Origin of the sequence: Streptomyces sp. GMY02 (assembly GCF_019056675.1) — a bacterium.
GTDB lineage: Bacteria > Actinomycetota > Actinomycetes > Streptomycetales > Streptomycetaceae > Streptomyces > Streptomyces odonnellii.
Map to the genome: position 1 here is coordinate 4317708 of NZ_CP077658.1, position 55940 is coordinate 4373647.

Consider the following 55940-nt stretch of genomic DNA (forward strand, 5'->3'; position numbering starts at 1 on the left):
TCCGTACCTCCCGTGCCGGATGCCGCTCCCCGGGCCACGCCCGCGTCGGCGCATCCGGCACAGCCGGTGCATTCGGCACAGGGGGACGAGCAGTCGTACGGGGACGGGCAGCAGGCACAGGGGGACGGGCGGCAGGCACAGGGGAGCGGGCAGCAGGCTCACGGGAGTGGGCAGCCGGTTCTTGAGTCCGCTTCCGGTCCGACCTCCGAGCCCGGTTCCGGCTCCGGTGCTGCATCGGGGCCCGGGGCTGGGTCCGGTCCTGCCTCCGGGCACGCGGCGGCCGACGCCGGCTGGCCGCCTCCCCCGCCCGTACTCCCCTCGTACGGGAGCGGTGGCTCGTACGGCGGTGGCGGCTCGTACGGAGGCGGTGGCGACGGTCCGCAGTGGGGCGACCCGGTTCCCGGCGACGGGTCCAAGCCGCCGCGCAGGCGCCAGGGCGGACTGATCACCGCCGTGCTCGCGGCCGCGCTGGTCGCGGGCGGTATCGGCGGCGGCGTCGGCTACTGGGCGGCGGAGCGCAACGACAACGGTGGCAGCGGTTCGACGACGGTCGCCGCGGCGGACGCCCCGAAGGACATCAAGCGCGAGTCCGGCACGGTCGCGGCGGTGGCCGCGAAGTCGCTGCCCAGCGTGGTCACCATCGAGGCGCAGGGCGGGAACGGCGAGGGCGGTACGGGCACCGGCTTCGTCTACGACAAGGAAGGCCACATCCTCACCAACAACCATGTGGTGGCGTCCGCGGCCAACGGCGGTGACCTGACCGCGACGTTCTCGAACGGCGACAAGTACGACGCCGAGGTCGTGGGCCGGGCCCAGGGCTACGACGTGGCGGTGGTGAAGCTGAAGAAGGCCCCCGCCGGCCTGACGCCACTGCCGCTCGCCAACTCGGACCAGGTCGCTGTCGGCGACTCGACGATCGCGATCGGCGCGCCCTTCGGCCTCTCCAACACGGTGACGACGGGCATCATCAGCGCCAAGAACCGCCCGGTGGCCTCGGGTGACGGTTCCGGGGCGAGCAATTCGTACATGAGCGCTCTCCAGACCGACGCCTCCATCAACCCGGGCAACTCCGGCGGTCCGCTGTTGGACTCCCGTGGCGCGGTCATCGGCATCAACTCGGCCATCCAGTCGGCGGGCAGCGGCGGTCTGGGCCAGTCCCAGGCGGGCTCCATCGGCCTCGGCTTCGCCATCCCGATCAACCAGGCGAAGAACGTCGCCGAGCAGCTCATCGAGACGGGCCAGCCGGTCTACCCCCTGATCGGCGCCACGGTGACGATGGCCGAGGGCGGCGAAGGCGCCACCATCTCCCCCAGGGCGAGGGCGGCACCCCGGCGATCACCCCGAACGGCCCGGCCGCGAAGGCCGGCCTCAAGGCGGGCGACATCATCACCAAGTTCAACGACACCCCGATCGACAGCGGCCCCACCCTGATCGGCCAGATCTGGACCCACAAGCCGGGCGACAAGGTGACTCTCACCTACAAGCGCGACGGCAAGGAATCCACGGTCCAGGTAACCCTGGGCGAGCGCAAGGGCGAGAACTGACGGGCCGACCTGAGAACTGACGGGTGTACTTGCAGCAAGTCCTGCTTGTAGAAAGACCTGTTCGTAGCAAGTCCCGCTCATAGCAAGTCCCGCTCGTAGAAAGTCAGAAGGCGCGGCTCCGGATGGGAGCCGCGCCTTCAGCATTCCGCTATGTGGCCGGGCCGTTTGCGGTTGCTCAATGATGGCAGTTCGGCAGGTTGTCCAGATCGTTGGGGTCAATCCTCACGTACTGCGCGGTGAGATACCCCGTTTTATATCCCTGACCTGGGGCGATCTTGTACCAGAACTGGTTTCCGCCCGCGTAATTCGGGATCGTGAAGGTCGTGCCCGATTCCCAGCACGCCAGCCGGATGATTTTGTTGCGGGGAACCGAACCCAGGATGGGAGAGTTCTGGTCGGGCCTCTGCCGAATGTCGAGCGGGCTGCGGCTGGTCACCACCTTGCCGTACTGCGGTCCGACTGCCACAAACTCGTGCGAGTCCGCATCGTCGTTCGCCGCAGGGGTGGACGCGGTGGCCGTCGTGGCCGCCAGGACCCCGCACCCGGCGAGCGCGAGGGCAGCGAGCGCTGCGGCAGCTCGGTTCTTGACGGGCGGTCTGCTCATTTCGTCTCCTTCATTCGTGTCGACTCACTGGCCCCCTTTCCTTTTATGGCACATCCGAATTACCGGTCGCTAGGTGTAATGCGTAGACTCACTCCTACGGGGAGAGGAAACCTTCTGGCTCGTCTGCTAGTCGTCTAGTCCTCAGAATTCCATAAAGAAAAGCCTATGAGCTGCTGGTGTGCGGACTTTTTGATTGGCGAAAAGCAGAGAAAAGCGGAGTCCCGCTTACTTCGTCAGAAGTAAGCGGGACTCGGTCGCTCGGCTCTGATGTGGAGTTTCAGGGTTCGGCCGGGGCGGGCCGGAGCCCGGAGCGCGTCCCGGAGCGTGTCCGGGACTTCGTCGGTCAGAGGTCCCAGGACCTGGGACGTGTCAACGCCTCCCACTCCGGGCGGAGCAATGACAGGACCGCGAGGTCGTGGCGTCGTCCCCGGTGGAGACACGCGGAGCGCCGTACCCCTTCCTGGAGAAAACCTGACTTCGCCAAGGTGGCGAGCGCGGCTGTGTTGTCGGAGTGGGTGATCGCCTGCAAGCGGTGCATGGGCAGTTCACCAAAGGCCAGATCGACCAGAGCGTCGAGGGCGTCCGCGCCGTGTCCCTTCCCCCGGTACTCAGGGGCCAGCATCAGATGGATGTCCGCCGTACCGTCGACGATGTCCTGATCGGCGAGGGCGATGTGACCGACCGGAGTGCCGTCGGGGAGCAGAACGACGAAGTCGTCGCGGTCCTGGTTGTCGACATAGCGCGCAATGCGCTCGCGAAGCCCGGACAGGGGCCGGGGCCAGATACCGATCTCATGAGCGGCCACCGGGTCGGACCGCCACCGGTGCATCAACTCGGCGTCATCGACGTCAAGAGGAGCAAGCCGAACCCCCTCCCCCCGCCAACACGCCTCCCGCCCCGCTTCCGTCGCCACGTCTTCCCCGTCCACCGCATCCTCAGCCACGCGCCGGATGCTACGGGCCCGCAGAGCCCGTTACTACGCCATTTCGTCCACCGCACGGTCACGGCCGGGCAGCTCTCCGTCCGACAGCCATTGAAGCCGTCGCCACGCATGCCCGTGAGCAACTGGTCGACCCGCCGGCGCGAGTTCTCCCGCAGCCGGGGGATTCACAACCTCGCGGCGAGCACGCCTTTCCCAACGCCTCCAGGAGCATGCCGGACGTACCCCCTGCCGAGGCAGACGAGAGGCCCTGAAGCGCGGCCACGCATCCGAACACCTCGCCGCCGGGTCCGCCACGTACCGCAACGAACGCCAGAATCAAAGGACTTCAGCACCACAAGCCGACCGCCACCAGGCCCCGGCTGGGAGCACGCCTTGCGCAGGTCACGGTGCGTACGTTGTGTCGACACAGGCGACCGAGAGCGTGACCTCTTGTTGCCCCCGGCCCGTCGTGACAGCGAGACCGCCGTGTGAGACCGGCAGGCCGTGGCCGACCGGTAAGCTGTAGAGGCTCCGTCGCTGGTGGGCGGGGCACAGGTGGGTTGCCCGAGTGGCCTAAGGGAACGGTCTTGAAAACCGTCGTGGCAGTGATGTCACCGTGGGTTCAAATCCCACACCCACCGCCAGGTCAGAGAAGTGGCAGGTCAGAGGGCGCGGCTCCGGATGGGAGCCGCGCCCTCTGTGCTCACCTTGTCTCACCTTGGGCGCCCGAATCCCAGTGCTGACCAGTGCGTGTGGGCCATGTGCGGGCCAGGATCGGCCCTACTCCTCTGCCCGAAGCCCCTGCTCAACGAGGCGGTTGGCCGCTGCCGACCCACCCTTGAGGAGCTTGGCGTAGAACCGGTAGAGCACCGCGAGGCTGTGGCCGGCACGGTAGGCGGCCTCCACCGGATCCATGCCGGACTTGATCCACAGCGAGATGGCAGCGTGCCGCAGGGAGTACGGGACCTCTGCCAGCGCGGTCTGGATCTCCTGCTCGCTGAGTACGGCCTTCCGCGCCTCGCTCCAGACTTCGCAGTACTCCGTCGACGTGAGGCGCCCGCCGCGTGCCGCCCGGAACAACCGGCCGTCCGGCGCTACGCCGAAGCGCGCGATGTGGGCGCGGACCATGCGCACATACACCGGCGGGACCGGGACGGCTCGTACAGCCCCGCGCGCCCGATGCTTCAGGCCGCGTTCGTCGTGGGACTTCCCGCTGTCGGTCCAGCCGCTTCCCACTTCGGGATGACTCTCCGACACAAGCACCTCACCCCACGCCTCCGGCTCGCTCTCCGGCGGCAGGACGAAGTCCGACTCCCGCAGGGCCGCGGCCTCACCCGGACGCGTGGCGACGTAGTAAACGGCCCCGTAGAACGCCTCCAGATGCTCACCACGGGCCCCCTGCGTGGCCACGGCACCGAGCAGAGCGCGAGCGAGCTGAGGGCCGGGCACCCAACGAAAATCAACCTCGTCCGAGGTCTGCGGAGCCGCCCAGTCAACCGACAGGAACGGATGCCGGGTGAGGAGGGCCCGCTCCTCAACCGCGTAGCGGAAGGCATTGCTCAGCACCATGCGTTTCCGATTGGCGGTGTTCTCCGCCGCAGTCTTCCCGTTAAGGAGCTTGGAGAGGGCAGTGAGCGCCGCGCGTACGTGCTCCGGTTTCGCGGCTTCGTCCACTCTCATCGAGTGCTGAGCCATCCATTCCAGAGCTTTACGAACGTCATCGGGAGGCTCTTCTGCATCGGCTCGCGAGACGAGTTGATCCTTCGGTCCGTCAACTGCTCGGAACGCCCACTGATACAGGGCAGCCCGAAGCACACGGGCGTCAGGGCGGGTGCTGGTTTTCGTCACAAAGATGGGTGTCACGACTGCGAGAGATTCCGCGATGCTCGCCCGATGCTTTGCCGCCGCTCCGGGCCATTTCATCAGCGCGTATGCCTTGGCGTGCTCGTACCACGACGGCATCGCGAGGGCGGCAAGCTCCTTCTCTGGCAGGCCGATCTCCTCGTCGAACCGCTGCCCTTTCTGTAGGGCAGCCATGAGCTGAGAACGGCGGCCGTCTGCCTGCGGCTTGAGCATGTAACTCTTGGAATGCTCCTCGGCACCGACGCGCCAACGGAGTTCCCAGGGCTTCGGCCGGCCTTTCCGCTGCCGGATGGACCAGATCACAACGTCGAAGGTGAGCATGTCTCTCCATGACGAGAGGGCCCGCCGTGGCGGGCCCTCTCACAGATGGTTGGTGCGGACTCAGGGACTCACGCGGCTTCTTCGTAGCCAGCCAGCCATGCGTCGAGGTCAGCGCGACGGACGCGGAGTTGACCGTTCGGCAGCTTGTAGAGACGCGGCGCCTGACCTCGGGCGCGCAGGCGGTAAAAGGCGGCGCGACTCATGCCGAGTTCGGCAAGGACCTCGGGGAGCTTGAGCATCTGGGGGCGTGCCATAGCGGGATCTCCTTCCGGACTCTCAGCATTCGGGGTGGGTGAGGTGGCCGGCGGCGGTGAGTTCGGGGTCTACGGGGTCGCCGCAGATGGGGCAGCGGAGTCCCGGATTAGAAGTGCGGTGTATTGCAGCGTCCGCAGCGACCACAGCGTCCGGGGTCGTGTGGATGTGCAGGTCAGGGCGTGTATGGGTGGCGGACGCTGGTGTGGACGCTGTGGGGTTCGGAGCGTCCGCAGGCTCGGGGGTAGCGTCCGCATCCGTATCGTGCGGACGCTGTGCGGACGCTGCGAGCGGGGTGGTGCCCGCGTCAGTGACCGCAGGTTTGTGCTGGTCAGCGGGGGGTGCGGACGCTGTGGTCGCTGCGGACGCTGTATCGCACCGCATTTCTGATGGGGTGAGGGTGATGAGTCGTTGGCGGGCGCGGTCGGGGGTGCGTTGGGTGTCGTCGTAGGCGATGCCGATGGAGCGGAGCAGGGGTGCGATGCGCTTGAGCCGGCCGCTGGCGCGGGTGGCGTCCTTGGGCCACTGGGGGTGGTAGCCGTCCGGCGGCGGGATCACGTCCATGAGCTGGGATGCGGTGCCCTGGAAGGCGCCGTGGGTGTCCAGGAAGGCGACCAGGGCGGAGCCGAAGGGGTCGCCCTGCAAGGCGTCGGCGTTGACGCTTTCGCCGGATGCGCTGTAGTCGGCGAGCGTTGTCCAGCCGGTGACGTGGTCAACGGCGGCCAGGACCCGGGCGAAGTCCGCGAGGCGCGGCTTGCTGGCCAGGGTGATGGTCGGGAGTTCGCGCAGGACGTTCGCGAGGAGGTCCAGCAGGCTGCCGATCACCGCGGGTCGTGCGGTGGCGTATGCGGCGTCCATTTCCTCTTCGCCGCGGCGGGCGCTGGTGGTGATGGGCTGGAGGTCCAGCAGCATCATCCGTTCCGCGAGGTCTCCGGCCAGGGCGCCCGCGTCGATGGTGGTCATCGCGAGGACCCGGCGGAATGTCAGCACGACGACGTCGTCGTCGCTGTAGAGGGCGCGGTCCACGATCCCGTCCCCGGTGACGGCCCGGCACAGGGTGTCGGACAGCCACGGGGGGATGACGGAGACGTTGTCCAGGCACAGGGCCCAGGAGCTGAACGCCTGGACCGACCAGGTCTTGATGTCCCGCGGCTGGGAGCGTTTGGCAGCGGGTGAGGGGTCGACCAGGTTCACCATCATCTGCGCGGTGTAGGACTTCCCGGTGCCCTGCTCGCCCTTGAAGGTGAGGACGGGGTGGGGGATGTCCGGGATCCATGCGGCGATCAGCCACGCGATCAGCCGGTGGAAGGCGGAATCGTCCATGTTGATCAGGCCGCGCAGCATGGCGATCCCGTCCCCGCCCCGCTCGGGGGTGGGTAAAGGTGTCATGGCGCCGGAGCGGCGGAAGAGGACCGGGGAGCGGTCGACCACCTGCCAGCCGTCAGCGGTGACGATGACCGCCCTGCCATCGGCCGTGCCGAGGTCCAGCACGATCCGCTCTCCGTCCCGGGCCACCCGCAGGTGGACCCGTACCGGGTCGGTGGCGTCCGCGATGCCCTCCAGCACGGTCATCGCGTCCGCGAGGGCGGACGCGGAGGGGACCTGTCCGCCGTTGTCCTCGGTGAACTGCTTGGCCAGCGCTGCCCGTACGCCTCCGCGGCCTTTGAAGGGGCGTGCGATGTTGGGGCCGTTGCGACGGACGCCGTAGGGGCGGCCGTCTGTGGACATCACGAACCGGTATCCCGCTTTGGCCATGGCGACCAGTTGGGATGCCTGGCTGGGGCCCTTGTCGCTCATGAGAGGGTCTCCTGCCGGCTGCGGGCGGCACCCTTGGCCGCACTGGCGATCGTGCGCCGTGCGGGGGTCTCGGGGTGGCCGCGCTCCACCGCCGCGGCCAGCAGATGCGCCGTGGCGGTCTCGGGGTCGATGTCGTCTGCTTCGAACGCAGTCCGGGCGGCCCAATAGAGCCGGTTGTTGAGATCGTTAGGGCCGCAGTTGAGGACGACACGCACCAAACCGGCTAGACGGCTCTCAGGCCGCCCGGACCCCCCTCCCGGGGCAGTTGGTCCAGGACCCTCCTGAACGGCCGCCAGACGGCTGTTCAGGAGGGTCATGATCGCGGGGGGTGCGGGTGCGATGGGTGTGTGGCTGAAACTGGTTGTCAGTCGGTACCGGCCGCGGGGTCCGAGGCTTCCGGGGCCGACCAGGTAGCCGCCGGAGCCCCGGGTGTCGATCCCGGGCGCCAGCGCCCCGGCGGTGTTCGGCACGCGGGTACCGGCGGGTGCGGTGAGCCACAGGTGGAGGCCGCCAGACTGGGTGGCCACGGTCACGGTCTGGGGCACGGTGAATCCGTGTGTGCGGGCCAGGGCGTGCAGGGCGGCCACTCCGTCGGCACCGTTCTTGCGGTCCAGGTCCAGGCCGAAGAGGTGGTGCGGGGCGCGTCCGCAGGCGATGGCGTAGCCGGCGGCCCAGGATGCCGCGTCGAACAGGCGGCGGACCTGGACCGGTTCGCTGGAGGCGTCGTGGATGCCGTGGCCCAGGGCGCCGCACTGGCCGGTACAGGGGTTGCCGTCCGGGTGTGCGGCGGGAATGGCGGGGAGTTTCGCGCGGGTGAGGGGGATGACTGCCAGGCCGTACAGGGTGGCCATGGTCAGTGCCTGTGTCCGTGCCGGAGCCCAGTAGGGTCCGCGGCGGGGCTTGGTCGTGCGGTGTTGCGTCATGATGGAGACCTCCACAGGTCAGCAGTGGCCAGGGAGAACCGGGGCGCCCGTCCTGCTCGCCAAAGTCGTACGGGCGCCCCGGGCGGCCCTAGAAGGGCGGCTGGTCGCTGTACTTACCGGCAGGCGTCGCGGTGGCCCACGGGTCGTTCCCGGTGACGGGCTGCGTGGTGTTGGTGCGGCCGGTGCGGGTCACGGTGGCGGTGGCGTAGCGAAGGCTGACCGCGATGTCGTCCACGTCCAGGCCGAACCCGGTCCGTACGGTGCCGTCCGGGGCGGTGTAGTCGAACTGGCGCAGGGCTCCGGTGACGATGACGCGGGTGCCCTTGGTGAGGCTGGCTGCGGCGTTCTCCGCGATCCAGCGCCAGGCGGTGCAGCGCAGGAACAGGGTGCGGCCCTCGCCCCATTCGGCGCGGGTCTTGTCCCAGACGCGGGAGTTGGAGGCGACGTTGAACGTCAGCCGGGCGACTCCCTGGTCGGTGTGGGTGAGTTCGGGGTCGGCGGTGAGGTTGCCGACCAGCGTGATGACGGTCTCTCCGATGGGCATGTGCGAGCCCCTTTCAGGCTGCGGTCTGCTCGGATGAGGCGGGGGCGGGTGCCTGCTCGGGTTCGGGGAGGCGGCCCCAGTGGGTGCCGAGGATCTCCGCGTCTGCGGCGATCGGCACGCCGCGGAAGCTGGTGGTCATGGCCGCGGTGAGCTGGTCTCGGACCTGTTCGGCCTGCTGCTCGGGGACGTTGACGATCAGTTCGTCGTGGACGAACAGCCACAGCCGGTCATGGAGCCCCCCGGCGGTGGCGAGCTGGTAGACGGCCGCGACCAGTAGATCCCTCGCGGTGGACTGGATGGCGTAGTTGCTGTTCGCGTAGGGCCGGTCCGGGTCGGACGGGATCCGCCGGCCGGAGCCGGTGATCACGGTGGTGGCGTTGGCGATGTCCTTGCCGTACCGGATCACCTCCGGATACGTGCGCTGCCAGCGCTGGATCACCCCGCGCGCCACGTTGACCGGCACACCGGTCTGCGCGGCCAGAGCCTTCGCGCCGCCGCCGTAGATCGTGCCGAACGTCGCCCGCTTGCCGACCGTGCGCTGTTCCTTGGTGAACCCTGGCCCGTACATGAGCCGGGCGGTGGCGTCGTGGATGTCGACCCCGGAAGCGATGACGTCCATTAGCGTGCGGTCCCTGCTCAAGGCTGCTGCTACGCGGACTTCGACCTGGGAGAAGTCGCAGGCCACCAGCACGTTCCCGGGATCGGCGCGGAAGCAGTGCCGCAGCCTGGGGTCGTGCTTCTTGAGGGTCTGCAAGGCGGGCGCGGTGATGGACATGCGGCCCGTTTTGGCGCGCAGGGTGTTGATCTGCGGATGCACCCTGCCCTGCGCGTCCGCCGCGGTGAGGAATGATTTCAGGTTGCTGATCGTGTTCGACCGTGCGGCCATCGTCCGCCGCGCGGCCACCAGTGCTGTGCCCTGCTCCGACAGCCGCGCCGTGCCCGCCGCCACCTTCTCCGCGAGCTGGTTGAGGCTGTCGGAGGTGACAGACGGGCGGCCGGTGTCCGTACGCGGGAGCTCCGTGCCGCTGATCTGCTGCTCCAGCCACGCCCCGAACTTTGGGCTCGTGCCGGAGAACCCGAGTGCCATGTGGATTTCGTGCGCGGCCTGGTCGAACTCTCCCTGGACCTGGGCCAGGAGGTGTTCGGTGTAGGGGCGGTCCAGGAGGAGGCCGCGGATGGTGATGCCGGTGGACTGCGCGGCCAGCCAGTGTTCCATGCTCACCAGGTGGGAGAACGGCCCGCACCGGGTGAGCAGGAGCGGCAGGAGCCGCCGCACGTAGATCGCGTCCAGCCCTGCGTAGACGAGGTAGGCCTCATCGGTTGTGGGGATGTGGTTCCATCCCCACGTCAGCGGGTTGTTGCCGGCGCGGCGGCCGGTCGGTGCCAGGGCCCGCATCCGCGCGTACAGGGCCGTTTGGGCCTCTGTGAGCCCGGTGTCCAGATAGCGGGCGGTGAGGTCCTTGAGGCCATGGCCCGCGCGTTCGTCGGGCTCCACCAGCTTGCTCACCAGGTGCGTGTCCACGACCCGTTGCGCGAGCGGGATCCCGAACGCCGACCAGCAGGCCAGGACGTCGTAGTTCGTGTGCGTCACGAACCGCCGGTCGGGATCCGCCAGGACCGTTTCGATCGTCTGCCGCTGCTCGGGAATCAGCGGGTTGAGGACCCACGCGTCGGTGAGTCCGCCGAACTGGACGAGGCGGACTCCCGCGTCCGGGCCGAAGTGCCCGGGGCCTCCGTCCACGATCGCGCGGGTCTCCACGTCCAGCCCCAGCACCACATCCGAGCGTACGAACGCGGCGAACGCCTCTTGGTCGAAGTCGTCCGCGGCGTGCGGGGCGTGGATGGTCATGGTGTGACCTGTGTGGGTGCGGGTGTAGGTCACCACAGCGGTTCCTCGGTGACGTCCTTGCCGCAGTGCGGGCACACGTCCTCGGCGCCGGTGTGGTGCTTCGACCAGCAGCGCAGGCACACCCGAGCCGGGACCGGTTCGCCGAACTGCTCGATCCCGGGGTGGGTGTCCGGAGTGGTCTGGAACAGAGGGGTGCGCGGCTGGTAGCAGGTCTCGCACCGCGCGTGCCGGTCGCCCGGCGGGTAGTCGAAGCGTGTCCCGGACGGGTGCGGGACGGGTACGTTCTTCTTGCGGGTCATGTGCTGGTCGTCCCTTCATCGCGGGTGTCGCAGGGCGGGCACTCCCACAGCAGCGGCACGGTCCCGAGTTGTGTGGGGCGGCGGCAGCGCGGGCAGGACAGCGGAGCCGGCGGCGGCAGAATCCTGCTGAGCCAGCCGTAGCCGTCACCGGCCAACGCACGGGAGTAGAGCGACGTGTCCGCTCCCGTGTACGGCAGCACCCCGGACATCTGCTCCGGGGTGCGGGCCGCGTCGAACAGGGTCAGTTCGCCGGATGGGTCGTCCGGGCTGGATGGTTGCTCAGTTGCGGTGAAACAGCCGCAACCCCCGACGTCGTCAAGGTCTACAACCTTGGCCATGGCGGCTGTGATGGCCGGTGGGATGCGCGTGGTGACGGTTCCGGGCTCCAGTAGGCGCCGCAGCCCAGGCTGGGCTGCGAAAGCCGCTTCCAGGCGCTGGCGGAACTGTCGAAGCGTCAGAGGCTTGAGTTCCCCGCCACGGCGGTCACGAAGGATCGCCACATCCTTGCGGAGCCTTTGACGTAACCTCTCCTCGCGTTCTTCCGCGTAGGCGTAACGGTCGGGGAAGACCACGAGGAGACGCGCCCATTGACCCTGGCCGGCGCGCACACAGCCACCTCCGCAGTTCGCATGAGGAAAGCCGAGGTCGTACGTCTGGACCGGCTCAAGTCCGTCTCGCCTGGCCTCAGCGATCCAGTGGTCTTTGTCGTACAGCGGGGGTTCGGTCAGCGGGTATTCGACCCGCCAGGGGGCCCAACCAGTGCTGATGTCCTGGATGCGGTGGGTTTCGGTCCAGTCGATTCCGATGTGCAACGTTGTGTCGGCGGGGTTGGTGTGCTGGGCGACCCAACGCTTGGACGGGACCTGCTTGAGGTACTTTGAGCAGTTGGCCAGACGGGCGTTGCCAAGGAAGCGGTCATCTTCGAAGACATCCCAGATGTTGCGCTCTTTGGGGTCGGCCACGCGTACGATCTGGCCGCCCAGCTTGGCGACTGCCTCTTGGTTGAACCGGTGCAGGTCGGGGTCTTCGGAGTTGGTGTCGGCGAACAGCAGCGTCACGTTGTCCCTGCCGTACCGGCCAATGACCATGCGGGCGGTGGCCCATGAGGTAATGCCGCCCGACCACATGACCACGTGCCGGTTCAGGGCATGTTGGGACATGCTGGATACCTCCAGTCCTCTGTTGATTTGTGCTGGATGAGAGCGACCCCCGCCATGGCGAAATGGCCGGGGGTTGTCAGGGGTGGTGGCTAGGGTCGCGGTATGACGACGACCGTTGATCTTGTGCCGGGCATGGTGACGACTCGGGATGCCATCGCGGCGGCCTACGGCTGTGGGACGTTTCAGGGGATCGAGCCGGCCGATGATGCGGGCAAGGTGTTCGTGTACTCCGACCCGTTCGCGGGTGAGGAATACGGCTACACCTTCGATGGCCGCGCGGACGATGACGAGTTCGGGCCGCTGTACCTGTACACGGGCGCTGGGGCGAAGGGGGACCAGAAGCCGTCTGGCCGCAACGGGTCTCTGCTTACCCATGCGGAGAAGGGCCGTGAGGTGCATCTGTTCGTTGCGCACGGCAAGGTGCCCGGCGGTGGGGCGATGCGTCAGCGCTACATCGGAGAGATGGTGCTGGACCAGGTCAAGCCGTACGACGTTCGCCGCGGCCCTGGCCAGGATGGCGTCATGCGTAACGTGCTGGTCTTCCGCTTCCGGCCGGCGCCCGGGACGACGCCGGCGTGGACGGAAGCGGACCTCCAGATGGCTGCCGCGGCTTCAGACTGGGAGATCACCGAAACCGCGGTCGATGTGCCGGAGCCTGTCGTGCTGCCGGCGCAGAGTGGGGCGAAGGTCAAGAACACCGAACAGCACAACACCTCGGAGACCACCGCGGACATTCCCGCGACGCAGCGCAAGGTGCTACGCCGCGAAGGTGAACTCGTGAAGGCATTCGTGGCGCACCTGGCGGCGGCGGGGCATCACACGCACAGCTTCCAGATCGCCGTTAAGGGCGAGCCTGGCGCACTCACCCCCGACCTGTACGACGCGACCGACCACGTTCTGTACGAGGCGAAGGGGCTGACCACCCGCGCCAACGTACGCATGGCGATCGGTCAGTTGCTCGACTACCGGCGCCACCTTCCCGAGGCCCAGACGCTGCGGGTGGCAGTGTTGCTACCCACGGCCCCCACCCCGGACGTACAGGCACTCCTCGCAGGTCAGGGAATCGCGCTGGTCTACCAGGACCACGGCGGATTCGCCGGCTGGCCCCTGGTCTAGAAGCACGTACCCTACGGCGATGACGGTTACTGTGTGTGCAGGGAGGGAGGTGGAGGGAACCCGGGGAGGGCGTGTTTCCGGGGTTTTCCGAGGTGGGAGACGGGTGCCTCTCTGCCTCCCTAACCGTGGGTTACCGCAGATCAGTTCGGGGAGGCGGGCCCGGGGAGGCGCCTGGGGAGTTCTCCCTGCCTCCCCAGGCGCCTCCCTTCACCCTGCGTTACTTTCGGGGGTGTCGGTGTCGCGCTCTTCGAGGGCTTCTTCGAGGAGGGCACGGCTGACGTGCATGATCCCGCCGGTCTTGTACGGCGCCGCCCCGACCGCTTCCAGGGCCTGTGTCAGGTCGGAGGCGGTCCACTCGCGGTACTCGCCCGGGTTGAGTGAGGCGAGGCGGGCGCGGACTTCATCGGTGCGCATCCGCTTGGCGTCGCCCATCACCGTGGCGATGTCCGCCAGGTGATCCACCGGCTCATCGGCCGGCACGGAGGTGAGGGTGGTGATGCCGGAGCGCAGGGCTTTGGCGCGCTCCGCGATCTGTTCGGCTTCGTCGTCGTTGATGTAGTGGGTGCGGACGTTGACGGACACCTGGCCGGCGGCCATGTCCACGCCCGATCCGGCGACGACAAGCTGTCCCTTGTCGAGTCCCTGGCGGAGCTTGTGCGGGGCGGCCCCTGCGTCCACGGGTGCGTCGCCAAGGGCCATTTTGGCCTGCGACTCGGTGCCCAGGACGAGGGAGGCGCGGATGTGGTTGCCCTCGCGGGAGCGCTTGGGGAGGTTCTGGTCGGTGGGGTCCTGGGTGCCTTCCCAGATGGTGACGTTGACCGCGCGGCCCTGGTCGTGGATGCCCTTGGCTGCCTTGAAATAGCGGCTGGTGGCCCTGGCGCCGCCGTAGGGGCGCTTGTCCGGGCCGACCGCGCCGGAGCCGTAGGCGACCTGGGCTTCGTCGACGATCGCGACCAGTGGCGGGAACACGGTGCCTTTCGGGGCGAGGAGACGGCTCTGCATCTCCTCGAACACGTCCTCCACCATCTCCGTGACCTCCGCGACGTGGTCGTCGGTCGGGCCCTGGATGAGCACGGTGGCCACTCCGTCGAACATGTCCCAGTCCCCGACACCCTTGAGGTCCCCGATGCGGAACTCAACGGTCTTGTCCAGGGCCAGCCACAGGGCCAGCGCGCGCAGGGCCGCGGTCTTGCCCTGGTTCGAGAGGCCCGTGACGAGCAGCATCTTCTGGTAGAGGCTGACCAGGACGGCATCCCCGCGCAGGTCCTGGCCCCACGGTGCGCGGCCGTTCTTGTAATCGGCGGTCAGGGTCGGGTCGGTGACCAGGGGCGATGCGGGGACCGGCTCGTCCAGCGCGCCGGAGTCCGCGATCCACAGGCGCACCGTGCGCGCGGCCGGCGCCACGCTGATGTACACCTCGTGCTCGTGCCGGTTCAGGTTCTCCGCAAGCTTCCGGCGCCGCCCCATGATCTCTTCCGTCGACACTCCGGAGGGGAGCGTCACGTCGACTTCGACACCGCAGCCGGCCAGGGTGATCGGTCCGAGCATCGATCCGCCCGCGTCGCCCATGTCCTTGATGGCGTTGCGCAGGACAGCGACCCCCAGGTTCCGCAGGGCCAGCACCACCACGGACGGAGTGACCGGCGCCCCGGTGTTGTCACCGCGCTGGTGGGCGGGAAGGGCCCACTGTGGAGCGGTCTCCTGGCGTCGTCCGACTGCCCATAGGCCGCACAGGGCCAGCCAGGGGCCGACCGTGACCAGCGGCCCCCACACCACGGTGGCGATGATGACGGTCCAGTGGATCAGGTCGACCAGCGCCATGGCAGGGGATAGCACGTCGGCGGGGTCCTTGGTCGCGATGGCCAGGGCGATCCCGAGGAGCAGCAGACCGCCTGCGGTGCCGCCCGCGGCGTAGCCGGCGCCCTTGACCAGGCGCTCGGGGGAGGTGAGCAGGTCCATGCGCCGCTGGTGCCGCGCGGCACGGAAGGCCCGTCCGCGTTCCTCCCACTCCGCGGCGGCCTCCAGATTTCCGGCAGCCTCGGCAGCGCGGATCATGCGCTCGTAACGGGCGGCGGTCCGCCCGTCCCACGCACGCCGCGCCACAACCCGTGTGCCTCCCAGCACGTAGGAGCCGTGCCGCACGACCAGGCGGCCCGCGGTCACGGTCCGCTCCCGCGTGACCGTACGGCGCGCAGCGCGCTCGGAGCGCACCCACAACGGCACGGCGGGAGCAGCGGCGGGGCGCGGGTCGGCGGACGGATCGGGGGCAGTCTGCGGGGTTTTGAAGAGGGGGACAACATTTTCCGTCATGCTGAAGGTCTCCTGTCTCGCCCGATGGCGGGTAGGGCCCGGGGCGCCCGGTGTCTTGGCAGATGGGCGGGCGCCCCGGGGCGGAATCACAGGCCGATACGGCGCGCGGCCTGCTCGGTACGGCGCAGGGCGGACTCCGCGTCCCGCCGGGCCTTGCGGGCGGCGTCCTTTCCGCCCCGGGCGGCGGTACGTTCGGCGGTCCGCGCGGCAGCCACGCGGTTCTTGGCCTGGTCAAGCTGAGTGGCCATAGACTTTGTCTCGCGCCAGGCGCGGTCTTCGGCGCGGTCGTCGATCTCATCGATTTCCGCGGGGATCCGCGGGTCGATCGCATCGCTGCCGGCAACGGCCTGCTTGACGCCGCGGGCGACCAGCCACGCGCGGCGTCCGCGTTCGGCTCGGGTGTACGTACGCATCGGCAACTCCCGTGTTCTGGACCGGACTGTCCGGCTCCCCCTCACCGCCCGCACGTGTCGGGCGGATCAGGCAGCCGTCAGGCAGGTTGCAGTTGCTCGGGGCGGAAGTCGGGCCAGCCGCACAACGCGTCCAGGAAGCCGCTGCCCAGACCGTCCACCAGCAGGGATCCATCGGTCTGGACGTAGACGACCTTGCCCGTGCGGCCCTTGGCCCACCGGTACTTACCGGGATCCACGACCGTCACACGGTCGCCCACGGTGAAGCTCACGACCGCCCCCTGCGACCGCGGCGGGACTTCGGTGCGGCCTGCGCGGCAGCGTTCTTGCCGTCCGTGCCGCCGACCGACCGCACGACCGTCACCAGGCCGTACGTGATGGCGATCACGACCAGCGCGGCCACAGCCAGGCTGACCGCCATGGACGTGATCGCCGCGATCAGCATCGGGCCGAAGTAGACGCTGGCGCCGACCGCTCCGGCGCCGATCCCGGAGCCCAGCGCGACCCGCTGCACCGTCCGGTCCGGGGCAGCCTGGTGGATGTGGACGACCTGCGGGATACCTGCCTGCTGCTGCGGTACGGGCAAGGTGGCGGGATCGATGTAGGCGTGGGTGCCGTCCGGGAGCTGGACAACCGTACGCGGCGCGGGGAGGTGTTCCATCATCAGTTCTCCTCGGTCTTGCCACCGAGGACGACGTCACCGTGAACGGTGCCGCCGCTGTGGCCGATCTGGTCGCCCATGACGATGCCGCCGCCGAAGGTGACGCTCCCGCCGGTCACGGTGATGCCCGCCTGCGCGAGAGCCTGCTGAATCTGCTCCTGAGTCTGGTCGTTCGACACGTGTCCTCCGAAGTAGCCGGGTGGTGCGGGGCGCGCCCCGGGCCGGAGTCGATCCGGCGCCCTTCACGGCTGGTTGCCGGGGCTGGTGGAGCGGTGAGATCAGCCGGTGTAGCCGGCGGCGATCAGGGCGATCGCTTCTTTGCGGCGTGCGCTTGCGGTGGAGGGGGACACCTCTCCGAGCGCGTCCGTGATCTCTGCGAGAGGGACCGCGTCGGCGTCGTTCCGGCCGGTGGCGAGGATCATCCGAGCGACCTTGCGGGCGGCCCGTTCCGAGGGGGTGAGCTTGATCAGCGCCTCGGTTTCGAGAGCCGTGTTCTCCTCTGCAAGAGCACGCGCCCGCGCTACGGCGGCACGCGCGTCTGCTTCGGCGGCGGCTTCCCGGTCCTTCGCCGCACGCTTCTCCGTATCGGCCCGCCGTGCGTCGATTTCGGCAGCCTTGGCGCGTGCTTCGAGCGCCGTGTTCTCCGTTGCGAGAGCACGCGCCGCGGCTTCGGCGGCGGCTTCCCGGTCCTCGGCAGCCGTCCGTTCGGCAGTGGCCCTGCGCGCGTCTGCTTCGGCTGTGTCAGCGGCGTCCAGGGCAGCCGACTCCTGAAGTGCCGCCCGGGTCCGCGCGTCCGCTACAGCAGCCGCCATGCCTGCTTCGGCGTCCACCTCGTGCCGTGTGACCGCCACACGGCCCGCAGCGCGCAACCGGGCCTCTTCGGCGGCGGCCTTGCGCTGCTCCGCCCGCGTCTCCGCGTCCAGGGCAGCGGCCTCCGCGGCTTCCGCCCGGAGCCTGGCCTCTTCAGCGGCGGCCTGCGGGAGCGCGAGTGCCTGCGCCACGGTCAGCCCGTACTTGGCCATGGTCATGGGTAGACGGGCCTCTGTACTGGCCTTCTGCCACCCGCCCTGGGTGTCCCGGTCGAGCATTTCCCGGTAGACGAGGAGGTCCTTCTCCATCTGCACGGCGGTGCTGTAGGAGGTGATGCCCCGCAGCCGCATCTGCCGGTACATCGCGAACGCGCTGCGCGGTGCGAGGATCCACCGGCTCACCGGCACCCCCTCCGACTCACGCCCCGCGGCCAGATCGGCGGCCTTGATGATGAGCCGGCGGGCGCATTCGGCGGAGACGATGAACAGGACCGGCACGACCGCGTGCATCGCCGCACCGACCGGGTCCTGAGCCGGGGGAAGGTCGCCCGCGTTCGCGTTGAACACGATCGTCGCGCCCGTCAGCAGGTGCGCGACCAGCCGCGCCCCCGCCCACGGAGTGCCCCGCCGGATCATGATCAGGTCCAGGGCGAGCAGGACGAGGATCCCTGCGTCGACACCGATCGGGAACACGTAGGCGAAGGTTCCGAACCCGTGGTCGAAGCCCAGCTTCACCAGGGCGGTGTAAGAGCCGGTGAACCCGATGCCTGCCAGGACCGCACCGCCCACGGCGGCCAGTAGACCGAGCAGCCGTAGGGTGTCCGCCGACCGCTTACGGCCCGTACCTGCAACACGGGCCACCGGGCTCGCAACGCCCGGTCGCGCACTCGAAACGGTGCGCGGCACGGCCGGTTCGACCGCGGGCGGGGTGTAGGGAGTGTCCGCGAACGTCGTCACGACACACCCCGATTCCGGAAGCCGTGGAGCTTCCAGCCGACCGCCTGCATCGTGCATCCGAAGAGGACCACCCGCCGCCAGGCGGGGTTGCCCGTGACGGACGCACCGCCGATGCCGGCGAACGCGAGCAGCAGACCGAACAGGACCAGGACCAGAGCGAGACCGCCGGGGGAAGACTGCTCACTCACAGCGCACCCCCGACCGCGATCACAGCAGCCACGATCAGCAGCACGCCGGCCGCGCACGTCAGGTCGACCGCACGCCGCAGGTGGATGTACTTGACGACAGCGATCCGGGACAGCTCCGCGATGTGCTGCGCCCGCTTGTCCTCACCCAGCTCGGTGCGGATCTCGTCGGCCGTCAGACGGGCCCAGCGGGGGAAACCCACCGGCCGGTCACCGCCGAGGTTCGGGCGGACCGCCCGCAGCAGCACAGCAGCAGCCGCGACCAGCAACGCCACCCCCGTGCCGCCCACGACAAGCGAGGCGATGGGCGGGTGAGCGTCCTTGGCGACGGTCCAGACACCGGCCAGCACAGCACCGATGAACGCCAGCAGTAAGCCAGTCTTGGTGTCAGTCCGGGCGATCTCCGCCTTCACCTCCGCGTGCGCGGCCGTCAGGCTCGTGTCCAGGCTGGCGCTCACGCGGCACCCCCGGGCACGGTCACCGTGGCGGCCAGGTTCGAGAGCTCCCGGCGGGCGGCCAGCACCCGCCGCCGGGCCCTGCGCAGACGCCGCATGTCCAGCTCGGACGGCAGACGGTCCAGCGTCATGATCTGCGCGTCCAGCAGGTCAACTTCAGCCAGAATGAGCGGCATCTCCCGCTCGATCACGACAAGGTCAGCGTCCGACGGTCCGTCGGGCTGCGCCTCGGTAACAAGGGGCTGATCAGGAACGATGTACAGCATGGGTCGGATCTCCTTGGATACGTGACGGCCCGAACCAGCGCCCCCGGAGCGGCAACTCCGGGGGCGCACGGCCGATGAATGGAGCGCCCCGCCCGGGAGTCGAACCCGGGCTGCGACCATCGGGGCGATGCACGGACCTGAGCCGCGCCGGACACCTTTTGCGGGGAGGTGACGGCCCGTCGTACACGCTTCTGGATCTGCGCCTCGTCCCGCTCACCCGAGGAAGTGCAACCCGGTGTCATCGCGTGGCGTGTGTGCCCTTGGGGCAGATCCGTTCTTTTGAGTCGAGTCGCCCCTACGGGGCTTACCGACTGGTCTCCACTCGCCCCGGCTGGTGTGGTCACGGCCGTCGTACTGCGGTGGATCACGCTGTGGAGTTTTCGGCGTGACGGAATCGCCCCTCTCCAAAAGTTCCGGATCGGGCGATGGCCACAGCACGAGTGTGGACCGGTGGACCGGTCCGGTCAAGCACTGTTTCTTGTAATCCGATCTCTCGTCAAGGGGAAATGGCAGGTCGGGGCGGGTATGAAGTCATCAAAAAAGTCGGACCGGTGGACCGGTCCGACTTTTTTGGCTACCCCAGACGATGTGCCTACATCGCGTAGGTATCCACCTGCTCGAAGAACGAGGAGGGCGTGACCCCTTCCTCGCAGACCAACGGATGGCCCTGCTGGTCATGCGCCGTGTGCAGTAGCACAGCTACCGGTGTACCTGTCGGCACTCCCAGTCGATCCGCCTCCACGCCTGTAACAAGGCGCACGGTAGTGATGTCGACTCCCTCAACCGGGAACCGTCCGGTCTGCCGCCGGACGTAGCGTGTCGTGCCCTCAGCGATTGGGGCGGCGTCGGCAAGGCGGGGCGCCGCTTCGGCGATCTCGGGAGGGAACCACGCCTCCACGCAGCTGTGGGGCGATCCGTCCGGGAGCTGGTGTACGCGGATGCGTCGGAGTGCCAGCACTCCCGAGGAGATGCCAAGCGCTCCGGCGACGCGTACGGACGGTTCCGCCCAGTCGGGCTCTCCAATGCGCGCGAACGGCATTCCGCCCAGGATGCGCGCCGACCCCGCTCGGCGGGCGCCAGCGGGACGCGCCACGGGGGTTTCCGTGACGACGAAGCCGGTACCCTGCTTGGCCACGACCACGCCGTCGTGCCGCAGTACGTCCATGGCTTTGATTGCGGTGGCCCGGGACACGCCCCACTGCTCGGCCAGGTCGCGGCCAGACGGGATAGTGGCCCCGGGGGTAAACTCGCCAGCAGCGATGCGGGCGCGCAGGGACTCTGCGATCTCTTCGTACTTCAGAACTGCCATGGTTTCCCCTACTCCGCACGCTGGACTGGTCCACCGGTACACAGGATACTGCGACCATGTCGAATCTCGAATTGGCTCCCTCCGTGATGCGGTTCTATGGCGAGACGGTGAACGAGGGTGACCGCCTGCGCAGCTCAGCAGACGGACGTATGGAGCTGGCCAGGACTCAAGAACTCCTCCGCCGCTTCTTGCCCCCCGCGCCAGCGCGCGTGCTCGACGTGGGAGGGGGAACCGGGATTCACGCTGAATGGCTGGTAAAGGACGGCTACGAAGTCACGCTCGTGGACCCTGTGCCTCGCCATGTCGAGAGCGCCGCCGCTGTGTGCTCAGCGATGGTGGGGGACGCCCGCGAGCTGCCCCAACCGGACGACAGCTTCGACGTAGTGCAGTTGCTCGGGCCGCTCTACCACCTTCCTGACCTGGACGACCGGCGTAAGGCGCTGGCGGAAGCCCGCCGCGTAGTGAAGCCGGGCGGGCTGATCGCTGCCGCCGCGATCAACCGCTACGCGTCGCTCTTCGAGCACGTCACGTACGCGCACCTGCACACTGAGCGGATCCACGACTCCGTCTCCAAGATTCTTGAGACGGCCATCTATGACGGTGTACGAGGATTCACCTTGTCCTACTTCCACCGCGCGGAAGAGCTTGTGGCAGAGCTGGCTGCCTCCGGTCTGACGGACGTGCAGGTCTTCGGTATCGAGGGGCCCGCCTGGTCCCTGGTGAAGGCGGCCGAACAACAGCCGGGCGAGGGGCCCACTGGCGATCTGATCGCCTCGGCGATGGCGGCGGCACGGTTGGCGGAGCCTTACCCGGAGCTCCTTGCTGCCAGCTCGCATCTATTGGCGATTGGGAAAGCTCCTGCTGACATCCAAGGCTGAAATCGGCGGTAAGAAGCACACTGCCCGCCAAGGAGCCCGACGCTGACTGCGCCAGCATTCCGCATAATGCTGCACTGCGCAGCCTAATTAGGCAGCAGTTCCAAGGCTCCAATCCAAGCGGGCCTGAGCGTTTCGCAGCATACCGAAGGTGTTGGAATAAATGACCCCCAGCGCGTTGCATGCGTCTGGTATGAGTACCCGCTTCCGCGCGTCGGGGCGTGGCTGCTCCAGAGTCACGAGGGTATGACCATGCGCCCGGGCATAAGCCACCAGGAAGAAGTCGGCGGTGTTAGTAAGAAACTCTTGCACTGCGGCAGCCGTAAACGGCCTCGACTGAGTCCACACAGTCAAAGGGCCAAAATATTTCGTTGTGTCATCATCTATAGGGCGAAAGAAATCCGGATGCGCTTGAGCCCATGCGGCGAGCTCGTCAGCGCCCTGCATTAGCTCTTCCCGAACCGGTTCAATACTGCACACAATAGCGTTCTCGTGGGCATGATCGAGCCACGCCCAGAAACCAGGCGCGATATCGAACGCATAGTAGCGATTCTTTGCCTCGATCAGGACATTGGCGTCAACCAGATACATTAAGCGACTCCGATTTCCGCAGCCAGGTTCTGGAACGTCTGATGCTTCTTTGTGCCCAATAGTTGATAGGCATCCCTGTAGGGAGTCTTACCTTCGATCGTGTCAGCAATGACTGCTCGCGCAAATTGGCGGCTCAGGCGAAGGGGCTGCGTGTTGTAGTAATTTCCCCCTCCCCCTTCAGCCTTCTTCGCTGTCAAAATCGCCATAATCCTGGCCTGCTCTGCGGCGTAACGTTCCTGATATTCACCCCAGGACAGAAAGCCTGCATCGTGCAGGCGCTTCAAGACGACTAGGGTCGAGACCCGGTATAGGCGCGCGAGTCGGTCCAGTTCGGTCTGGTTCAGCACGCCGCGGTGGTCGGATCGAATCGCCGCTAGAGGTACAAGAACCTCAGCGGCCACTTGATTGCACCAGAGCTCTTCATCGTGATCGCTAGGCCGTGCCATTGCCGCATCGGAAAGGGCACTTTCACCAAGCCAGACATGAGCAAACTCATGGACCATGGTAAACAGTTGAGCCGCTTTAGTGTCCGCACCGTTAACGAAAATCAGGGGCGCCACAGGATCCACCAACGCAAACCCGCGGAATTCTTCCGCATTCAACTTCCGGTGCGTATCAGAACCTACGATACCGCTGACCATTACAAGAACCCCGGCGCCTTCGATTTTGTCGATCAGCTTTCGCTGGGCATCCTCGCCAGAGTTGAACGCCCGCCGATCAGGAAGGCCAAAATGGAGAATCTGACGGATTTTAGCGGCCACGCCAATCGGATCACTGGAAGTGGTCACCTCTCCTGCGAACGAAACCGGAGGATACCCCTGAGTCTTGGCGTATTCGCGGTACCATTCTTGTCGCGACTGGCAAGAATAGATAGTATCCAGGAGGTCGACGGATGGGCGACTGATTCTACGATTTCCCAGAGTGCGCATATCCGGGATCGGTATCGGCTCTTCCGGTGGTTCGGGGAGAAAGAGCAGGCCGAATGGCGTGTGCGTGGCGTTGGCGAAACTCTCTAGTTGCTTCAACGTGGGACGCACCTCGTCGCGTACCCATTCGTGGAAGCGCGGCGCGCGACTTTCGATAGTGGCGACCGACCAGCCCGCGCGATCCGCAGCCCACTGCAACAGCGCCGGCTCAACTCGGACCCGTACGACCACGCGGCTCACCTCCTCCACGACCATAGGCCAGTGCTGCCCGTCGCGAATAGACAACCACTGGCAGTAGTGGAGAGGTTACTGAAGTTGGACCATGCTTCCTAGGGGCAACTCCTCACCAGCTCGAACTTCAGCGGCAGGTGGCTGTGGTGCACGACCCGTCAACTGGGCCGTCTGTGGGCCATGTGTGGGCCAGCGAGTCACGGAAGGGTCCCGTGATGAGGCTTCGTGGCAGGTCAGGGAAGGTTGGCGTTTCTCGGACGCGACGCTCTTGAAAACCGTCGTGGCAGTGATGTCACCGTGGGTTCAAATCCCACACCCACCGCAGCAGGACAGCGTAGCTGCTGGTCAGAGAGGGTGCTCCTCGGTAAGGGGCACCCTCTCTGTGTTCCCCGCTGTCTCAGGGTTTCTCGCCCGTGCACCGCTATGGACCAGTGTTCGTCCCCCAGCCGTCCCCCAAAATCCGTGATCGCTTAGGAGGCGACGAGAGGCAGGTGGCCGTTTTGCGCCGCGCAACTAGCCTGCCGAAGCCGCGCCGTTAAACCAGTTGGTACAGCGTTGAGTTGCCAGCCTCTTCAGCCCTCGTACACGGCCCACGGCTTCGCGGGAGCGAGCGAAGGGATCTTGTGCCTTCGGCCATCCGGAGCGCTGACCCACGGCGCCCCAGCCGCCGCACCGGAGATTCACACACCACCAGCCCGCACAGCAGGCCGCGCCGGACTAGGGGCTTCGCTCCTGCCTTCGGCCCGCACCGCCACGGCCTCGGTCCCGCGCCACCACATTGCCCCAAGATGATCACCGATTCAGGCACTGGTCGCCAAGGGCCGGTGCACCGGACCGAGCCTGACACCCCACCCATCTGCCATTCCAGACCTCAACTGGTCGAGCACCATCGCATGGCCGGGCAGCAGGATGCGCGCGTACAGACGGCAAGATGCTTTGTACTCAACAAGCAGGTGCGCTACGGCTGAGGCCTGCCGGATGCTGCGGGCCGAGACCCGGCAGGCCGATCAGCAACTCGGCGATCGAATTCACACCTCAGACAGAACATGCCTCCGGCGGGGGCGCTCAGGCTCCGAGATGGAGGAAGCTCCGTAGGCGAGCGCCGGCCCGTAGCGGGTGAGCGTGGAGATGCTCCCATCCCGTTTGCCATCGACCCAAGCGGAGCCGAGCAGCCGCGTCCCAGGGCGTCAAGGTCGTTCGTACGGTGGCGCGCTCCACCTTGACGCCCTGAACCACGCCCGCTCCACGGTGTGTGGGCTAACGGCAGACGGGATGGGAGCCGGAGGTTGGTGTAGAGGTGACATCAACCCATAATTCACTCGTCTACTTGCTCAGAAAATAGAGAAATCTGCCCCTCAATCGCCGAACGCGAGGGGCGTGAGAATTCAGAAATAGGCCCCAGAGTTCGCACCACAGTCGCATCATATAGCCAGCTCAAATTAGCCTCTTTTTCAAGGCGTCCGCTGACCTCAAGCGCTAGATCCTCTTCGTGAGCCCTAACAGCCTCGTGGTATTCATCTTCATCCGACAAGCGTACTCGAACCTTCTTCGCGCGCCCACCAGACAAAGTATCAAGACCGAAAACGCCAGGACTGCCTGCTTGTTTCTTAGCCAGTAGGTGCACCCTGCCTGTCAAGGTTGATACCTCAGAGGATGCATCTGCAGCTAGCCTGGTAGCGGCTTTACTCAGTGGGTCGACATCCGAACCCCTGAACTCAAAATGAGAATCAAGCTCTCCTGGTGCTGGCGTGACCGGATCCCACTCGATGCTTATATCTGCGCCATCGGAGTTTTCGGCGATGCCGAGAATCGCGCTTGTCATCTCGTAAGAGATCCCTTGAGCCACTCCCGCTTCAAATCCGGCTAGGGATCCGCTAGAGCGGTAATGTTCCAAGGCTTCAACGGTAGCCTGAACAGCTCTAACTACTGCCTGACTGACGTCTCTGACGCTGGCCAGCCCTAGCTCTGGTACTGCAAAGGCTGCCGCATCCGCAGACCCAGAAAGAGGTACCGCGCCATTGGGAGGAGCGTACGCGGTGATGATGTAGCTGCCAGGAGCGGACTGCCCCATGAGAACTTGGTCGAGATATCTATGCGCGAACCTGCCGTGCTTATTCACGTAATGACGACCAGGCCCCATGTAGGATTTAGCGCCCGCAATCAGAGTCCTTCGCGCAGACTCAACAAGACGCTCACCGCTCTTCCATGCGATGAACCCACTTGGCGCAGACGATTCCTTTCGGAACTTAAATTCATCTGAGGCATCGACAATCAGGCGTGGATAGATCGATCTGATCCAGAAATCTCGATCCTGGGAAAGCTGAAGGAGGGCCGACCTCATGGAGTCAAGGAATTCCGGGGCATCTTCATCAAGGGGGAGCATTAGGCTGGAATTAATCCATGCGTCTGTCAGCATGGGTGGCGAGTAGCGGGAGTAGATTCCGTGCCTTCCGCCAATCCTCTGCCAACCAGCTTCCTCCAGAAGGGCGCTCAATTTTCCTGGGTCAACCCGCGCAGGGAGCGTTACGCCCGACGAATCATTCATTCAGCGGTTCACCCCTGTCGATTTTATCCAGGATCTCTGAGAGAGATTCGGCATCCACTCTGTTCTTGGTGGGGATGTGCACCGTCGGCTTTTTCACCGACGGATCGATCTCGACCCCCTCCAAAGATACCCAAAAGCAAGATCGCCTAGTCCACAGGCCGTCGTGGGTAACCTCGGTCCACTCCGCCTGTCGAGGCGGTACTGTCATAACGATCAGAATCGCTTTGGGGTACCTGCGTGACCTGGCCAAGTGATCGAAGTACTGACGCTTCGTGAACTGGTAGCTGAAGTGCTCCCGAGACTGGTCGGGAACGATCTGGGTTGTGCACTTGAGCTGCGCCAGGACCGCGGACTCATCGATACGAGGGTCACTTGACGGACGGATCAGACGAACGTCGTAGCCGTACACGTCCACGGGCACGACCTCAACGACCATTCCCGCGGTTGCCGCTACAGACTTGATGTAGCCCTGCTGCAGCTGCTCCATCATCTGAGTGACGTGCCGCATGTCTACGGCCTCGATGTGGCTCGCACGCGGCTTTCTGCCCTCTGCGGGCTCCGTCGCCCTCACCACGCAACAGTGCCTCTCCCCCGACGCTTTGAGATCAGGTTAGATTACCGGGGGTCCTCTGGGCAGCGAGTGCACGGAAGTCATGTTCGAACGTTAGAGCGGGCCACTGACAACTGCTAGGGGGCGATCACACGAGAGCCTTGAGCGACCAGCGACCAGCGACCAGCGACCAGCGACCAGCGACCAGCGACCAGGGAGCGTGCGGCCGCCTATGCTCGCGCCGCTCGCGTGCCCGCTTGAGCGGGGACCGCGAAGAGCGCGGCGCCTGCATGTCTACGCTGGATCCATCCAGAGGCCGCCGATCCGTAGATCAGTTGCTCAGCTCAACTCCTCCTGGATGAGGCAGCCTTCAGCGAAGCCATGGCCTTGAGCTCGACTAGGGCGCCACGATGCCAGTACGAGCCGGTAGACCGTGCTGCATGATCTTTCCTGATGCTCCTGTACCCCATGCGGCTTTCTCCGACCTGAAGACCGCAGACCTGACGGTTGATGCGCTCTACGCAGGAGGAACCGGTGGCAACTCGGGGGACGATCCAATCTCCAAGCTTATAAAGGGCGTAGGCAACCGCGGACTGGCCTTACTACCTGGGCGCCGAAACCGACACATTCACGTACTACGGCGACAATAAGGGCGTGCAGATTTTTAACTCGTCTTTTTGACCTTGGTTGAGGTGGGGTCGGAAGCGAGGAACGTTGCGACGTCGGATGGTGTATGGAGGCGGGCGGTTGAGGTGTTGATGTGGTAGCCGTGTGCCTCCAGGAGCGGGCGGACCTCATGTTTCGCGCGGCTGATGGTCATGGCGGTGACGCCGAAAAGTTGGCCGAGGAGGTCCATGGTGGCGAGTCTGCGCAGGTGAAGCACGGTGGCCAGGATCCGCTGGGCTGGGGTGAGCTTGGCTTTGGCGCCTGCACCGGGGGCGACCAGGCGCTCGTGACCGCGACGCGTGCGGAGCGCTTGCTCGCGTTGAACCTCCAGGGCGGGAGCCAGTGCGTCGATGAGCTCGCTGAGCTGTTGGCGGGTCATACCGGTCAGTTCAGGGTCCTGCAGCGAACGCTGTGTGAGGCGACGTGGTCGGTTCGCCGGGGCCTGGCCCGAGGTGCTGTCGATCGCCGTCGCGTTCAGTGGATGCTGGGGGTGGAGGGTGTAGTTCCAGTCGCCGTGGAAGCGGTGGCGGGTGATCGGCAGGGCGGCGATCTCGTCGTCGCTGACCTGGATGCCGGTGGGGTAGGGGTTGGTGTCGAGTTCGGCGTGCACGGTCAGGCCGGTTTTGGTGGTGGTCGCGGCGATGCTCTCGACGATGACTTCGTGGCTGGTCAGGGGCCTTCCGCGCCAGTTCATGGTGATGTGGGAGAACAGCCGGTGCTCGATGCGGTTCCACTTCGACGTTCCGGGAGGCAGGTGGCAGACGGTGATCGTCAGGCCGGCCTCGGCGGCGAACCGGGCGAGTTCGGTCTTCCAGGTGCGGGTGCGATACCCGTTGGAACCGCCCGCATCGGCGGTGATCAGCAGCTGGCCGGCCGTTGGATAGGCGGTCCGTCCGGCTGCGTTCCACCAGCGGCGGACGGATTCGACGGCGAACGTGGCGGTGTCGTGGTCGGTGCCCACGTTGACCCAGCCGGTGTTTGCAACGATGTCGTAGATGCCGTAGGGAACCGCCCTGCCCAGCTCGCGGTCGGGGAAGTCGTGGGTGTCGACCCGCACCGGCTCGCCTCTCGGCTCCCATTCACGGCCGTTGTTCTTGAAGGGGCCGACCAGTTCCTTCTTCTTCGTGTCGACACTGATCACCGGAGCCCCGCTGTCCTGGTGGGTCCGGGCCTGCTCGTTGAGGTAGTGGAACTGTGCGTCCCGGTCGGGGTGCTGCTTGCCTTCCAGGGTCTTGGCGTTGCTCTGCAGGCTGAAGCCCTCCTCGCGCAGGAGGTCGCCCACCGTGTCCGCGCAGATCCTGTGGCCCTGCCGGGTCAGCTGCTCGGCTAGCTTGCGGGTGGATTTGGTGGTCCAGCGCAGCGGCGACATGGGATCTCCGCGGACGTCGGGTTCGACCAGCATGAGGAGTGCCTCCCGAACGGATGGGTTCAGGTCGACGACGCGTTTGCGGCCACCGCCGGGACTGCGGATGCGTCCCAACGGGGCCTCTCCGGAGTTGAGTTCCCGCATTCCGACAGACACAGTGGCCTCGCGGACACCGGCGGCGCGGGCGACCGCTCTGATCCCGCCGCGGCCGAGGGACTGTGCCTCCGCCCCTATCAACAGGCGACGCTGCCGCTCGTCGAGGTGCGGCAGAATCGCCTCGAACTTGGCTGCCAGCGCGGCTTGTTGCACTTCCAACCCGCTCATGCCAGACCAACGAACCACCGAGCGGGAAGCTACGAGTTAAAAATCTGCACACCCTAATACTCCAGCAGCGGTTCGTGTCCTGAGCTGCGTTTTCGGTAGTGGCAGTGGCGGGCGACGGCCTGGCGGTGTCTTCTCCAGGCCGACCATTTCAGTGTGTGGGTGACGGGATCACGGTCGGCTCGTGGGTGGGGCAGGAGAGCGTCCAGGAGCCGCCGGATCTCTGCCACGGTGAGCGGGACGAGGGCCGATCCGTTTCTGCAGCCCCCTTTGCGGCGTCGGTGGTGGCCTGGGCTGCGAGTGCGGCCAGGACGGCGTGGGCGAGCATGGCCAGGGTGATGTGCCGGTACCAGCCGATGTAACGGCGGACTTCGTACTGGTCGAGGCCGCACTCGTTCTTCGCAGCCTGGAAGCACTCCTCGACAGCCCAGCGGGAGCCGGCAATCCTGACCAGCTCGGCGATCTCGATCCCGACGGGTGAGTAGGCGAGGTAGTAGGCGATCCGGCCGGGGTCGGACAGGCTGCGGCGGGCCATCACCCAGCGGTGACGGGTGGGCGGATCGGCATCGAAGACGAGGTTGGCGGGCAGCCTGGCCGCGGCCCAGTCGTAGACGCGCGGGCCCTTCGCCCCGTGGCCGCAGGGCAGCCGTTGCCAGGCATCAACAGGCGCTTCTTTGATGAGCTGGTCGATGCGCCAGATGCCGGCCAGGGACTTGATCTGCTGGGATTTGGGCACCGCCACCACGTATCCGACGTCGAGTTGTTCGAGCAGGCGACGGAAGTGCCAGTCCTGTCCGTAAGCCTCATCCGCGGTGACCCAGGCGGCGGGCAGGCCGGCGGCGATGCAGCGGCGGACAATGTCCCGGGCCAGTTCACCCTTGGTGGCAAACCCTCGCTCGTCAGGGATCTTCGCGCCCCGGCAGCGGTCCCGGTCGGATGTCCATGCCTTGGGCAGGTAGAGTTCGCGGTCGACCAGGGCCCGGCCCGAGCGGGTGGCGTAGGCGGCGAACACTCCGATCTGGCAGTTGTCGATCTTTCCCGAGGTGCCGGTGTACTGCCGACCGACCCCCGCCGACGTGGTGCCCTTCTTGATGAACCCGGTGTCGTCGATGATCAGTACGCCGTCCGGTCCGAGTCGTTCAGCGACGTATGCACGGACGTCGTCGCGCAGGGCGTCCGCGTCCCAGACACTGCTGTTCAAAAGCCGCTGGAAGCCGTCGGGAGTGCGGTGACCTGCCCACTCCGCGAGCTGCCAGCCGTTCTTGCGTGCCGCCTGTCCCAGCAGGCCCCGGACATAGTCCCGCATCCGCCACCGCAGATCCGCCCGCCCGAACCCGCCCGCAACCCGCCCGAACACCGACTCCAACTCATCGGCCCACCAAGCGACTTCAGCCATCCCCTTCATACCAGGACAACGACAATCACCAGCTCAGGACACGAACCGCTGCTGGAGTACTAACAGCGGCTAACACAAAGAGGTGGATCGGCGCTGATGGCCGTGTCCAGGGCAGGAGTTGAGCGTTCCGTCTGGTGTGGGGATGTCGCCGTGGATCGTGTCGGATGACCTGTGGGATCACCTGGAGCCGCTGCTGCCGCAGCGTGAGCGCAGGTTCCGGTACCCCGGCCGCAAGCCGTTGCCGGACCGGGAGGTGCTGTGCGGGATCCTGTACGTGCTGCACACCGGGATCCAGTGGGAGTACCTGCCGCAGGAGCTGGGCTTCGGCTCGGGCATGACGTGCTGGCGGCGGCTGCGGGACTGGAACGAGGCCGGTGTCTGGCAGCGGCTGCACGAGGTCCTGCTGGCCGAGCTGAACGCGGCCTCACGGCTGGACTGGTCCCGGTACGTGGTCGACTCCTCCCACGTCAGGGCGTTAAAAGGGGGATCTACACGGGCCCGTCGCCGGTCGACCGGGGCCGGGCCGGCTCGAAGCACCATCTGATCAACGACGGGCACGGCACTCCGCTCGCGATTCTGCTGACCGGCGGCAACCGCAACGACGTCACCCAGCTGCTTCCGCTGCTCGACGCGATCCCACCGGTCCGCGGCCGGGGCGGCCGTCCCCGCCGCAAGCCGGACTCGCTGTTCGCCGACCGCGGCTACGACCACGACGTCTACCGCGACCAGGTCCGCGCCCGTGGCATCGTCCCCGCGATCGCCCGCCGCGGCACCCGGCACGGCACCGGACTGGACACCTACCGCTGGGTCGTGGAGAGAAGCTTTGCGTGGCTGCACGGCTTCCGACGTCTGCGGATCCGATGGGAACGACGAGCCGACATCCACGAAGCGCTCCTCAAACTCGCCTGCTGCCTCATCACCCACCGACAACTCGGCTCATTGTGTTAGCCGCTGTTAGTACTCCAGCAGCGGTTCGTGTCCTGAGCTGGTGATTGTCGTTGTCCTGGTATGAAGGGGATGGCTGAAGTCGCTTGGTGGGCCGATGAGTTGGAGTCGGTGTTCGGGCGGGTTGCGGGCGGGTTCGGGCGGGCGGATCTGCGGTGGCGGATGCGGGACTATGTCCGGGGCCTGCTGGGACAGGCGGCACGCAAGAACGGCTGGCAGCTCGCGGAGTGGGCAGGTCACCGCACTCCCGACGGCTTCCAGCGGCTTTTGAACAGCAGTGTCTGGGACGCGGACGCCCTGCGCGACGACGTCCGTGCATACGTCGCTGAACGACTCGGACCGGACGGCGTACTGATCATCGACGACACCGGGTTCATCAAGAAGGGCACCACGTCGGCGGGGGTCGGTCGGCAGTACACCGGCACCTCGGGAAAGATCGACAACTGCCAGATCGGAGTGTTCGCCGCCTACGCCACCCGCTCGGGCCGGGCCCTGGTCGACCGCGAACTCTACCTGCCCAAGGCATGGACATCCGACCGGGACCGCTGCCGGGGCGCGAAGATCCCTGACGAGCGAGGGTTTGCCACCAAGGGTGAACTGGCCCGGGACATTGTCCGCCGCTGCATCGCCGCCGGCCTGCCCGCCGCCTGGGTCACCGCGGATGAGGCTTACGGACAGGACTGGCACTTCCGTCGCCTGCTCGAACAACTCGACGTCGGATACGTGGTGGCGGTGCCCAAATCCCAGCAGATCAAGTCCCTGGCCGGCATCTGGCGCATCGACCAGCTCATCAAAGAAGCGCCTGTTGATGCCTGGCAACGGCTGCCCTGCGGCCACGGGGCGAAGGGCCCGCGCGTCTACGACTGGGCCGCGGCCAGGCTGCCCGCCAACCTCGTCTTCGATGCCGATCCGCCCACCCGTCACCGCTGGGTGATGGCCCGCCGCAGCCTGTCCGACCCCGGCCGGATCGCCTACTACCTCGCCTACTCACCCGTCGGGATCGAGATCGCCGAGCTGGTCAGGATTGCCGGCTCCCGCTGGGCTGTCGAGGAGTGCTTCCAGGCTGCGAAGAACGAGTGCGGCCTCGACCAGTACGAAGTCCGCCGTTACATCGGCTGGTACCGGCACATCACCCTGGCCATGCTCGCCCACGCCGTCCTGGCCGCACTCGCAGCCCAGGCCACCACCGACGCCGCAAAGGGGGCTGCAGAAACGGATCGGCCCTCGTCCCGCTCACCGTGGCAGAGATCCGGCGGCTCCTGGACGCTCTCCTGCCCCACCCACGAGCCGACCGTGATCCCGTCACCCACACACTGAAATGGTCGGCCTGGAGAAGACACCGCCAGGCCGTCGCCCGCCACTGCCACTACCGAAAACGCAGCTCAGGACACGAACCGCTGCTGGAGTATTAGGCAGCGAATCCTCCCTGGTAGAACCAGGCATCGTCTGCTAGAGCTGTATAGGTAGCGGTCTGCCAGCTATTCGCATAAGCCATACGGCGACTATTGGCTTGCCCAGACAGATGCTGCCGAACTGCGTCTCCACCTCCACGCGCATGCAGCTGTATCAGGTAGTGCTTGATGCTGTTCAACTCCTGCGCAGCCTGTGAGGCATATAGCGGCGCCAGCTTGAAGGTCCTGAAATGCGTGGCGACTCTATTCTTCAGGGAGTCTGGCCAATTAATTGGAGCAGCCACACTGAAGACGATTGCAGCGGGGCTGGTATGAACGACCGCAGCGTGGAGCCATGGATCGCCATCCAGATCATCATAATATGGATGAATTGGCTCATTCTCGGCACTGACGGGAATCGCGTCCGATTTTATATGATTGCAGTCACTACATGCGGGAATCAGATTTAGTGGGGTAACACTCAAGGCGGGATAAAGCGTCTTCGGTAGGACGTGGTCGAGTGTTGACACCGTGCGTTGCCCGCACATGGGGCATCTGCCGTCAGGAGCAGCCAGCATTAACTCGTCATATATGAACCGCCCAACAGCCTTCTTTTTGGCCATCCTGTACTTGTAGATAGCTATCATTTCAACGCCGGTCAGGCTAGCCACAGACAGTTCATCTTGATCTAACAAATAAAGTTCCGAGGATTCCGCCGCACTCTCATACTTGGCAGCCGAAGCCGCAACTTCATCAGCCGCTTGGTCGAGTCGTTCCCTCAGCTCTCTATTCCTAATGCGACTCGTGCAAGTCGCATAGCTAAAAGCGGCCGTGTGCACAGGGGGATCGATTTTCCACATTAACGATCCCCCTCCATTTCTCTTGCGGCAATTAGCCCGCGGATTATGCCTCTAGCCTCGCCGCCCAAGTGGCCTCCAAAGCTTTCCACCACACTTTCGTATGCGTCGTTGCCAGCCACCGCCTCATCCAGCAGTCGATGAAACCCGGAGCGGGTAACCTCAAGCCCAAAAATCTCACGCGTAAGCACACCAACGTTTTCGCCGAATGTCTCGACGTCGGGCCTTTTGGCGACCATTTCCCTTCCGGATCGGCGCAGCTTGTACGCGCAACTTTTTGGAACCTCCTGCAGGATGACTGGAGAATGGGTGGCAACAATAGCCACACCGTTTCGATTGATGAGAAGGTCCGACAGCGCTCTAGTGAAGGCGCCAAGTAGCGGCGGGTGCAAATGTGCCTCCGGCTCGTCCAATAGAACTAGCGAGCTCTCCTCAACGCTCTCAACGAGACGCGTAATGGTCAGCAATACGATCTTGTGGCCGGAACTCAAGTTACGGAACAAGCCCAGTGCGTTCTGGGTCAGCGTCTCATCATCGCCGTCCGCGGAGTCCGCCAGATCGGCGACGCCGGCGTCGCTAAAAATGGGGTCTGCCTCAAGCATTTGGAGCGCCCGTCGCCACCGGGTCAGACGAGCGCCCTGCAAGCAGACCCTGACGCTTGTTGCGAACTCTCGCGCAATGGCACTCGGATCTTTGGGGGGAGTGCTTTCGATTCCCGATTCTTGCGAATTCTCTTGAGGCCAATGTAGGTGTACTGCGGCCCTTTAGTCTTATTCCGCTGTACACTAATGGGCTCAAACGGATCGAATGCACTGAAAGTCACCGAGACGAGGTTGGCGAATCGTCCCTTTCGCACACCCTGGGCTCGGAATGTGAACTTCCCGGCCTCTTCCTCCGTGGCGCCGGGGTCGGCCAAGGCTCGACTCATATGGTAGAGGATATGCGTTTTACCTACACCATTTCGACCGATCAGCACGTGGATGTTCGTGGGCGGCATGGAGTCAGGAACAACTTCGAATTCAAATGAAGGGGGCACGCTTCCCGAACGGGAATCGGCGGGTAGCGTGTACGTGAACTCGTAGCGAGTCAGGCGAGGTCCGCCCTGTGTGAGTCTGCGAAACTGCCCCTCAACCGTATTGCGGGAAACGAAACGTAATAAGGATGTGCCGGTCACATCTTCAGACAAGGCGCGACGGTATAGATCTTCGTCGTACGCGATGTCCCCGAGTGATCGCAGTACTTCTTCGCGAAGATCTGTACCCAGCCGCGTTAGATTACGGTAGTAATCTGGGTCTTGCCCTACGGAAAAGAAACGCAGCCCGCTCAGTATCTCAAAAACAGTCGGCAAATCCGGTGAGCGCTGGTCGTCGCCCATCTCGAATTGGCCAATCTTTAGATCGCCAATCTCGTGTACTTGGCCAGCGTCATCCCTCACGTGCAGATGATGCAGCGTACTGTACTTGAACCAATCGTCCCAATTATCTTCAATCAAGTATGCGTGCTGAGATTCACCTTCCGGAATCCGCGATCCGGCAGGTAATATAGAAAACCGCATGACGCTCCATGGAGTAGGAAGACTTCATCTTCTTACTTGCGGTGCAAGGATATGCGGCGAACGCCAGTCTGGTCTATATACATGAGCAAGACTGTTTGAAGTTCGGGAGTGGCGGAGGAACACTGCGATCCCGCTACAGGACGTTACTCCCCGGCGATCGGGCTCCGGACGGGTAAGGCCGACTGAGAGAGCGGCTTTCGAGTGGGGGAAGTGACTGTGCAGCTAGCTGTGGATCGCCCGACAGCGACCCAGAACCTGGCGCCCGTGCTCTGGATCAAACGTGGACTGATTCTCGGGCCCAGGGCTCCATGAGGCTCCTGGCCAGTGCTTTTACCGCCAGGCGACGGGGCCTCCGGAGCCGGTGCTGTACATCAGCGATGTGCAGTACCGACCCCATCCGGCAGGCCCCTCGGCGGTTTCAGTATGACTCTATGACCGCTGTTGACAGATCCACAGATGGTGGCGGTGGATCGCGGTGGACGACCAGGCGGCCAAGGAGGGGCCCACGAAATTGGTGTGGGCCTCCTTTACGTTCTGCATGACGTTACGCAGATTTGGGAGCGGCTTCGTCCTCATCTAGGAGGGCTGCGGCGATGAGTTGGTTGGCGTGGGTTTGGCGGCCTCGGAGGATCTTGGCGTAGACCTTGTACATCGCGGCCAGGCTGTGGCCGGCGCGGCGGGCTACTTCGGGGGGGTTCGACTCCGGCCTTGATCCAGAGGGAGATTCCGGCGTGCCGCAGTGAGTACGGGACCTCTGCGAGCGGCGTCTTGGCGTCTTCCGGGGTGAGTGCCTGTTCGCGGGCCACTTTCCAGATCTCGCAGTATTCGGTGGAGCGGACGCGTCCGCCTCGGGCCGCGCGGAAGCGGCGGCCGTCAGGGGCCAGGCCGTAGCGCTTCTTGTGGTCTCGGAGGAGTTGGACGAGCGCCGGCGGGATCGGTACGGGGCGGGTGGTCTTGCGGGCGCGGCGTTTGAGGCCGCGTTTGTCGTACGGGGTGCCGTGGTCGGTCCAGCCCGAGGCGACCTCGGGGTGGTTTTCGGCAAGGATGAGTTCGCCCCAGTTGTTCTCGTTGTCCGGGAGCACGCAGTCGGTGTCCTTCAGCGCTGCGATCTCACCCGGCCGCATGGCGGCGTAGTAGATGCAGCCGAAGAACGCCTCAAGGTGTTCGCCGCGGGCGCCTTGTGCTCGTACTGCTGTGAGCAGGGCTTTGGCGAGCTGAGGGTTCGGGACGTAGCGGAAGTCGACCTCATCGTCCGTGGGCGGCGCCTGCCAGTCGACGCGCTTGAGTGGATTCGTGTCGAGGTGGGAGCGCTCGATTGCGTACATGAGCGCGTTGTTGAGGATCATCCGCTTGCGCCGGGTGGTGTTCGGACTCCGGCTCGGCGGCGTCAGCGATGGGCTGGCAGCGAGTGTTTGGCGATCCACGCCAACGCGTGAGCGATTTCCGAGGGTGGGGTCTCTGCTTCGACGCGTGGTACGAGTTCGCCATTCTCCGGCCGCACCATTCGGAGCGCCCATGCGTAGAGAGCAGCGCGGAGGACTCGGGGCTTGTGGTAGCGGCGTGTACCTGCGGTGATGAGTGACGGTGTGACTGTGGCAAGGGCGTCGGCGATGCTCGCCCTATGTTTGGCGGCAGCACGCGGCCACTTCATTCGTGCGTAGTCCCGAGCGTACGCATCTCTGAGACAGGGATTCCATGCTCGGTGTCGAACTGCTCGCCCTCCCCGAGCGCGGCCGTCAACTCGGAGTGGCGGCCATCGGCTTGGGCTTTGAGCGCGTAGCTCTTCGAGGACTTCTGGCCGCCTACGCTCCACCGGACTCGAAATGGCTTACGGCGGTCAGGACGCACCTTGATGGAGAAAACCGTCGTGGCAGTGATGTCGCCGTGGGTTCAAATCCCACACCCACCGCAGCAAGGCAGCGTATGTGCTGGTCAGAAGGGGTGTCCTCCGTCGGAGGGCACCCCTTTGGGGTGGGTGGGGCGTCTCGTCAGCAGAAGGCCGGGGGGATGCTCTGTTCGTACTGGAAGATGTTTCGGGGGTCGTATTTGGCCTTGATCTGGCGCAGGCGGTCGAAGTTGCCGTCCCAGTACGCGGTTTCCCAGTCCTGCATTCCGATGTTCGGGACGTTGACGTAGGCGCCGTGTACGAAGGGGCGCAGGGCCTGGCTGAATTCGGCGATCCAGGCCTGGGCCTGCGGGGTGAGTTCGTCGCCGCTGCCCGGGACGCCGCGGGTGCCCCAGCCGGCGCCCGGTTCGGAGTAGAAGAGTGCGTCGCGGTGGGGGAACGCGGTGCCGCCGCGGGGGGTCTTTCTGACCGCTCCGCCGAAGGCCTGGGTGAAGAAGTTGCTGTCGTCGGTGGGCGCGTTCCGGATGAAGTGGGCGATGATGCTGATCGCCTTGTCCGGGAAGGGCTTCTGGGTGAACTGCGAGAAGAATTTCCAGTTCGCGGCTTCCTCCTGGGGCGGGGTCTGGAATCCCGCGTACACGTCGCCCCAGTTGCCGACCTGGACCGTGACCTCAGGGCTGCCGACCGAGAGGATCGGTTCCAGCAGCTTCTTCGCCTCGGCCGGTGTGCCCTCCGCGAGGACCGCGAACAGCAGGGTCTGGTTCCGGTGGATTTCGAGCTGGGTGCCCAGGCGGTCGTCGGTGAACGGTGCCGTGCGCTGCCAGTTGTCGAAGATCCCGTGCAGGTCTCCGATGCCGTCCCATGACGCTTGGAGATAGGTGACGCTCCTGAGCGGGGCCACCTTGTACGTCAGTGAGGTGACGATCCCGAAGTTGCCGTTGCCCGCTCCGCGCAGGGCCCACAGCAGGTCGGCGTTGTCCCTCAGGTTCGCCTTGATCACTGTGGCGCACTCGGCGCCTTCGGCCACGACGACATCGGCGCCGATCAGGCTGTCGCAGGCCATACCGAGGTACCGGGTGAAGAAGCCCAGGCCGCCGCCGAGTGTCGCACCGACCAGGCCTACGTTGCCTTCCGTGCCGGTCGTCACCGCGAAGTTCTTCCTGGCGAGCGCGGTCACCGCTTCCAGTTGGTTGAGCCCGGCGCCGACCGTGGCCGTACGGGCTTCGGTGTCGATGTGCGCGCCCTTCAGCTCGCTGACATCGATCACGATGCCGTTGTCCACGTTCGACCAGCCCTCAAGGCTGTGGCGGCCGCTGCGCACCCGCAGCGCGACGTTGTGCTGCCGCGCCCAGGTGAGGGCGTTCACCACGTCCTGGGTGTTCTGGGCGTAGACGATGACCAGCGGGTAGTGAACGAACAGTTCGTCCCAGCCCATGCTCGCGTCGGCGTAGTCGGGGTCGTCGGGACGGACGATACGGCCGGTCAGCTTCGCCGGCGGGCACTCCCCGTCGTGGGCCGCCCCGGTCACGGCGCCCGCGCTCGGAGCGGCGGCGGCCGCGCTCGGAGCCTCGGCGGCGACGGCCGGGACGACGACCGCGCCGGCCCCGGCGACCGCCGTCGCCTTGAGCAATCCGCGACGAGAAAAGTCATTCATGGTCTGTGTCCTCTCGACCGCCCGCGGGCGCGAGTATTTCCGTTATGGGTGATTTGTGCGGGTCGGAGAGTAGCAAAGATGGCTGCGGTGGACTGCCCTGACGCGCTCGCGAGCGCGACAAGCACGATAAGCGCGACAAATGTGCCTTATGGGTGTCGCCGCTGACGCCGCTGGCGGTCCGGAAGGAGGTGGGGTTCCACTCGGTTACCAGTCGGGCTAGAGCGGGGCGCGGCAGGGTGGGGGTGTTGCGGGGTGCAGCGGGCCGTCTAGCGTTGGGAGTTGCCATGCCACAGTTGGTCGAGTCGCAGGTCACCGGTGATCTGTATGCCGAGGTGCGTACGTTCTACGCGCGGCAGATGCGGCGCGTGGACGCGCTGGACATCGTGGGGTTCGCCGACACCTTCACCGACGACGGCGTGGTGGTGCACGCGGGCGGGCATCGGCAGCAGGGGCGGGAGGAGATGATCGCCGGGATGCGTGCCAGCCTGCCGCGCTATCGGGACATCGCCGTACGGCACTGGTTCGACCATCTCCTGATCGAGCCGGACCCCGCGGACCAGGACACGCTGCGGGTCTCGTACTACTCCCTCGTCACCCTGACCGACCGCGAGGGCAAGGTCAGCTTCCAGCCGACGTTCACCGTGGAGGACGTGCTCGTACGGCGTGACGGGCGGCTGCTCACGCGGTCCCGGGTCATTCATCGCGACATGCCGGTCGAGCCGCCCGTCGCCGAGGAGGATCCCGTCACCGTCATGTCCGACATGGCCAAGTGATTTTCGTACCGCGCGGGCCGGGTCAACAGCCGTGAGGGGCCCCGACAGGGGCCCTCACGCGTTGCAGGTCGGCAGGGCTCCTCGTGCTTGGCAGGTCGACAGGCTCCTCACGCGTTGCAGGTCGGCAGACCGCCGTGGAATTCGACCATCTCCTTGAACGACGCGGCGACATCGATGCGGGCACCCGGCGCCAGGCCGTCCAGTTCCGCGTACGCGCGGTGCAGATTGCCGATCAGCCGTTCCGAGTCGCCGAGCGCGGCGAACTCGCCGGGATCGCAGCTCTTCGCCACCTCCAGCGGGCTCAGCCCGTCCCGGACGCCGTCCCGGGCCAGCCGGTCGATCCAGCGTACGTACGCCTCCGTGGCGTCGATCAACTCCACGCCGCCGACCGGGCCGTGTCCCGGGACGACCGTGTCGGGGCGCAGCGCGCGCAGGGTGGCGAAGGCCCGTAGCGAACCGCTGATCGATCCCATCAGGACGTACGGTGTGACTCCCGACCACACCACGTCACCCGTGAACAGCACGGACCGTTCCGGTATCCACGCCACCACGTCGTTGGCGGTGTGCGCCGGTCCCACGTTCGTCAGCTCGACCCGCAGATCGTCGGCGTACAGGGTGAGCGAGTCGCGGAAGGTGAGCGTCGGCAGCGTCAACGGCGTTTCGCCCCAGGTCACTTCGGGCCAGAGATGCCGCAGCCCCAGACCCGCCTCCGCCGAGTCGGCGCGGGTCCCCTCGTGTGCGACGATCACGGCACGCGGGGCGAACTGGCCGTTCCCGAAGGTGTGATCGCCGTGGAAGTGCGTGTTGACCACGAAGTCCGGTCCGCCGGGCGCGACCCGTTCCACCTCCTCGCGCAGCCGCCTGGTGCGGGACTCGGTGGCCGCCGTGTCGACGAGTACCGTACGGCCCCGCCCCACGATCAGGCCGGAGTTGTTCAGGCACCAGCCGCCGTCGGGCTGTACGAAGGCGTACACCCCGTCCGCGATCTGTCGCAGCGACGGCGGTCCGGCGAGGGGGCTGTTCATACGGTCTCCGGGTGGTTCACGGGCAGCCGTGTGAAGCGGCCCTGGTGGAAGAGGAGCGGCGCCGATTCCCTTGGCCCGTACGACAGGGCCACGACCCTGCCGAGAAAGAGCACATGGTCCCCGGCCTCGTACCGCGCGTGCAGTTCACATTCGAAACAGGCGTCGGCGGACGGGATCACCGCCTGGCCGGTCACTCCCTCGACCGCGCCGAGCCGCCGCATCGCAGCCCGGCCTCCGGGGCGGTCCCGGCGGCTGAACTCCACGGCCAGATCCCGTTGTGACTCGGTCAGCACATTGACGGCGAAGCCGCCGCCGGCCGCGACCCCGTGCACCAGCTTGCCGTCGGCCCTGATGGAGACCAGGACCAGCAGCGGATCGAGGGAGACCGAGGTCAGACTGCTGAGCGTCATGGCGGCCAGGCCGTCACCGCTGCCGCTCGTGAGCAGCGTGACGCCGGTCGGGAAGCGGCCCATCGCCGCGCGGTACACGGCAGGATCCGGCTGGACGATTGAGGTGCCGGCTCCCTGAGCCATGGTCGGCGGGCTCCTCCGCGCTCGTGTGTCGGCTTGTGTGTCAGCTCGTCTGTCGCCAGGGCCTGGGGCTGTCGGCCGGACCTGAGGCTGTCGGCAGGGACTGAAGTCGTCGGTCGGACCTGGGGCTGTCGGCCGGACCTGAGGTGTCAGTACGATCCGAGGCCGCCGCAGACGTTCATCGCCTGCGCGGTGACCGACCCGGCCAGGTCCGATACGAGGTAGCCGACCAGACCGGCCACCTCCTCCGGTGTGCCGTAGCGGCCGAGCGGGATCTTGGCGTTGAACCTGTCCTGGATCTCCTGCTCGCTCACCCCGTAATGGCTTGCGTATCCCTGCCGTACGCGCTGCGCCATCGGGGTCTCGACATAACCGGGGCATACGGCGTTGACCGTGATCCCGGTCCGGGCCAGTTCCTTGCCGACCGCCTTGGTGAAGCCGATGACACCGGCCTTGGACGCGGAGTACGGCGCGGCCAGCTCCACGCCCTGCTTGCCGCCCGTGGAGGCGATGTTGACGATCCGGCCCCAGTCGCCGTCCCGCATCCGGCCGGTGCTCAGCACTTCGCGGGTCATCCGGAACGTACCGTTCAGGTTCGTCTCGATCACGTCGTCCCACAGCGCGTCGGCCATCTCCGCGGTGACTCCACCGCCGCCCCGGCCCGCGTTGTTGACCAGGATGTCGATACGGCCGAACTCCGCGACGGCGGACCGTACGGCGGCGCCGATCTGCTCCACGGAGGTCACGTCACAGACCGCGCCGCCGGCCTCCAGGCCTTCCCCGCGCAGCCGCTTGACGAGCGCGCTCACGCTCTCGGCGTTCCGTGCCACGCCGAAGACCGCCGTGCCCTGGCGGGCCAGCAGCTCGGTCACGGCGAGACCGATGCCGCTTGTCGCGCCCGTGACCAGGGCAACATGCCGTCCCGCTCGTCCGTGGTCCGTCATCGCGTTCTCCTCATCCGTCCTGGCGCGGTGGTGGGACGACCGTGAACCCGCGCCCTTGCGCCCCGCTCAAATCACACCGGAGAAACGGTGGGCCGTACGGCGGACGTGGTGTGCCGTACCGGGGGCGCGGTGGGCCGTACGTCGGATGAGGTGGGCCGGCCGTACGGACGCGACGGCCGTAGCGCTTCGAGCCACGCTCCACCCGAGGTCCATGAGCGGTCCAGCGTGATCGGCCAGCGTCGTTCCCCTCACCCAGCGGACCGGCCGAGGAGAACGCGTGCCCGAGGAGCGGACGATTCCTGACGTACGGAAGTCGGTGACCGTGGCGGCCACGCCCGAGCACTGCTTCGAGGTCTTCACCGAGCGCCCGAAGGACTGGTGGCCGCCGACCCATGTCCTGCTGAAGAAGCAGCGCGCGGGGCTCGCCTTCGAACCGGGTGTCGGCGGTCGCTACTACGAGTGGGACGTCGAGGGCAACAGCATCGACTGGGGCCAGGTGCTGGAGTGGGAGCCGGGCCGGCGTCTCGTCATGACCTGGCGGATCGACGCCAACTGGCAGTCGATTCCGGACGACGAGCGCGCCAGCCGTATCGAGGTCGACTTCATACGCGTCGATGAGCGGCACACCCGTGTCGAGCTGGCGCACGTCATGCTCGAACGGCATGGCGAGGGCGCCGAACGGATCTTCCAGGCGCTCGACGGACCGAGCCCCGGCGAGACGCTCGAACGCTTCGCGAAGGCGATCTGACCGCCGAACCGGGAACCGGGGTACTCGGACGGGGTACTCGGACCGACCCGCCGCGACGGCGTACCCGACCCGGCTGAACAGCGTGACCGGGCGGCGTACCCGATCCGCCCCGGCCCCGATCCGCCCGGGCGGCGCGACCGGCACGACGCGAACCGGACGGCGCGCCCAATACGGCCCGCCCGCCTGGAACCGCGTACCCGCCTGAAACCGCGTACCCGACCCACGGCGCCCGGACCACACACCCGATCCGCCCGGACGCAGCGCCCCCACCCGTCCCCACCGCCGCCGCCCGAACCCAGCACCGCAGCCGCTCCATCAGCCAGCCCAGGAGGTCACGAGCATGCCTGCCGACACACCGCCGGACGCCGGGACGGGCCGGAACGCCGAGACCGTACGGGATCTCGCCGCCCAGAAGGCCGCCGACGCGGACAGCACCCGCACACTCGACAAGGAAGTCGCCGACGCGGTCGTCCTGGCCGGTTTCCCGCGGCACTTCGTGGCGGCGCGGTGGGGCGGCGCCGAGGGGTCGTTCGCCGAACTGACCCGTGCCGTCCTCACCGTGGGCGAGGGCTGCGCGGCCACCGCGTGGTACGCCTCGCTCGCCGCCTACTCCTCGCGGTTCGCCGCCCATCTCCCGCAGGCCGGCCAGCAGGCGGTCTGGGGCGAGGGGGGCCCGGACGCGGTCATCGCCACGGGCATGGTGCCGGGCGGCCGGGCCACCCGGGTGGCCGACGGCTGGCGGCTCGACGGGCGGTGGAGTTACGTCAGCGGCATCGACTTCGCCGGCTGGGCCCTGCTCTGCGCCCTCGTACCGGCCGCGGACGGGCCGCCGGCCATGCGCTTCTTCGCCGTGCCGTGGGGGCAGTGGACCGTCGACCCGGTCTGGGACAACGTCGGTATGCGCGCCACCGGGAGCCATACGGTCACGGTGACCGATGTCCTGGTGCCCGAGCATCTGTCCTTCGACCGCCAGGAGCTGTTCACCGGACGCAACAGTTCCTCGGACCTCTCCGTCCACAATGTGCCGATCCAGGCGGTCAGCGGACTGCCCTTCGTCACGCCCGCGGCAGGCGCCGCCATCGGCGCGCTCAAGGCGGCGGCCGCGACGCTCACCGGGCGCCGCAGGACCCCGTTCAACGAAGTGAAGCTGGTACGGGCCGCGGGCCGGATCGACGCCGCCCGGCTGCTCATCGAGCAGAACGCCGAAGCCGCCGACGCACACCGCTTTGACCGGGCGCTGCTGGCACGCGGCGAACGCAACGCCACCTATGCCGCCGAGACTTTGCGGGAAGCGGCCGGGCTGCTCGTCGCCCTCGCCGGCACCGCTGGACTGAGCGAGAGCGGCGCCCTCCAGCGGCACTGGCGCGACATCACCACGGCCACCAGCCATGTGGCGCTCCAGTACGAGACCTCCGCGGCCAAGAACTACGCGGCGGTACTCCTCGGCCCGGCGGAGGACTGACCGATGCCCGCCGCCGCCCCCGCGGTCCCCCCGGCCTCCCCGCAGGTCCAGGACGGCGCCGACAGTGTCGACGTCCCGGGGAGGCTGGCGCGCTCCGCCGCCGTCACCGAGGCCGGTTCGTTCATGCGTACCTCCGAGGTCGCCGGCTGGCTCGCCGAGCGCCGCGAGGCCCACCACTTCGCCGTGCGGCGCATTCCCTTCGCCGGTCTGTCGGGCTGGTCGTTCCTGCCGGGGACCGGGAATCTGGGGCATCACAGCGGACGGTTCTTCACCGTCGAGGGACTGCGGGCGGCCGTGGACCGGGGACCGTACCGCGACTGGCAGCAGCCCATCATCAACCAGCCCGAGGTCGGCATCCTCGGCATCCTCGCCAAGGAGTTCGACGGTCTGCTGCACTTCCTGATGCAGGCCAAGATGGAGCCCGGCAACCCCAATCTGCTCCAGCTCTCGCCGACGGTGCAGGCGACCCGCAGCAACTACACCAAGGTCCACCGGGGCGCCGACGTACGCTATCTCGAACGCTTCCTGCGGCCGGAGGACGGCGGTGGGCGGGTCCTCGCCGACGCCCTCCAGTCCGAGCACGGCTCCTGGTTCTTCCGCAAGAGCAACCGCAACATGATCGTCGAGACGTCCGACGAGATCGTGCCGCACGAGGACTTCTGCTGGCTGACACTGGGTCAGATCGGTGAACTCCTGCGCCTGGACAACGTGGTGAACATGGACGCCCGTTCCGTCCTGGCCGGCGCGCCCGTCGCGAGAGCCCCGGGATCAACGGACACGGTCCCCGTACGCTCCGAGACGCAACTGCTCTCGTGGTTCGCCGCCGAACGCTCCGACTACGTCAAGGCCGAACGCGTACCGCTCGACGGGCTCGACGGCTGGCGCCGGGGCCCCTGGGCCGTGGAGCGCGAGGACGGCCGGTTCTTCCGGGTCGTGGCGGTCGCCGTCGAGGCCGGGAGCCGTGAAGTGGGCGGCTGGACCCAGCCGTTGTTCGAGCCGACGGGCCGCGGGATCGCCGCGTTCGTCACCCGGCGGTTCCAGGGCGTGCCGCACGTCCTGGTCCAGGCCCGGGTCGAGGCCGGGCTGTACCACGGTGTGGAACTGGCGCCGACCGTGCAGTGCGTACCGGAGAACCACGCCCATCTGGCCCCGGAGGACCGGCCGCGCTTCCTCGATGTCGTGCTGTCCGCGCCCCGCGAGCGCATACGTTACGAGGCCGTCCACTCCGAGGAGGGCGGGCGCTTCCTCAACGCCGAGAGCCGCTATCTGATCGTCGCGGCCCCGGACACTCCGGAGGTCCCCGACACCGCGCCGCCCGGCTTCCACTGGGCCACCGTCGCCCAGCTCGGCGCACTCGCCCGGCACGGGTATTACCTGAATGTCCAGGCGCGGAGTCTGCTCACGGTGCTGAGCACCGGAGCGGCCGACGTGGCACCGGAACACCGAAGTCCGTACGGAGGACACTCATGACAGAAGCCGCCATGCCCGACGCACCCCCGCGCCGGGCGGGCAAACGGGAATGGATCGGACTCACTGTCCTGGCACTGCCCACGCTGCTCATCTCCATGGATGTGACCGTCCTGTATCTGGCGGTCCCGGAACTGAGCGAGGACCTGGCCCCCAGCAGTTCCCAACTGCTCTGGATCCTGGACGTGTACGGGTTCCTCGTGGCCGGGTTCCTCATCGCCATGGGCACCTTGGGGGACCGGATCGGCCGGCGGAAGCTGCTGCTGGCCGGTGCCGCCGCGTTCGGCGTGGCCTCCCTGCTCGCGGCCTGGTCGAGCAGCGCGGAGATGCTGATCGTGACCCGTGCGCTGCTGGGCATCGCCGGAGCCACGCTGATGCCGTCCACGCTGGCGCTGATCCGCAACATGTTCCACGAACCGTCCCAGCGCACCGCCGCCATCGCCGTGTGGATGTCGAGCTTCACCATCGGCATGACCATCGGCCCGCTGGTCGGCGGTGCCGTACTGGAGGCCTTCTGGTGGGGCGCGGTGTTCCTGCTCGCCGTACCGCCGATGGTGCTGCTGCTGGCCCTCGGCCCGGTCCTGCTGCCCGAGTACCGCGACCCGAACCCCGGCAAGGTCGACTTCGCCAGTGTCGGTCTGTCGGTCGCGGGCATGATCTCGCTGGTGTACGGGGTGAAGGAGCTGGCCAAGGACGGCTTCGCGGCCGTCCCGCTGCTCGCGCTGGCCGTCGGTGTCGTACTCGGTGTGTGGTTCATCCGCAGACAGGGTGTTCTGGCCCATCCGCTGCTGGATCTGAAGCTGTTCGCGAGCCGTGCGTTCAGCGCCTCGCTGCTGACGCTGACCCTGACCCTGTTTGCGATGTCCGGGCTGTTTTTCTTCCTGTCCCAGTACATGCAGCTCGTGCTCGGGCTCTCGCCTTTCCAGGCCGGTTTGTGGACCCTGCCGCAGGCCGGCGGCATGGTGATCGCCGCCGGTCTCACGACGGCGCTGGTCAAGTCCGTCCGTCCGGCCTATGTGATGGGCGGCGGTCTGCTGATCGCCGCGGTCGGCTTCGCGATGTTCACCGGTCTCGACGGATCCGACGATCTGACGCTGCTGGTCGTCTCGTCCGTCGTCTTCGCGGTCGGTGTCACACCGATCTCGATCATGGGTGTCGACATGATCGTCGGTTCCGCCCCGCCCGAGCGGGCGGGCGCGGCGTCGGCCCTGTCCGAGACCAACCAGGAGTTCGCGGCGGCGATCGGGGTCGCCGTGCTCGGCAGTGTGGGTACGGGCGTCTACCGGTCGGTGCTCGCCGACACCATGCCGGAAGGGGTGCCCAGCGGGGCGGAGGAGGCCGCCCGGGACACCCTGGGCGGGGCGCTGGAGGCGGCGAGTACGCTGCCGGCCGTCACCGGGGGGCGGCTCGTCGACGCCGCGCGACTGGCGTTCGTCGACGGTCTGCACGTCAACGCGGTGGCTTCCGCCGGGCTGGTGCTCGTCGCCGCCGTCCTGGCGTTCGTCCTGCTCCGTGATGTGAAGCCGAGCAACGCGGAGGACGCGGCGGCGGGCGGGGACGGCGCCGCGAAGGACGGCCCTCCGGCCGGGCCCGCGACGGATCATTCGGGCTCAGGGGCGGCTACTGCCTGAGCCCGTTGCCTGCACTCACCGCCTGAGCCCACTTCTTCCTGAAGCAGGTCCAGGTGCGGCCCCGGCTCGTTCTCCCGAGCCGGGGCCGCGCACGGCCATGTCCGGAACCGCCGTCAGACCCGGCTGGCCGTGACCGTGACCCGGATGGTGCGCAGCGTCCGCCCTTCGCCGTCCCGTACGAGCGAGACGCCCTCGCTGGTGAAGGTGGTGCCGCTCAGGACGGCCCGCTGGTCGATGTCCACCCAGGCGACACACGACCCCGTCGCGTCGAAAATCGGTTCGGCGATACGGAAGCTGAAGGACGCCGGTCCTGTCGCCGTCCAGGTGCCGGCGCCGCCGTCCGCCAGGAAGACCCGGCCGTCCCCGGTGAAGTGAAAGGTGTTCGCCGAGGTCTCGGTCTCGCGGCCGATCCGCGCCGTCCACGCGCCGGCCGGCCCGGTCCGGCCGGTGGGGCCCGCGGGAGTCGTGGAGGCTGTCATACGCGGCACCCTGCCCGGGCCGCCTTGAGAGCGGGTCGAGCGGTCGAGCGGTCGAGCGGGTCGAACCGGCACACAGGTACGGATACGGATACGGGTACGGGGCGGGAGCCGGGCCGTCCGGTCGGCGCCCCGGCTCCCGCCGCCCGCTCCCGCCCCGTACACCTCCGTACCCTCCTGGCCTCGGCCTCGCTCCTGCCCCGCGCGCCAAGGCCACCATCCCCCCTCGCGTGCTCCAGGGCCTCACCCCGCCGTACGCGCCAAGTGGTACTCCTTGAGATCGAAGTCCGGACGCGCCACCTCGTCCGGTCCCGGACCCGGGCCCGCGCCGTCGGCCAGCAGCCGGCGCGTGATCATGTGGTCGGCCGGCCGGTTCACCGACTCCGTACCGACGAGCCGGTCCCGGCGGAAGCAGAACACCGAGAAGCGCCCTCCCGCCACATCGCCCTTCACGACCGCGCGGTCGTGCCCGGCCGTGATCCCCGCGAGCTGGACCCGCAGCCCGTACTGCTCCGTCCAGAACCATGGGACCGCGGTGTACGGTTCCGGCTCCCGGCAGATCCCGGCGGCCACGGTCCTGGCCTGGTCGGAGGCGTTCTGGACGGACTCCAGCCGCAGCCGGCGGCCCGCCGGGCGGCTGGGGAAGCGGGCGCAGTCGCCGAGCGCGTACACCCCGGGCCCCGCGCGCAGCAGCCGGTCGACCACCACACCGTCACCGACGGGCAGCCCGGCGTCGGCCGCGAGTTCGGTCCGGGGCAGCACGCCCACCCCCATCACCACCAGATCGGCGGCCACCCGCTCGCCGTTGTCCAGTTCCGCCACCCGGACATGCCCGGCGCCGTCACCCCGCAGGGCGCGCACCTCACGGCGCGGGAGTATCCGGGTGCCCTGCCGGCGGTGCTCCTCGGTGAGCCGGCCGGACAGCAGCTCGCCCGCGGACCGCTCCATGACCCGGTGGCCGGCTTCGACCACCGTGACCTCCATGCCCAGCCGCCGTGCCGTGGCGGCCACTTCCAGCCCCACGAAGCCCCCGCCCAGCACCAGCAGATGGCCCCCGGCCGACAGCCCGGCGCGCAGCTCGTCGGCGTCGCGCAGATCGCGCAGCGTACACACCCCGGCGAGACCGGCGCCGGGCAGCGGAAGCCGGCGCGGGCGCGCCCCGGTCGCCAGGACGAGATGGTCGTACGGGACGCCCGCCCCGGACGACAGGGTCACCCGCCGGCCGGCCGTGTCGATCTCCGTGACGGACGTGCCGCTGATCAGATCGATGTCCTGGCTCCCGAAGAACGACTCCGGCCACAGGGCCAGTTCGGCGAGCGGTGTCGTACCGGCGAGATATCCCTTCGACAGCGGAGGACGCTGATACGGCAGTGCGTCCTCCGCGCCGATGAGGGTGATCCGGCCCGCGAAACCGCGGCCGCGCAGCGCCGCGGCCGTTCCGGTCCCGCCCGGTCCGGCCCCCACGATGACGACCGACGCCGGCATCAGGACTGCTTCTCCGGCAGATGCACCAGCAGACCGTCGAGATCGTCCGTGATCGGGAGCTGGCAGCTCAGCCGGCTGGTGGGGCGCCGGGGGCTGGCCGTGCCGTACAGGACATCGTCCTCGGACTCGTGCATCGGTGGCAGCGGCCGGGTGTTGGCCTCGTCTATGTACACATGGCAGGTGCCGCACTGTGCCGAGCCGCCGCACTGTGCCTCGATGCCGTCGATGTTGTTGAGCTTGGCGCCGCGCATCACGGTGCCGGGGGCGGCCACCTCGACGACGGTGTCGGTGCCGCTGGGGCTCCGGTAGGTGATCTTGGCCATGGGGTGTCCTCCTCGGACCACGGGGGTTGGCCGGGTGACGGGTCCGTACCGCCACCGGGCATGGGTTCCGTACCGCCACCGGGCATGGGTTCCGTACCGTCGCCGGGCGTTGGTTCCGTACCGTCACCAGGCGACGGGGAGTTCCCAGAGGCCGTAGATGACCGCGCCTTCCTTGCGGGGTATGTCCCCGAACGGCTTCGCCAGCCGCAGGGTCGGGATGCGGTGGAACAGCTTGCTCCAGACGATCTCCAGCTCCAGCCGGGCAAGATCGGCGCCGATGCAGTGGTGCACCCCGTGCCCGAAGCCGAGATGCTTGCGGCTGCCGCGGCTGATGACGAGCTTGTCCGGCTCGGGGAAGACCTCGGGGTCGCGGTTCGCGGCCAGACCGAGGCAGAGGATGCCGTCTCCCGCGCGGATCGTCTGCCCCCCGATCTCGATGTCCTCCAGGGCGACCCGCGGTACGGCCGTGTCGCCGATCGTGGCGATCCGGATCAGCTCCTCCACGGCGGGCTTGACCAGTTCCGGGTCCGCCTTGAGCAGCTCCAACTGGTCCGGGTTCTCCAGCAGGCAGGCCGTGCCCAGCGAGATCTGGCTCGCGGTCGTCTCGTGGCCGCCGTTCATCAGCAGCCGGACCATGTTGAACAGGTCGCGGTCGGTGTACTCCTCGCCGGACGCCTGGTAGTCGGCCATCGCCCGGCTGAGCAGGTCCTCGCCGGGCTCGCGCTTCTTCAACTGGATGAGCTCGGCGACGTACGCGTTCACCTCGACGATCGCCGCCTGGCGCTCCTCGGGGGTGCTGTGTCCGCCGAGCAGGGCCGTCCCGTGCTTGATGAAGAAGTCGTGCTTGTCGTCCGGGATGCCCAGCAGCTCGCAGATGACCGTCATCGGGACGGGCAGCGAGAACAGATGGTGCATGTCGACGGGCGGGGACATCGACAGCATCCGGTCGATGTGGTCGTCCACGATCTGCTCGATCCGAGGGCGCAGCTTGCGCACCTGGCGGCTCGTGAAGGTCAGGGCCGCCTTCCGGCGCGTGTTGATGTGCTCGTCACCGTCGTAGCCGATGAAGGAGGTCTCCGTACGGAACTCCGGCGGCGCGATGAAGTAGAAGGGGAAATTGGCGTGCTTGCGCGAGGCGCTGACCCGCGGATCGGTGAGGAGCGTACGGATCGTGTGGTAGCCCGTCACCGTCCAGATCCGCAGGCCCGAACCGGCGAGCGTGACCTGCGAGACGTCCTTCTCGATCATCTCGGGGTACTCGGCGGGGGTGCTGAAGGGGCAGCCGCGCTGGTACGGGAAGGTCTTCTCCTCGGCGTCCGGTTCGGCGCCCGACGGACTGATGCTGGTCGTCATGATGGTCCCTTCGGTCGGCATGGGCCGCGAAGTCAGCAGTGTCGCGACATGGCCTCCGTCCCCGATGGAGTCACGCTCAAGGCGCCCTGAAGCCCGCGTTCCTAGCCTTGCCAGGGTGAACAGTCCCGTGACCGGCGGGCCGTTGAGCGGCCTGCGTGTACTGGAACTGGCCGCCATCGGGCCCGTACCGTTCGCCTGCATGCTCCTCGCCGACCTCGGTGCCGAGGTCGTCCGTGTCGACCGGCCCGGGGTGCCCAGGGCCTTCGGCACCTGGCACCGGGTGCTCGACCGCGGCCGCCGCTCCGTGGCCCTCGACCTGAAGGACCCGGCGGCGGTCGAGGCGCTGCTGCGGCTGGTGGAAGGCGCCGACATCCTGGTGGAGGGCTACCGGCCGGGTGTCTGCGAACGCCTTGGCATCGGCCCCGACGTGTGTCTGGCGCGCAATCCGCGGCTGGTGTACGGACGGATGACCGGCTGGGGACAGCAGGGGCCGCTGGCCCAGGCACCCGGCCACGACATCAACTACCTCGCCCTGAGCGGCGCGTTGCACGCCATGGGCCGCGCGGGCGGACCGCCGGTGGTCCCGCTCAATCTGCTGGGCGACTTCGCGGGCGGCGGACTGCCGCTCGCCTTCGGTGTGCTGGCGGCGGTCGAGGAACGGCACCGGTCAGGTCTCGGCCAGGTCGTCGACGCCGCCATCGTGGACGGTACGGCGGCGCTGCTCGGCATGCTCGCCGGGATGACGGCGGCGGGCGAGTGGCGGCCGGAGCGGGGTGTGAACCTCCTGGACGGCGGCGCCCCGTTCTACGACGTGTACCTCTGCGCGGACGGGCGGTACGTGGCCGTCGGCGCCTTGGAGGACCGTTTCTACGCGGCACTGCTCGACGGGCTCGGACTGGCGCCGGACGAGGTCCCGGACCGTACCGACCGGGCCGGCTGGCCCGTCCTGCGGGCCCGGCTCGCCGCGTGCTTCCTCACCAGGAGCAGGGACGGCTGGGCGGCGGCCTTCGAGGGTACGGAGGCGTGCGTCACGCCCGTACTGACCCTGGAGGAGGCGGTGGAGCACCCGCACCACCGCGCCCGGGGGTGTACCACCGTACGGCCGACGGAGTCGTCCGGGCCGCGGCGGTACCGAGATTCGGGCGCATGGCGGGGGAGGGGGTGTCGGGTGAGACGGGGGTGCTGGGTGAGGTTGGGGTGGCGGGCGAGGCGGGGGTGCTGGAGGTGTCGGCCGAGGCGGGTGTGGCGGGTGAGGTTGGGGTGGCGGGTGAGGGGAGGGTGCTGGGTGAGGGTGGGGTGGCGGGTGAGGTGGGCGTGCCGGGTGTGGGGGGCTGTCAGCCGCTCTGGTAGATCTTCGCGCAGAGCAGCAGCTTGTCGTCGTTCACCAGCCAGGCCAGGTACTGCGTCTGATCGTTCGGCCCCAGCGCACAGTTGCGGGGGCTGGCACTCGGCGGGGCCTGATAGACGCCGGTGATGTGGATGATCCGGTTGTACGCGGCGGGAATCCGCTGCGCCTCGCAGTCCACGGCTGTCATCGATCCCAGCCGGGTGTTGTCGCCGACCCGCTTACCGAGCACGCAGTAGTACTTCTGGTAAATGCGGGTGACGCAGAGCTTCGTGGTTTCGCCCGAGATGACAGACGTGTACGTCCAGGACGCCTTCCCCGCACCGCTGGGACAGGTGGTGTCCGTGGTGCTTGTGACCTGGACGAGGCCCGCCGACTGGCTGTTGCAGGGCACGGGGGCCGACGGAACGCCGGGGCTCCAGTCGATGCTGTCGCCGCCGCGGCCGGTGTCGTAGGCCTCCAGGCAGTCGCCGGCCGAGACGGCCTTGAACGCCTCTTCGGCGGGATCCGGAGTGGGTGACGGTGTCTCGGATTCGGGCTCGTCCGATCCGCCGCTGAAGTCGTCGTCCCACCCCGGATCTCCGGAGTCCGTATCACTGGGCTCGGGGTCGTCCGGGGTCTCGGCAGTCTCTGAAGGCCCATCCGGGGTTGAGCCGAAGCTGGGTGCTGGACTGGAACTGGACGGGGACGACTCGGACAACACCGCTTTCAGCTCCTGCGCGTTGCTTACGCCCAGCCAGCTCACGATCGCCACCAGGGAGGCGATTCCGCCGAGCAATGCCCACAACTTGGCGGTGGAACCGTCGTCGGATGAACCTGCCATGATCCCCCTCCCCCCGTCGGTGCCCAGACGATATGACCTCTGCGGATCGGTCGAAGGGACCTTCACACCACCTCCGTAAGCCGGTCTCGGCGACGACTGCGGCACCATGCCGAGGGCCCGCCGCAACTCGGGCCGCCCCGCCGCAACCCCGTCGCCACCCGGGCGGCTACCCGGGCGGCTACCCGGGCGGCCACCCGCGTCGCCGCCCTGGCTGCCGATCCGGCTGCCGCTGTCGCTATGCGCAGGCGGACGAGTCCGGCGCGCCCGTCCGTACCGCTGTGATCGTGACCGGGACCGTGCTGTCGAGGGTGCCGTCCGGGAGAAAGACGCTCGACACGCCTGTTGTCCTGAAGCTGGATCCGCTGCGCGCCCCGTCCTGGTCGATGTCCACCCAGCCCTCGACCGCGCCGTTCGCGTCGTACCACATCTCGCGTATGAGGTAGCCGAATCCATGAGGGCCCTGGACATGCCAGGTCCCCGCGCTCGCGCCGGCCGGCGAGACGAGACAGACCGTGCGGTCCGGGGCGAAGGACATCTGTACGTCGTAGACGGCGCCCTCGCGCGACACCGTGGCCCGCCAGGTGCCCTCGGGGGTCGACGACCGTCCGGCGGCTGCGGCGGTCGCGGTCGCGGTCGTGAGCGGAAGCGTCAGTGTGAGCGTGAGTGGGAGCAGTCCGAAGAGCGAGGCGGCACCGAGGGCGGCCCGTGATTTCAGTGTCAGGTTCATGACGTGGAGTGTCGCGAGACGTCCTCTCACCGCGCTCGACCGCTGCTGTAGGCGGGGCTCCTACCCTCGCCGCGACAGAGCACGACCGCGACAGAAAGCGCGGCAGCGCACGACTGCGGCGGAAAGCGCGATGGGCTCGACCGTGACGGCGCACGACCGCGCCGGCAGACGAGCGCGATCGCGCGACCGCGACAGCGACCGCAACGACGCACGACCGCATTCGAGACACGACCGCGACAGCGCGACCGTGACAGCGACCGCAACGACGCACGACCGCAATCGAGACACGACCGCATTCAAGACACGACCGCGACAGAAACACGGTGCAGAGGAGCGTACGAGTGGATCCCGTCATCGAGCCGTACCGGGCAGACGTACCGCAGGCCGCGCTGGACGATCTCCGGGCCCGACTGGACAACACGCGGTGGCCGGACCGGGAGACGGTCGACGACTGGGCGCAGGGGCCGCCGCTGGAGCGGATGCGAGAGCTGTGCCGCTATTGGGCACACGGCTACGACTGGAAGGCGACCGAGGAACGGCTCAACGCCTTCCCGCAGTTCACCACCGAGATCGGCGGACTGCGCGTCCACTTCCTGCACGCGCGCTCGCCCCACCCCGGCGCGCGACCGCTGCTGCTGACCCACGGGTGGCCCAGCTCCGTCGTGGAGTTCCTCGATCTGATCCCCCGGCTCACCCATCCCGACGACCCCGCCGACGCCTTCGACGTCATCTGCCCGACCCTGCCGGGACACGGCCTGGGCGACCGGCCCGTGGAGGCCGGCTGGACCGTCGACCGGGTGGCGCGGACCTGGGCGGAACTGATGGCACGCCTCGGCGCCGACCAGTACCTCGCGCACGGCGGCGACTGGGGATCGTGGGTGTCCGCCGCGCTCGGTGCCGTCGACCGGGAGCATGTGCGCGGCATCCATCTCAGCATGCCGCTGGCCAGGCCCCCGGAGCGGGAGATCGAACTGGACGAGCGGGACCAGAGGGCGATGGCGCGGATGCGGAGTTTCGGCAAGGACCGGTCCGGTTACGCGGCCATCCAGTCGACCCGTCCGCAGGCGCTCGGCTACGGCTTCGCGGACTCGCCGGCCGCGCAACTCGCCTGGATCATCGACCGGTTCTGGGCGTGGGCGGACCACGACGGCGAACTGGAGAAGGCGATTCCGCGCGACCGGCTGCTGGACATCGTGTCGATGTACTGGTTCGGCAACACCGGAGCGTCGTCGGCCCGGCTGTTCTGGGAGAGCTTCGACAAGGAGCCGATGCACCGTACGGACGTGCCCACCGGCTGTTCCGTGTTCCCCAAGGACGCCTGGCTGCCGCGAGCCTGGGCCCGGGAACGCTTCACCGATCTCCGCTACTGGCGCGACCTGCCCGACGGGGGGCACTTCCCGGCCCTGGAGCGGCCCGAGGTGCTCGCCGCCGAACTGCGCACGTTCAGCCGCGCGTTGGGCTGAGCAGCCCAGCTCCGCGACACCCTCGTCCCCCCACCTCGGAAACTCCCCCGGCGCCTCCCCCCGCAACTCCCCCGGTAATTCCCCCACCCAGTACACCCCCCGCACCTGCCAAGCCCTGACAACAACAGAGAGGAAGCAAGGCAGATGACCATAGGGAAGAGCACGTCCAGGGTGATGACCACGATTCTGGCCGTGGGGCTGGCGACGACAGCGGCGCTCGTGGCACCAAGCGCGGCGGGCGCCGTATCCACCGCGACCGCCGTATCCGCCGTATCCGCCGTATCCGCCGGGGAACGGTCCGGCCCGCGTACGGGAGGCGCCGCCACGCCCGTCGGCACCTGGGAGGGCACCGTGCAGCACGCGGAGGGCCTGGGGGGTGTCACGCTCTCGTTCCACCGGAACGGGGTGCTGTGCCTGCGCTCCGGCGACGGCGGCGAGGGCGGCGGCGAGGGCCGAGGCCGCTGGCACGCCACGGGCGGGAACACCCTGTCGTACCAGGTCACGGAACGGCTGTACGACGGCACCGACACGACCGTCGGCTTCGTCCGGGTCGACCAGAGAGGCATGCAGCGCGCTCTGACGATCAAGAGCGACGGCCTGTCGAAGATCTACGACGCGACGGGCACACTCCTCGCGACGGCCCCGGCCCACGTCGAGGTCCGCCGTATCAGCGCGGTCCCCGAATCCTGCTGACACCAAGCGACAGACGGGCCACCCACGGGTGGCCCGTTCACCGAGTTCGCCGATGCGCCCTCCTGCGAATGCGTCCGTTCGCCGCTCAGCGTGGTGGAAGCCTCGCTACGGCGTCCATGCGGTCGGGTGGCCTTGGCCGGTCATGGGCGGAAAGTGTCTTCGCGGCGCTGGACAGCCGGCGCCATTCGCTGGGAGTGGTGCCGTAGGTTTCGCGGAAGTAGCGGGAGAAAAGCGCGGCGCTGGTGAAGCCCCAGGAGCGGGCGATCGACTCGATCGTGGTGACACGGGCCGACGCTCGAAGCGAACTGGTCCGCACAAGACGCGAAGGACAATGCTGCGGCACGGGTGGAACCGATCGGGCTGTGCGGACACTAATGGGTGTGAAGTCTTCACTGAACGAG

Annotated in this window: 53 protein-coding genes, 1 tRNA gene and 1 pseudogene (2 of these 55 cut by a window edge); 15 read left to right on the forward strand and 40 right to left on the reverse strand. The window is 67.5% G+C overall.

Going from position 1 to position 55940, the window contains the following annotated elements; translation table 11 throughout:
- Positions 1-1544, forward strand: a pseudogene (locus tag KQY30_RS18065) (trypsin-like peptidase domain-containing protein); it begins 42 nt to the left of the window's first position.
- A 175-nt stretch (positions 1545-1719) separates the two neighbouring features.
- Here KQY30_RS18065 and KQY30_RS18070 read toward each other — a convergent pair.
- Positions 1720-2148 (reverse strand): SH3 domain-containing protein, encoded by a 429-nt coding sequence (locus tag KQY30_RS18070; RefSeq protein WP_217307722.1) that lies wholly within the window; start codon positions 2146-2148, stop codon positions 1720-1722.
- 343 nt (positions 2149-2491) lie between these two features.
- Positions 2492-3091 (reverse strand): GNAT family N-acetyltransferase, encoded by a 600-nt coding sequence (locus KQY30_RS18075; RefSeq protein ID WP_367997427.1) that lies wholly within the window; start codon positions 3089-3091, stop codon positions 2492-2494.
- A gap of 533 nt (positions 3092-3624) precedes the next feature.
- Here KQY30_RS18075 and KQY30_RS18080 point away from each other — a divergent pair.
- Positions 3625-3714: transfer RNA gene (locus tag KQY30_RS18080), tRNA-Ser, on the forward strand.
- Positions 3715-3850: 136 nt separating this feature from the next.
- On the opposite strand, the gene KQY30_RS18085 is transcribed toward KQY30_RS18080, so the two are convergent.
- The 8 genes from KQY30_RS18085 to KQY30_RS18120 form a co-directional block, all read right to left on the reverse strand.
- A complete protein-coding gene (locus tag KQY30_RS18085; RefSeq protein ID WP_217307723.1) occupies positions 3851-5254 on the reverse strand; it encodes a site-specific integrase in 1404 nt (467 codons plus the stop codon).
- 68 nt (positions 5255-5322) lie between these two features.
- On the reverse strand, positions 5323-5508 hold the full coding sequence (locus KQY30_RS18090) for an AlpA family transcriptional regulator (protein WP_217307724.1): 186 nt from the start codon (positions 5506-5508) through the stop codon (positions 5323-5325).
- A 22-nt stretch (positions 5509-5530) separates the two neighbouring features.
- A complete protein-coding gene (locus tag KQY30_RS18095) occupies positions 5531-7303 on the reverse strand; it encodes an ATP-binding protein (RefSeq protein WP_217307725.1) in 1773 nt (590 codons plus the stop codon).
- Positions 7300-8226, reverse strand: a complete 927-nt coding sequence (locus KQY30_RS18100; RefSeq protein ID WP_217307726.1) for a bifunctional DNA primase/polymerase — start codon at positions 8224-8226, stop codon at positions 7300-7302. The genes KQY30_RS18095 and KQY30_RS18100 overlap by 4 nt, the downstream gene beginning before the upstream one ends.
- Before the next feature lie 88 nt (positions 8227-8314).
- A complete protein-coding gene (gene ssb / locus KQY30_RS18105) occupies positions 8315-8770 on the reverse strand; it encodes a single-stranded DNA-binding protein (protein WP_217307727.1) in 456 nt (151 codons plus the stop codon).
- 13 nt (positions 8771-8783) lie between these two features.
- A complete protein-coding gene (locus tag KQY30_RS18110) occupies positions 8784-10655 on the reverse strand; it encodes a DNA polymerase (RefSeq protein WP_217307728.1) in 1872 nt (623 codons plus the stop codon).
- Positions 10649-10918, reverse strand: a complete 270-nt coding sequence (locus tag KQY30_RS18115) for a hypothetical protein (protein WP_217307729.1) — start codon at positions 10916-10918, stop codon at positions 10649-10651. The genes KQY30_RS18110 and KQY30_RS18115 overlap by 7 nt, the downstream gene beginning before the upstream one ends.
- Positions 10915-12078, reverse strand: a complete 1164-nt coding sequence (locus tag KQY30_RS18120) for a hypothetical protein (protein ID WP_217307730.1) — start codon at positions 12076-12078, stop codon at positions 10915-10917. The genes KQY30_RS18115 and KQY30_RS18120 overlap by 4 nt, the downstream gene beginning before the upstream one ends.
- 102 nt (positions 12079-12180) lie before the next feature.
- Between KQY30_RS18120 and KQY30_RS18125 the strand changes: the two genes are divergently transcribed.
- Positions 12181-13194 carry a hypothetical protein gene (locus KQY30_RS18125; RefSeq protein ID WP_217307731.1) on the forward strand — a complete coding sequence of 338 codons (1014 nt, stop codon included), beginning with the start codon at positions 12181-12183 and terminating at the stop codon, positions 13192-13194.
- A 207-nt stretch (positions 13195-13401) separates the two neighbouring features.
- Here KQY30_RS18125 and KQY30_RS18130 read toward each other — a convergent pair whose 3' ends face one another.
- From KQY30_RS18130 to KQY30_RS18175, 10 genes are all read right to left on the reverse strand, one after another.
- Positions 13402-15504 (reverse strand): ATP-binding protein, encoded by a 2103-nt coding sequence (locus tag KQY30_RS18130; protein ID WP_217307732.1) that lies wholly within the window; start codon positions 15502-15504, stop codon positions 13402-13404.
- 86 nt (positions 15505-15590) lie between these two features.
- Positions 15591-15917, reverse strand: coding sequence for a hypothetical protein (locus KQY30_RS18135; protein ID WP_217307733.1), 327 nt, complete (start codon positions 15915-15917; stop codon positions 15591-15593).
- Between the two features lie 77 nt (positions 15918-15994).
- Positions 15995-16186: a hypothetical protein gene (locus tag KQY30_RS18140; RefSeq protein ID WP_217307734.1), complete on the reverse strand. Its 192-nt coding sequence runs from the start codon at positions 16184-16186 to the stop codon at positions 15995-15997.
- Positions 16183-16575 (reverse strand): DUF6251 family protein, encoded by a 393-nt coding sequence (locus KQY30_RS18145; RefSeq protein WP_217311137.1) that lies wholly within the window; start codon positions 16573-16575, stop codon positions 16183-16185. Before KQY30_RS18145 ends, KQY30_RS18140 begins: the two co-directional genes overlap by 4 nt.
- A gap of 2 nt (positions 16576-16577) precedes the next feature.
- Positions 16578-16754: a hypothetical protein gene (locus tag KQY30_RS18150; protein ID WP_217307735.1), complete on the reverse strand. Its 177-nt coding sequence runs from the start codon at positions 16752-16754 to the stop codon at positions 16578-16580.
- A 99-nt stretch (positions 16755-16853) separates the two neighbouring features.
- Positions 16854-18341 (reverse strand): DUF2637 domain-containing protein, encoded by a 1488-nt coding sequence (locus KQY30_RS18155; RefSeq protein ID WP_217307736.1) that lies wholly within the window; start codon positions 18339-18341, stop codon positions 16854-16856.
- Positions 18338-18529: a hypothetical protein gene (locus KQY30_RS18160; protein ID WP_217307737.1), complete on the reverse strand. Its 192-nt coding sequence runs from the start codon at positions 18527-18529 to the stop codon at positions 18338-18340. Before KQY30_RS18160 ends, KQY30_RS18155 begins: the two co-directional genes overlap by 4 nt.
- Positions 18526-18984: a Pycsar system effector family protein gene (locus KQY30_RS18165; RefSeq protein ID WP_217307738.1), complete on the reverse strand. Its 459-nt coding sequence runs from the start codon at positions 18982-18984 to the stop codon at positions 18526-18528. Before KQY30_RS18165 ends, KQY30_RS18160 begins: the two co-directional genes overlap by 4 nt.
- Complete coding sequence (locus tag KQY30_RS18170) at positions 18981-19247, reverse strand: DUF6284 family protein (RefSeq protein WP_217307739.1); 267 nt, start codon at positions 19245-19247, stop codon at positions 18981-18983. The genes KQY30_RS18165 and KQY30_RS18170 overlap by 4 nt, the downstream gene beginning before the upstream one ends.
- A gap of 592 nt (positions 19248-19839) precedes the next feature.
- Positions 19840-20556: a GntR family transcriptional regulator gene (locus tag KQY30_RS18175; RefSeq protein WP_217307740.1), complete on the reverse strand. Its 717-nt coding sequence runs from the start codon at positions 20554-20556 to the stop codon at positions 19840-19842.
- A 56-nt stretch (positions 20557-20612) separates the two neighbouring features.
- Between KQY30_RS18175 and KQY30_RS18180 the strand changes: the two genes are divergently transcribed.
- Positions 20613-21434, forward strand: a complete 822-nt coding sequence (locus KQY30_RS18180) for a bifunctional 2-polyprenyl-6-hydroxyphenol methylase/3-demethylubiquinol 3-O-methyltransferase UbiG (protein WP_217307741.1) — start codon at positions 20613-20615, stop codon at positions 21432-21434.
- An 87-nt stretch (positions 21435-21521) separates the two neighbouring features.
- Here KQY30_RS18180 and KQY30_RS18185 read toward each other — a convergent pair whose 3' ends face one another.
- The 6 genes from KQY30_RS18185 to KQY30_RS18210 form a co-directional block, all read right to left on the reverse strand.
- Entirely contained in the window at positions 21522-22022 is a 501-nt protein-coding gene (locus KQY30_RS18185) for a DUF4411 family protein (protein ID WP_217307742.1), read from the reverse strand.
- Positions 22022-23197 (reverse strand): ImmA/IrrE family metallo-endopeptidase, encoded by a 1176-nt coding sequence (locus KQY30_RS18190; protein ID WP_217307743.1) that lies wholly within the window; start codon positions 23195-23197, stop codon positions 22022-22024. Before KQY30_RS18190 ends, KQY30_RS18185 begins: the two co-directional genes overlap by 1 nt.
- 1297 nt (positions 23198-24494) lie before the next feature.
- Positions 24495-25595, reverse strand: coding sequence for a hypothetical protein (locus tag KQY30_RS18195; RefSeq protein WP_217307744.1), 1101 nt, complete (start codon positions 25593-25595; stop codon positions 24495-24497).
- A gap of 121 nt (positions 25596-25716) precedes the next feature.
- On the reverse strand, positions 25717-26295 hold the full coding sequence (locus KQY30_RS18200; protein ID WP_217307745.1) for a DUF4365 domain-containing protein: 579 nt from the start codon (positions 26293-26295) through the stop codon (positions 25717-25719).
- A 643-nt stretch (positions 26296-26938) separates the two neighbouring features.
- Positions 26939-28630: an ISAzo13 family transposase gene (locus KQY30_RS18205; protein WP_254407196.1), complete on the reverse strand. Its 1692-nt coding sequence runs from the start codon at positions 28628-28630 to the stop codon at positions 26939-26941.
- Positions 28631-28778: 148 nt separating this feature from the next.
- Positions 28779-30032, reverse strand: coding sequence for an IS701 family transposase (locus KQY30_RS18210; RefSeq protein ID WP_217307746.1), 1254 nt, complete (start codon positions 30030-30032; stop codon positions 28779-28781).
- A gap of 133 nt (positions 30033-30165) precedes the next feature.
- On the opposite strand from KQY30_RS18210, the gene KQY30_RS18215 reads away from it, so the two are divergent.
- A protein-coding gene (locus tag KQY30_RS18215; protein WP_217307747.1) for an IS5 family transposase occupies positions 30166-30971 on the forward strand; the annotation gives its coding sequence in 2 pieces (ribosomal slippage) (positions 30166-30499 and positions 30499-30971; 807 coding nt in all).
- Positions 30972-31031: 60 nt separating this feature from the next.
- Positions 31032-32285, forward strand: a complete 1254-nt coding sequence (locus KQY30_RS18220; RefSeq protein ID WP_217307746.1) for an IS701 family transposase — start codon at positions 31032-31034, stop codon at positions 32283-32285.
- A gap of 91 nt (positions 32286-32376) precedes the next feature.
- On the opposite strand, the gene KQY30_RS18225 is transcribed toward KQY30_RS18220, so the two are convergent.
- From KQY30_RS18225 to KQY30_RS18245, 5 genes are all read right to left on the reverse strand, one after another.
- A complete protein-coding gene (locus KQY30_RS18225) occupies positions 32377-33219 on the reverse strand; it encodes an HNH endonuclease (protein ID WP_217307748.1) in 843 nt (280 codons plus the stop codon).
- On the reverse strand, positions 33219-33818 hold the full coding sequence (locus KQY30_RS18230) for an AAA family ATPase (RefSeq protein WP_217307749.1): 600 nt from the start codon (positions 33816-33818) through the stop codon (positions 33219-33221). Before KQY30_RS18230 ends, KQY30_RS18225 begins: the two co-directional genes overlap by 1 nt.
- 23 nt (positions 33819-33841) lie before the next feature.
- The gene (locus KQY30_RS18235) at positions 33842-34771 is read right to left on the reverse strand and encodes a hypothetical protein (protein ID WP_217307750.1); all 930 of its coding nucleotides are present in this window, start codon (positions 34769-34771) and stop codon (positions 33842-33844) included.
- A 572-nt stretch (positions 34772-35343) separates the two neighbouring features.
- Positions 35344-36117: a hypothetical protein gene (locus KQY30_RS37460; protein WP_367997428.1), complete on the reverse strand. Its 774-nt coding sequence runs from the start codon at positions 36115-36117 to the stop codon at positions 35344-35346.
- Positions 36118-36759: 642 nt separating this feature from the next.
- Positions 36760-38271, reverse strand: a complete 1512-nt coding sequence (locus KQY30_RS18245; protein WP_217307751.1) for an FAD-binding oxidoreductase — start codon at positions 38269-38271, stop codon at positions 36760-36762.
- A 284-nt stretch (positions 38272-38555) separates the two neighbouring features.
- Between KQY30_RS18245 and KQY30_RS18250 the strand changes: the two genes are divergently transcribed.
- Positions 38556-39044, forward strand: coding sequence for a nuclear transport factor 2 family protein (locus KQY30_RS18250; RefSeq protein WP_217307752.1), 489 nt, complete (start codon positions 38556-38558; stop codon positions 39042-39044).
- 107 nt (positions 39045-39151) lie between these two features.
- On the opposite strand, the gene KQY30_RS18255 is transcribed toward KQY30_RS18250, so the two are convergent.
- From KQY30_RS18255 to KQY30_RS18265, 3 genes are all read right to left on the reverse strand, one after another.
- Entirely contained in the window at positions 39152-40069 is a 918-nt protein-coding gene (locus tag KQY30_RS18255; RefSeq protein WP_217307753.1) for an MBL fold metallo-hydrolase, read from the reverse strand.
- Entirely contained in the window at positions 40066-40602 is a 537-nt protein-coding gene (locus KQY30_RS18260; RefSeq protein WP_217307754.1) for a flavin reductase family protein, read from the reverse strand. The genes KQY30_RS18255 and KQY30_RS18260 overlap by 4 nt, the downstream gene beginning before the upstream one ends.
- Positions 40603-40748: 146 nt before the next feature.
- Positions 40749-41543, reverse strand: coding sequence for an SDR family NAD(P)-dependent oxidoreductase (locus KQY30_RS18265; protein WP_217307755.1), 795 nt, complete (start codon positions 41541-41543; stop codon positions 40749-40751).
- A 277-nt stretch (positions 41544-41820) separates the two neighbouring features.
- Between KQY30_RS18265 and KQY30_RS18270 the strand changes: the two genes are divergently transcribed.
- The 4 genes from KQY30_RS18270 to KQY30_RS18285 all read left to right on the forward strand — a co-directional run bounded on the left by KQY30_RS18270 (position 41821) and on the right by KQY30_RS18285 (position 46851).
- The gene (locus KQY30_RS18270; protein ID WP_217307756.1) at positions 41821-42291 is read left to right on the forward strand and encodes an SRPBCC domain-containing protein; all 471 of its coding nucleotides are present in this window, start codon (positions 41821-41823) and stop codon (positions 42289-42291) included.
- A 340-nt stretch (positions 42292-42631) separates the two neighbouring features.
- A complete protein-coding gene (locus KQY30_RS18275; RefSeq protein ID WP_217307757.1) occupies positions 42632-43753 on the forward strand; it encodes an acyl-CoA dehydrogenase family protein in 1122 nt (373 codons plus the stop codon).
- A gap of 3 nt (positions 43754-43756) precedes the next feature.
- Positions 43757-45223: an NDP-hexose 2,3-dehydratase family protein gene (locus KQY30_RS18280; RefSeq protein WP_217307758.1), complete on the forward strand. Its 1467-nt coding sequence runs from the start codon at positions 43757-43759 to the stop codon at positions 45221-45223.
- A complete protein-coding gene (locus KQY30_RS18285) occupies positions 45220-46851 on the forward strand; it encodes an MFS transporter (protein WP_217307759.1) in 1632 nt (543 codons plus the stop codon). The genes KQY30_RS18280 and KQY30_RS18285 overlap by 4 nt, the downstream gene beginning before the upstream one ends.
- A 113-nt stretch (positions 46852-46964) precedes the next feature.
- Here the strand turns inward: KQY30_RS18285 and KQY30_RS18290 are convergent, their stop codons facing one another.
- The 4 genes from KQY30_RS18290 to KQY30_RS18305 all read right to left on the reverse strand — a co-directional run bounded on the left by KQY30_RS18290 (position 46965) and on the right by KQY30_RS18305 (position 50488).
- A complete protein-coding gene (locus KQY30_RS18290; RefSeq protein ID WP_217307760.1) occupies positions 46965-47330 on the reverse strand; it encodes a hypothetical protein in 366 nt (121 codons plus the stop codon).
- 240 nt (positions 47331-47570) lie between these two features.
- Entirely contained in the window at positions 47571-48812 is a 1242-nt protein-coding gene (locus KQY30_RS18295; RefSeq protein WP_217307761.1) for an NAD(P)/FAD-dependent oxidoreductase, read from the reverse strand.
- Positions 48812-49135, reverse strand: a complete 324-nt coding sequence (locus KQY30_RS18300; RefSeq protein WP_217307762.1) for a 2Fe-2S iron-sulfur cluster-binding protein — start codon at positions 49133-49135, stop codon at positions 48812-48814. Before KQY30_RS18300 ends, KQY30_RS18295 begins: the two co-directional genes overlap by 1 nt.
- A gap of 123 nt (positions 49136-49258) precedes the next feature.
- On the reverse strand, positions 49259-50488 hold the full coding sequence (locus KQY30_RS18305; RefSeq protein ID WP_217307763.1) for a cytochrome P450: 1230 nt from the start codon (positions 50486-50488) through the stop codon (positions 49259-49261).
- 115 nt (positions 50489-50603) lie between these two features.
- Between KQY30_RS18305 and KQY30_RS18310 the strand changes: the two genes are divergently transcribed.
- Positions 50604-51962, forward strand: coding sequence for a CaiB/BaiF CoA-transferase family protein (locus tag KQY30_RS18310; protein ID WP_254407197.1), 1359 nt, complete (start codon positions 50604-50606; stop codon positions 51960-51962).
- Positions 51963-52891: 929 nt separating this feature from the next.
- Here the strand turns inward: KQY30_RS18310 and KQY30_RS18315 are convergent.
- On the reverse strand, positions 52892-53383 hold the full coding sequence (locus KQY30_RS18315; RefSeq protein ID WP_217307764.1) for a hypothetical protein: 492 nt from the start codon (positions 53381-53383) through the stop codon (positions 52892-52894).
- Positions 53384-53724: 341 nt separating this feature from the next.
- On the opposite strand from KQY30_RS18315, the gene KQY30_RS18320 reads away from it, so the two are divergent.
- Both KQY30_RS18320 and KQY30_RS18325 read left to right on the forward strand, forming a co-directional pair.
- Entirely contained in the window at positions 53725-54846 is a 1122-nt protein-coding gene (locus KQY30_RS18320; protein ID WP_217307765.1) for an epoxide hydrolase family protein, read from the forward strand.
- Between the two features lie 144 nt (positions 54847-54990).
- On the forward strand, positions 54991-55539 hold the full coding sequence (locus KQY30_RS18325) for a hypothetical protein (RefSeq protein WP_217307766.1): 549 nt from the start codon (positions 54991-54993) through the stop codon (positions 55537-55539).
- Between the two features lie 85 nt (positions 55540-55624).
- Here KQY30_RS18325 and KQY30_RS18330 read toward each other — a convergent pair whose 3' ends face one another.
- Positions 55625-55882, reverse strand: a complete 258-nt coding sequence (locus tag KQY30_RS18330; RefSeq protein ID WP_367997429.1) for a helix-turn-helix domain-containing protein — start codon at positions 55880-55882, stop codon at positions 55625-55627.
- A 31-nt stretch (positions 55883-55913) separates the two neighbouring features.
- On the opposite strand from KQY30_RS18330, the gene KQY30_RS18335 reads away from it, so the two are divergent.
- On the forward strand, positions 55914-55940 hold the 5' end (the start) of the coding sequence (locus KQY30_RS18335) for an RNA polymerase sigma factor (RefSeq protein ID WP_217311141.1). 618 nt of this gene lie beyond the right edge of the window; only the first 27 of its 645 coding nucleotides appear in the window; it begins with the start codon at positions 55914-55916; its stop codon lies beyond the right edge, outside the window.

Bases quoted from the DNA above. Each gene is read 5' to 3' on its own strand.
- KQY30_RS18070 (WP_217307722.1), bottom strand. From the start codon at position 2,148: ATGAGCAGACCGCCCGTCAAGAACCGAGCTGCCGCAGCGCTCGCTGCC.
- KQY30_RS18085 (WP_217307723.1), bottom strand. From the start codon at position 5,254: ATGCTCACCTTCGACGTTGTGATCTGGTCCATCCGGCAGCGGAAAGGC.
- KQY30_RS18090 (WP_217307724.1), bottom strand. From the start codon at position 5,508: ATGGCACGCCCCCAGATGCTCAAGCTCCCCGAGGTCCTTGCCGAACTC.
- KQY30_RS18095 (WP_217307725.1), bottom strand. From the start codon at position 7,303: ATGAGCGACAAGGGCCCCAGCCAGGCATCCCAACTGGTCGCCATGGCC.
- KQY30_RS18100 (WP_217307726.1), bottom strand. From the start codon at position 8,226: ATGACGCAACACCGCACGACCAAGCCCCGCCGCGGACCCTACTGGGCT.
- ssb (WP_217307727.1), bottom strand. From the start codon at position 8,770: ATGCCCATCGGAGAGACCGTCATCACGCTGGTCGGCAACCTCACCGCC.
- KQY30_RS18115 (WP_217307729.1), bottom strand. From the start codon at position 10,918: ATGACCCGCAAGAAGAACGTACCCGTCCCGCACCCGTCCGGGACACGC.
- KQY30_RS18120 (WP_217307730.1), bottom strand. From the start codon at position 12,078: ATGTCCCAACATGCCCTGAACCGGCACGTGGTCATGTGGTCGGGCGGC.
- KQY30_RS18125 (WP_217307731.1), top strand. From the start codon at position 12,181: ATGACGACGACCGTTGATCTTGTGCCGGGCATGGTGACGACTCGGGAT.
- KQY30_RS18130 (WP_217307732.1), bottom strand. From the start codon at position 15,504: ATGACGGAAAATGTTGTCCCCCTCTTCAAAACCCCGCAGACTGCCCCC.
- KQY30_RS18135 (WP_217307733.1), bottom strand. From the start codon at position 15,917: ATGCGTACGTACACCCGAGCCGAACGCGGACGCCGCGCGTGGCTGGTC.
- KQY30_RS18145 (WP_217311137.1), bottom strand. From the start codon at position 16,575: ATGGAACACCTCCCCGCGCCGCGTACGGTTGTCCAGCTCCCGGACGGC.
- KQY30_RS18170 (WP_217307739.1), bottom strand. From the start codon at position 19,247: ATGCTGTACATCGTTCCTGATCAGCCCCTTGTTACCGAGGCGCAGCCC.
- KQY30_RS18175 (WP_217307740.1), bottom strand. From the start codon at position 20,556: ATGGCAGTTCTGAAGTACGAAGAGATCGCAGAGTCCCTGCGCGCCCGC.
- KQY30_RS18180 (WP_217307741.1), top strand. From the start codon at position 20,613: ATGTCGAATCTCGAATTGGCTCCCTCCGTGATGCGGTTCTATGGCGAG.
- KQY30_RS18185 (WP_217307742.1), bottom strand. From the start codon at position 22,022: ATGTATCTGGTTGACGCCAATGTCCTGATCGAGGCAAAGAATCGCTAC.
- KQY30_RS18195 (WP_217307744.1), bottom strand. From the start codon at position 25,595: ATGCTGACAGACGCATGGATTAATTCCAGCCTAATGCTCCCCCTTGAT.
- KQY30_RS18205 (WP_254407196.1), bottom strand. From the start codon at position 28,630: ATGAGCGGGTTGGAAGTGCAACAAGCCGCGCTGGCAGCCAAGTTCGAG.
- KQY30_RS18210 (WP_217307746.1), bottom strand. From the start codon at position 30,032: ATGAAGGGGATGGCTGAAGTCGCTTGGTGGGCCGATGAGTTGGAGTCG.
- KQY30_RS18220 (WP_217307746.1), top strand. From the start codon at position 31,032: ATGAAGGGGATGGCTGAAGTCGCTTGGTGGGCCGATGAGTTGGAGTCG.
- KQY30_RS18225 (WP_217307748.1), bottom strand. From the start codon at position 33,219: ATGTGGAAAATCGATCCCCCTGTGCACACGGCCGCTTTTAGCTATGCG.
- KQY30_RS18230 (WP_217307749.1), bottom strand. From the start codon at position 33,818: ATGCTTGAGGCAGACCCCATTTTTAGCGACGCCGGCGTCGCCGATCTG.
- KQY30_RS18235 (WP_217307750.1), bottom strand. From the start codon at position 34,771: ATGCGGTTTTCTATATTACCTGCCGGATCGCGGATTCCGGAAGGTGAA.
- KQY30_RS37460 (WP_367997428.1), bottom strand. From the start codon at position 36,117: ATGATCCTCAACAACGCGCTCATGTACGCAATCGAGCGCTCCCACCTC.
- KQY30_RS18245 (WP_217307751.1), bottom strand. From the start codon at position 38,271: ATGAATGACTTTTCTCGTCGCGGATTGCTCAAGGCGACGGCGGTCGCC.
- KQY30_RS18250 (WP_217307752.1), top strand. From the start codon at position 38,556: ATGCCACAGTTGGTCGAGTCGCAGGTCACCGGTGATCTGTATGCCGAG.
- KQY30_RS18255 (WP_217307753.1), bottom strand. From the start codon at position 40,069: ATGAACAGCCCCCTCGCCGGACCGCCGTCGCTGCGACAGATCGCGGAC.
- KQY30_RS18260 (WP_217307754.1), bottom strand. From the start codon at position 40,602: ATGGCTCAGGGAGCCGGCACCTCAATCGTCCAGCCGGATCCTGCCGTG.
- KQY30_RS18265 (WP_217307755.1), bottom strand. From the start codon at position 41,543: ATGACGGACCACGGACGAGCGGGACGGCATGTTGCCCTGGTCACGGGC.
- KQY30_RS18275 (WP_217307757.1), top strand. From the start codon at position 42,632: ATGCCTGCCGACACACCGCCGGACGCCGGGACGGGCCGGAACGCCGAG.
- KQY30_RS18280 (WP_217307758.1), top strand. From the start codon at position 43,757: ATGCCCGCCGCCGCCCCCGCGGTCCCCCCGGCCTCCCCGCAGGTCCAG.
- KQY30_RS18285 (WP_217307759.1), top strand. From the start codon at position 45,220: ATGACAGAAGCCGCCATGCCCGACGCACCCCCGCGCCGGGCGGGCAAA.
- KQY30_RS18290 (WP_217307760.1), bottom strand. From the start codon at position 47,330: ATGACAGCCTCCACGACTCCCGCGGGCCCCACCGGCCGGACCGGGCCG.
- KQY30_RS18295 (WP_217307761.1), bottom strand. From the start codon at position 48,812: ATGCCGGCGTCGGTCGTCATCGTGGGGGCCGGACCGGGCGGGACCGGA.
- KQY30_RS18300 (WP_217307762.1), bottom strand. From the start codon at position 49,135: ATGGCCAAGATCACCTACCGGAGCCCCAGCGGCACCGACACCGTCGTC.
- KQY30_RS18305 (WP_217307763.1), bottom strand. From the start codon at position 50,488: ATGACGACCAGCATCAGTCCGTCGGGCGCCGAACCGGACGCCGAGGAG.
- KQY30_RS18315 (WP_217307764.1), bottom strand. From the start codon at position 53,383: ATGAACCTGACACTGAAATCACGGGCCGCCCTCGGTGCCGCCTCGCTC.
- KQY30_RS18325 (WP_217307766.1), top strand. From the start codon at position 54,991: ATGACCATAGGGAAGAGCACGTCCAGGGTGATGACCACGATTCTGGCC.